The sequence below is a fragment of the Enterobacter cloacae complex sp. P12RS genome, assembly GCF_014895875.1.
Taxonomy (GTDB): domain Bacteria; phylum Pseudomonadota; class Gammaproteobacteria; order Enterobacterales; family Enterobacteriaceae; genus Enterobacter; species Enterobacter bugandensis.
Window position 1 is genome coordinate 57,511 of record NZ_JADBQO010000003.1, and the last position, 57,671, is coordinate 115,181.

The following is a 57,671-nucleotide window of genomic DNA, read 5'->3' on the forward strand; positions in this document are numbered from 1 at the left end:
CTGGTATGCCTGGTGGGCGGCGCGATGGGCATTGCGCTCTCGATGATGATTGCCTTTGCGCTCCAGCTCTTTTTACCCGGCTGGGAGATTGGCTTCTCGCCGATGGCGATACTCACCGCGTTTTTGTGTTCCACCTTTACCGGGATTTTGTTTGGCTGGCTGCCTGCGCGCAACGCGGCGCGGCTGGATCCGGTGGACGCGCTGGCTCGGGAATAACCCGAAAATAAAAATGCCAGCCGATCGGGCTGGCATTTTGACTGCGTGATGTACACAATAAAACAGAGAGCTATGCAACCGTTTCTGCTTCAACGGGTACGATTAGGCTTGCATGATTGCCTTTTGGTCCCTGGTGTACATCGAACCGGACGGACTGCCCGGCTTTGAGCGTCCTGTAACCATCCATCTGAATGGTGGAATAGTGAGCGAAGATATCTTCGCCGCCGCCTTCGGGGCAGATGAAGCCAAACCCCTTGGCGTTGTTGAACCACTTAACAGTACCCATTTCCATGCTTCGACATCCTTCGTAAATCTTATAAATTAAGATGGAATGAACCGGTGGTGGAGTGGGGGCTGTTCAAAACCTCGCCATCTCACGCTTGTACAATTTAGATAAACGAAAGACGTCGTCAAGCGTTTGGCGCTGGAGTTGGGACAATAATCAACCAAAGTTTGAAGCAGTTAACGCTATTGCAACAGTTTGTGACAGACATCGCGGATGACAGTAATAGATGATTGTTATCTAACATCTGAGGTAGATTCAAAGTGGTTATGCAAAATGGGTAAGACCAACGACTGGCTGGATTTTGACCAGCTGGCGGAAGATAAAGTGCGCGACGCGCTAAAACCGCCATCTATGTATAAAGTTATGTTAATGAACGATGATTACACGCCGATGGAATTTGTTATTGACGTGCTACAAAAGTTCTTTTCTTATGATGTAGAACGTGCAACGCAACTGATGCTTACCGTTCATTATCGTGGCAAAGCTATCTGCGGCATTTTTACCGCCGAGGTGGCGGAAACCAAAGTGGCGATGGTGAACGACTATGCGAGGGAGAACGAGCATCCGTTGCTGTGTACGCTGGAAAAGGCCTGATAAGGCATAAAATTGGGGGAGGTGCCTATGCTCAATCAAGAACTGGAACTCAGTTTAAACATGGCTTTCGCCAGAGCGCGTGAGCACCGACATGAGTTTATGACCGTCGAGCATTTACTGCTCGCACTGCTTAGCAACCCATCTGCCCGCGAAGCGCTGGAAGCCTGCTCCGTGGATCTGGTGGCGCTACGTCAGGAACTCGAAGCCTTCATCGAACAAACCACACCGGTGCTGCCAGCCAGTGAAGAAGAGCGCGACACGCAGCCGACGCTCAGCTTCCAGCGCGTGTTGCAGCGCGCGGTTTTCCACGTCCAGTCTTCCGGACGTAGTGAAGTGACTGGCGCAAACGTCTTAGTCGCCATCTTCAGCGAGCAGGAGTCACAGGCTGCCTACCTGCTGCGCAAACACGAAGTCAGCCGCCTTGACGTGGTTAACTTTATTTCTCACGGAACGCGCAAAGACGAGCCTAACCAGGCATCGGATTCCAGCAATCAGGTCAATAACAATGAAGAGCAAGCAGGCGGGGAGGATCGTATGGAAAACTTCACCACCAACCTTAATCAGCTTGCTCGCGTTGGCGGCATCGACCCGCTGATTGGCCGCGATAAAGAGCTGGAGCGCGCGATTCAGGTGCTGTGCCGTCGCCGCAAGAACAATCCGCTGCTGGTGGGCGAGTCAGGCGTGGGTAAAACGGCGATTGCCGAAGGTCTTGCCTGGCGCATTGTGCAGGGCGACGTGCCGGAAGTGATTGCCGACTGCACCATCTACTCGCTGGATATTGGCTCGCTGCTGGCGGGCACTAAATACCGCGGTGATTTTGAAAAACGCTTCAAAGCGCTGTTGAAACAGCTGGAGCAGGACACCAACAGCATCCTGTTTATCGATGAGATCCACACCATCATCGGCGCAGGTGCGGCTTCCGGTGGCCAGGTGGATGCGGCAAACCTGATCAAACCGCTGCTTTCAAGCGGCAAGATCCGCGTGATGGGCTCCACGACGTACCAGGAGTTCAGCAACATTTTTGAGAAAGATCGCGCGCTGGCGCGTCGTTTCCAGAAAATCGACGTCACCGAGCCGTCGGTTGACGAAACGGTGCAGATCATCAACGGCCTGAAAACCAAGTACGAAGCGCACCACGACGTGCGTTACACCGCGAAAGCGGTGCGTGCGGCGGTGGAGCTGGCGGTGAAATACATCAACGACCGTCACCTGCCGGATAAGGCGATTGACGTGATTGATGAGGCCGGGGCGCGTGCGCGCCTGATGCCGGCCAGCAAGCGTAAGAAAACCGTGAACGTGGCGGATATCGAGTCCGTGGTCGCCCGCATCGCGCGTATTCCTGAGAAGAGCGTTTCTCAGAGCGATCGCGATACGCTGCGCACCCTCGGCAATCGCCTGAAAATGCTGGTCTTTGGTCAGGATAAAGCCATTGAGGCCTTAACCGAAGCGATCAAGATGGCCCGTGCCGGCCTGGGGCATGACCACAAGCCCGTTGGTTCCTTCCTGTTTGCCGGTCCGACCGGCGTGGGGAAAACCGAGGTGACGGTTCAGCTCTCCAAAGCGCTGGGCATTGAGCTGCTGCGCTTTGATATGTCCGAGTATATGGAGCGTCACACCGTCAGCCGTTTGATTGGTGCACCTCCGGGCTACGTGGGCTTTGACCAGGGCGGCCTGCTCACTGACGCGGTGATCAAGCATCCGCACGCGGTCCTGCTGCTCGATGAAATCGAGAAAGCGCACCCGGACGTGTTCAACATCCTGTTGCAGGTGATGGACAACGGGACGCTGACCGATAACAACGGGCGCAAGGCGGACTTCCGCAACGTGGTGCTGGTGATGACCACTAACGCCGGGGTACGTGAAACCGAGCGCAAATCCATCGGCCTGATCCACCAGGATAACAGCACCGATGCGATTGAGGAGATCAAGAAGATCTTCACGCCGGAGTTCCGTAACCGTCTGGACAACATTATCTGGTTCGATCACCTGTCTACCGAGGTGATCCATCAGGTGGTGGACAAGTTCATCGTCGAGCTGCAGGTTCAGCTGGATCAGAAAGGCGTCTCGCTGGAAGTGAGCCAGGAGGCCCGCAACTGGCTGGCCGAGAAAGGCTACGACCGCGCGATGGGGGCCCGTCCGATGGCGCGCGTGATTCAGGACAACCTGAAGAAACCGCTGGCGAACGAGCTTCTGTTTGGCTCGCTGGTGGACGGCGGTCAGGTGACCGTGGCGCTGGATCAGGCGAAGAACGAGCTGACGTACGATTTCCAGAGTGCGGCGAAGCACAAGCCGGAAGCGGCTCACTGAGTTGAAAGGTAAAAGCAAAACGGCAACTTCGGTTGCCGTTTTTTTTGTTTTCTCCCTCTCCCTGTGGGAGAGGGCTGGGGTGAGGGCTTCAGGCCACAGAGGAATTTTGCGAGGCGCTTTCCAGTTTCTTTCGAAGTTAGTTGCTGGATAAATCCACAGTAATAAAATGGCGGCGCACCTGCAAAATCAGGTGCCGGGATTGGCGTCCTGATTACACACATATGGAAAGATGTTGCTCAACGCAACGTCACTGGTTTCGTTCATTCTTTTTTTAGCTGCGGTATAATCCGTATCTTCAAATATGGTGGGCTGAACCGGGGCTTCTTTTGAAGCGCCGATTTTCCATATGGTCGGTACGCCAAACCGGTTCAGTCTGCCACCTGAAGTTGGCGTTTCTGGTGGTAGTTTTCAGCTCTTAATATGGAAATTATGAATATGGAAAACCAGTCTATCTCCCAACTCTACACCGAACTCTCTCTCAACCCCGATCTCCCAACCCTTGCAGAGCGCTGCAAACTGCTCACCGAGATCTTGCTGGATTGCAAATCACTTCCGCAAACGCAGCCCGTTTGCCGTTGTCTCGGAGCCTACCTGGAAGAGGTGAAATCCGGCCTCACAGAATCAATGCGTGATTTTCAGGTGGTGGAATTTGAGGAAGAAGCGGAACAACCGCGACAAAAAGAGTGGTTGCTTGAAGATACAGAAACGAAATGTGACTACTGCCGGGCGTTGAATCATGTGCTGCTGGTGTCGCATTTGGACCGTGATATGCTGCCGCACCTGACGGGATTACTTCATGACATGGCTCATTCTATGGCGGGGGATTTAATCGCTCCTGTACAACCATGGATGACAATACATCTTCCGAAGCAGCAACACTAACGCCATAAATAAAAAAGGCCGGGATTAACCCGACCTTTTATATATTCATCTGCCATTACAGGCGAAAAAATTAGCGACTACGGAAGACAATGCGGCCTTTGCTCAGGTCGTACGGGGTCAGTTCAACAGTCACTTTGTCGCCCGTCAAAATGCGGATGTAGTTTTTGCGCATTTTACCGGAGATGTGCGCAGTTACCACGTGACCGTTTTCCAGCTCTACGCGAAACATGGTATTAGGCAACGTATCAAGTACGGTACCCTGCATTTCAATATTGTCTTCTTTGGCCATCTAATCCTCTGGGGTATCACTACCAAGTTTTGAACCGGCAAGATAATGCCGAAATTCATCAATTAAGTAAAGAATTGCGCGATTAAAACGCAGCAAAACAGTTTCGGCGCATTGCCCAAGCGTCACGGTACAACCGAACAGGAAGCGCATTCGTAAAGGGGAGACGACAGGATAAACGTCAGGACGTTATCTGAAGCGAGGGTCCCAAACGGCGGCGGGGCAACAGGCAGAAGCTACTCTGCGGCATAATTATAACACCCTCACAAAAAATATGCGGAAAACATTTAAGCATTGGGCATAAAGAGCGTTCTGGGGATCCAGAAGTCGCGCGGGAGCTTCTCCTGACGGCAGGCGTCCAGATGCTCGATATACTGTCGTCGCGGGATGTCAACTGCACCGAGAGAGGCCGTGTGCTCGTTGAGCACCTGACAATCGATCAGGCGTCCGCCGCGCTGGGCAAAGGCCTCGCAGAAGACCAGCAGCGCGGTTTTCGAGGCGTTAACCGCACGGGAGAACATCGATTCGCCGCAAAACAGCGTCCCTTGCGCCACGCCGTACATGCCGCCAACCAGTTCCCCCTTTTCCCAAACCTCAATGGAGTGGGCGTAGCCAAGCTCATGGAGCTGGTGGTAGGCGTTGACGATATCGCGGGTGATCCAAGTCCCTTCATGGCGATCTTCGGCACAGCCTTCGATCACCTGCCCAAAGGCGTGATTCAGCGTGACGCGATATGGGGATTTAGCATGGAAACGCTTCATGCTGCGGCTCAGATGGAACTGCGCTGGCCACAGCACGGCGCGCGGGTCGGGAGACCACCATAAAATCGGGTCGCCGGGAGAAAACCACGGGAAGATGCCGCGCTGGTAGGCCATTAATAGCCGCGCAGGGCTAAGGTCACCGCCAAGGGCCAGCAGCCCGTTGGGCTCACGCAGCGCTCCCTCCGGCGAAGGAAACGCGATGTTATGACGAGAAAGCTGGACCAGGCGCATGACAGCAAAACTCCAGTACGCGAGTGAGGACGCTACAAATATAGTCTACAGACGCTGTTTGAACTGGTAGTAGCGACCCTGTTTCGCCAACAGCTCTGCGTGACTACCTTGCTCAATAATGTGTCCATTGTCCATCACAATTATCCGATCAAAACTTGCCAGCCCGCGCAGGCGGTGTGTCACCATCAGGACGGTTTTTCCTGCCATAACGTTTGCCAGTAAATCAAGGATTTGACTCTCGGTTGTCGCATCAAGCCCTTCTGTAGGTTCGTCGAGCAGCATCAGAGGTGCATCATGCAGCAGCGCGCGTGCAATGGCCAGACGGCGCAGCTCTCCGCCGGAAAGCTGACGACCGCCTTCTCCCAGCCAGCTGTTCAGTCCTTCGTCCTCAAGCAGCTTTTGCAGTCCGACCTGCTCCAGTACGGCGCGAAGATCATCGTCCGAAGCCTCTGGCGCGGCCAGCAGCAGGTTATCGCGCAGGGTGGCGCTAAACAGATGCACGCGCTGTGGAACAACGCTCACGGTCTTGCGCAGGGCCTGCTCGCTGAAATCAGTCAGCAACGTGTTATTAAAACGAATCTGACCGTGCTGTGGATCCCAGGCGCGCGTCAGCAGCTGCAGCAGCGTCGACTTACCGCAGCCGGTACGGCCGAGGATCGCAATCCGCTGCCCTGCATTAACGGAAAGGTTGATACCCTCCAGCGCGTTCTGCGCCTGTTTGTCATAGGCGAAGGTCACGTTATCAAGCGTCAGCGCCACCTGCTCAGGCACGGTGGTTTGCCCGGCACTGAACGTGACTTCAGGCTTTTGTTCGGCAATCTGGGTGATGCGCAGGGCAGAGGCGATCACCTGTCCAAGATGCTGGAAAGCGCCCGTCACCGGGGCCAGTGCCTCAAATGCGGCGAGCGCGCAGAAAACAAAGAGGGCAATAAGAGGGCCTGGCTGGGTATTACCGCCAATCCCGCCGGATGCCAGCCACAGCATGGCGATCACCGCCACGCCGCCGATTAACACCATCAGCGCCTGCGAGAAGGCCGTCAGTTCCGACTGGCGGCGCTGGGCTTCATGCCAGTTTAGCTCCGTACTTTCCATTCGGGCACGGTAGCGCTTGCTGGCACCAAAAATGGTTAGCTCTGCCTGGCCCTGAAGCCAGGAGGTCAGCTGCTGGCGGTAATCCCCGCGCAGCCGCGTCAGGTTTTCCCCGGTGGATTTCCCGGCGCGATAAAACAGCGGCGGCAGAATAATGAGCGTCAGCAGCATAATTCCACCCAGCGTCAGCGCAACGGGAACATCCAGAACGGACAGCCCCAGCGTAACTACCGCAATCACCACAAACGCGCCCACTATCGGGGAGATCACCCGCAGGTATAGGTGGTCCAGCGTGTCGACATCCGCAACGACACGGTTCAGTAATTCGCCCTGGCGAAAACGCGCCAGCCCGCCAGGGGAGAGGGGAAGCAGTTTACTGAAGGTGTAAATGCGCAGGTGCTGCAGGACGCGGAACGTCGCGTCGTGGCTGACCAGCCGCTCGAAATAGCGTCCGGCAGTACGGGTAATGGCGGTACCCCGCACGCCTGCCGCCGGCAGCATATAGTTGAAGCTGTATAATCCGGCGAACCCGGCTACGGCGGAGGCCGACAGGAACCAGCCGGAAAGCGTGAGCAGGCCGATGCTGGCGAGCAGCGTGACAATCGCCAGCACGATCCCCAGCGTCAGCATCCACTTGTGGCGTTTATAGAGCGCAAGATAAGGCAGCAGAGCACGCATCAGATGTCCTCCTGACGGTTCGCCAGCAGGGCGGCGAACGGCCCCTGCGCGGCAACAAGAGCGGCGTAATTGCCTTGCTCAATAATATGTCCGTTTTCCATCACCCAGATCTCATCCCAGTCAGCAATGCCTTCCAGCTGATGGGTAACCATCAGGGTGGTTTGCTGCAGGGAAGCGGCGCTCAGGGCCGCCATGACGCGCTGTTCACTGTGTGAATCCAGGCTGGCAGCAGGCTCATCCAGCAGCATCAGCTGGCACGGGTTCAGCAGCGCACGGGCGACGGCCACGCGCTGTGCCTGGCCGACAGACAGCCCGGCAGACTGATCGCCTACCACGGTATCGACACCCTGCGGGAGCAGCGGCAGAAATTCACTGACCCACGCGCGGTCGAGAACGGACTGCAGTTCATCTTCACGAGCATCCGGGCGTGCCAGGAGCACGTTTTCGCGCAGCGTGGAAGCAGGAAGCTGCGGGTTTTGTCCGACCCAACTGAGCTGCTTACGCCAGGCGTCGGGATCGAGATTACGCAGTTCAGTTTTGTTTATCCGCAGCGAACCGGTGTAGGCCATAAAACCGGATAACGCATTCAGCAGAGAACTCTTCCCTGAACCGCTGGTGCCGACCAGCACCACGCGTTTTCCGGCGGGCAGGCTAAAGTTCAGCGGGCCAGCCAGCACTTTTCCTTCCGGCGAGAGAATGCAGAAATCGCTCGCGTCGACGGTTACCGGCTCTTTAGCGTTCAGCGCCACGTCACCGCGCTCCGGGTGCGCCAGCGGCGTCTCCAGGAAGGTTTTCAGGCTGTCGGCCGCGCCAACGGCCTGCGCTTTGGCATGATAGAAGGTCCCCAGGTCGCGAAGCGGCTGGAAAAACTCCGGAGCCAGGATGAGCGCGAGGAAACCGGCAGAGAGGGTCACCGCCGTGCCGTAGTGGCCGAAATCCAGCGCGCCGAGATAGGAGAAACCGAAATAAACCGCCACGAGGGCAATCGACAGCGAGGTAAAGAATTCCAGCACGCCGGACGAGAGGAACGCCAGGCGTAACACTTCCATCGTGCGCTGGCGGAAGTCCTGTGATGCCAGGCGAATATTCTCGGTTTCCGCTTCACCGCGACCAAAAATACGCAGGGTTTCCATCCCGCGCAGACGATCGAGGAAATGTCCGCTCAGCCGGCCCAGCGCCAGGAAGTTGCGGCGGTTGGCATCAGCCGCCCCCATGCCGACCATCGCCATAAACAGCGGGATCAGCGGGGCGGTCCCCAGCAGGATCAGCGCCGCCACCCAGTTAACCGGGAAGATGGCAATAACAATCAACAGCGGCACAAAAACCGCCAGCGCCATCTGCGGAAGATAGCGCGCGTAGTAATCGTGCATATCGTCGATCTGCTCAAGGATCAGCGTCGCCCAGCTTCCGGCCGGTTTACCCTGGATCCATGCGGGCCCGGCTTCCTGCAGGCGGTCGAGCACCTGACGACGGATCTCGTAGCGGATATGCTGTCCGGCGTGGAAGCCGACACGTTCACGCAGCCACACCACCCAGGCGCGCAGGACAAAAACCAGGATCAGAACAATAAAGGGCAGCAGGAGCGCTTCACGGGGAATGTTCTCCATGATCATGTGATTAAGAATGCGGGCCAGCAGCCATGCCTGGGCAACAATCAACAGACCGCTAACGAACCCCAGAAGACGGGAGATCGTAAGCCAGCGGCGGGAAATAACGCTTTGCTGTTTCAGCCAGCGTGTTAACTCTTGTTGACGGTTTTTTTCCATTGCGTATTTTGCAGGTGACGTTATAAGAAATTAGACATCTGCATGTTACACGCGAGCAAAAATAAAGGCGACCTGTGGCCGCCTTTATTTACGTTTGTTACTGACTTGTAAAGATTATTTACCTTGTTCAGCCAGTCCGTCGAGGTAGCGTTCAGCGTCCAACGCGGCCATACAGCCGGTGCCCGCAGAGGTGATCGCCTGACGATAAATATGGTCCATCACGTCACCGGCAGCGAACACGCCCGGGATGCTGGTCTGGGTCGCGTTACCGTGAATGCCGGACTGCACTTTGATATAGCCGTTTTCCAGCTCCAGCTGGCCTTCGAAGATCGCGGTGTTCGGGCTGTGGCCGATTGCCACAAACAGGCCCGCCACTTCCAGCGTTTCGACGTTATCGGTGTTCTGGGTATCACGAATGCGCAGACCCGCAACGCCCATCTGATCGCCGGTGACTTCTTCCAGGGTACGGTTGGTGTGCAGCACGATGTTGCCGCTCGCCACTTTATCCATCAGGCGCTTAATGAGAATCTTCTCGGCGCGGAAGGTGTCACGACGGTGGATCAGATGCACCTCAGAGGCAATGTTCGCCAGGTACAGCGCTTCTTCCACCGCGGTGTTACCGCCGCCGATAACCGCGACTTTCTGGTTACGGTAGAAGAAACCGTCGCAGGTCGCACAGGCAGAGACGCCGCGGCCTTTGAACGCTTCTTCAGACGGCAGGCCGAGATAGCGGGCAGAGGCGCCGGTGGCAATGATCAGCGCATCGCAGGTGTATTCACCGCTGTCACCCGTCAGGCGGAACGGACGGTTCTGCAAATCCACTTTATTAATGTGGTCGAACAGGATTTCGGTTTCGAATTTGGTGGCATGCTCGTGCATGCGTTCCATCAGCAGCGGCCCGGTCAGATCGTTCGGGTCGCCCGGCCAGTTTTCCACTTCCGTGGTGGTGGTCAACTGACCGCCTTTTTCCATGCCGGTGATCAGAACCGGCTGCAGGTTTGCGCGTGCAGCATAGACCGCCGCGGTATATCCCGCAGGTCCAGAACCAAGGATTAACAACTTACTGTGTTTGGTCGTGCCCATGAGATCCCCATTGTTGTTGGCAGGCAATGGGCTGGATTGTAGGGAATTTGTTGCCGTAAAAAAAGAGCACTGGGATTTTGCTTTCGATATATGTAATAGCTGCGCCCGATGAATCCAGTGCCGTTACATCACGTTTTCTACTGAAAACCGCTCGTTTATAAAGCAGTAAAATGAGGATTAATACCCCCCCGTAATGAATATCCGGCATCTTGTACTAAAAAACGATGTTTTGCTTTGACAATCCCCTGCGCATTTGCGAAAACATTCAAGGAAGAAAAAAAACCGCGTTAACCGTATGCCGCATAGGCATGCACGTAAATGCCATTTTTACCGTGTCAGTGAAATCTACGCATGGCGTGGACAGACGCCATACGTGATGTCGGTGACAGCCTTCGGGCAGCGGTCTTCTTACCAACAGAACCCGAATCCGCATCGCGTCTAATACATAACCAGGCGATGTGATGACTAACGGGTACAGGCTCTGAACAGTGATGTGCACAGGGTCCAGGCAGGAGTAGGGAAGGAATACAGAGAGACAATAATAATGGTAGATAGCAAGAAGCGCCCTGGCAAAGATCTCGACCGTATCGATCGTAACATTCTTAATGAATTGCAAAAGGATGGGCGTATTTCCAACGTCGAGCTTTCAAAACGTGTGGGACTTTCCCCGACGCCGTGCCTTGAGCGTGTGCGCCGACTGGAAAGACAGGGTTTTATTCAGGGCTATACGGCTCTGCTGAACCCGCATTATCTGGATGCCTCACTTCTGGTATTTGTTGAGATTACTCTGAATCGTGGTGCGCCGGATGTGTTTGAGCAATTTAACGCCGCTGTACAAAAACTTGAAGAAATTCAAGAGTGTCATCTGGTGTCCGGTGATTTCGACTACCTGTTGAAAACCCGTGTGCCTGATATGTCCGCCTACCGTAAGCTGCTGGGGGAAACCCTGCTGCGTCTGCCAGGCGTGAACGACACCCGTACCTATGTGGTGATGGAAGAGGTCAAACAGAGCAATCGTCTGGTTATTAAGACGCGCTAACACGGAACAGGTGCAAAATCAGCGTAGTTTGATTACACTCCTGTTAATCCATACAGCAACAGTGCCGGGGAGCCCCGGCGCTGTTGTCCGTTTTAGCAAACAGGCAGGATATGCCTGATACCTGGAGAGCCTTTCTTGAGCCAGGAATACACTGAAGACAAAGAAGTCACACTATCGAAGCTAAGCAGCGGACGTCGTCTCCTCGAGGCTTTGCTGATCGTTATTGCCCTTTTTGCCGTCTGGCTGATGGCAGCCTTACTCAGTTTCAACCCCTCCGATCCCAGCTGGTCGCAAACCGCGTGGCATGAGCCTATCCATAATTTAGGCGGCGTACCCGGAGCCTGGCTTGCGGACACGCTCTTTTTCATTTTCGGTGTGATGGCCTACACCATTCCCGTCATAATCATTGGCGGATGCTGGTTTGCATGGCGTCATCGTCAGAACGATGATTACATCGACTATTTTGCGGTTTCCCTGCGCCTGATTGGCGCCCTGGCGCTGATCCTCACCTCCTGCGGGCTGGCGGCGATTAATGCCGATGATATCTGGTACTTCGCCTCCGGTGGGGTGATTGGCAGCCTGCTGAGCTCTGCGCTACAGCCGATGCTTCACAGCAGCGGCGGCACGCTGGCGCTGCTCTGCATCTGGGCGGCCGGGCTGACGCTGTTTACCGGCTGGTCATGGGTGAGCATTGCCGAAAAGATCGGCAGCTTTATTCTTACGATCCTGACCTTCGCGAGCAACCGTACCCGCCGCGACGACACGTGGGTCGATGAAGAAGAATATGAAGATGAGTACGAAGAGGAAGACGATGCGCCGGTGCAACGTCGTGAATCTCGTCGTGCCCGTATTCTGCGCGGTGCCCTGGCGCGTCGCCAGCGCGTTGCTGAAAAATTTGCCAACCCGCTTGGACGTAAAACCGATGCGGCGCTCTTCTCCGGTAAGCGTATGGATGAAGACGAGCAGGTGGAGTACCGCGCAGCGGGTAGTACAGTCGATCCTGATGATGTGCTTTTCTCCGGCAACCGGGCGATGCCGGGTGATTTCGATGAATACGATCCGCTGCTTAACGGCCATACCGTTACCGCGCCGGTTGACGCGGCCGCAGCCGCAACGACAGCATCACAGGCGTATGCCGCGCCTGTCGAAGCCGTGATGCCATCCGCGCCGGTTCCGCCTCCGGAATCCGCTATTCAGCAGCCTCAGGTTGCCTGGCAGACCGCGCCGGGTGTCCACACGCCGGAGCCTGTTATCGCGCCGGAACCAGAGAGCTACATCCCCGTGCAGCAGGAGCAGTGGCAGCAGCCTTATCAGCCGCCGCAACCTGAGTATGAACAGCAGCACTATGAGCAGCCTGTGGCCCAGCCTTATCAGGAGTACGTGGCTGAACCGGTTGAACCTGTGCAGCCTTATGTCGAGCCTCAGCCTGAACCTGAGGTGGTGGAAGAGGTGAAACCGTCTCGTCCGCCAATGTACTATTTTGAAGAAGTTGAAGAACGCCGTGCTCGTGAGCGCGAACAGTTGGCGGCATGGTATCAGCCTGTGCCTGAACCGGTGCAGGAACCTGCTCCAAAAGCTCCGTCGGTTTCGGTTCCACCGGTCGACCCGACGCCTGCTGTTGCCCCCGTAGCGGAAAGCGTGAAGCAGGCTACCGCAGCCGCAGCGGCGGCGGCACCTGTCTTTAGCCTGGCAACGGGCGGTGCGCCGCGTCCACAGGTGAAAGAGGGAATTGGTCCGCAACTGCCTCGCCCTAACCGCGTCCGCGTTCCAACTCGTCGTGAGCTTGCCTCCTATGGGATCAAGCTGCCTTCCCAGCGGATGGCCGAAGAGAAAGCGCGTGGGACGGACTACGAAGATGATGCTGATGAAATGCAGCAGGACGAGCTGGCGCGCCAGTTCGCCGCGCAGCAGAATCAGCGCTACGGTGAAGACTATCAGCATGATGAACCGATGCTGGAAGACGAAGATGACGCGGCTGAAGCCGAATTAGCACGTCAGTTTGCGGCAACCCAGCAGCAGCGTTACTCAGGTGAACAGCCAGCTGGTGCGAACCCGTTCTCATTATCGGATTTCGAGTTTTCGCCGATGAAAGATCTGGTGGATGATGGCCCGAGCGAGCCGCTGTTCACCCCAAGCGTGATGCCTGAAGCAGAGCCTGTGCGTCAGCCGCCAGCGCCGCAGGCACAGACTTACGCGCAGCCGCAGCAACCTGTTCAGCAGCCGTATGCGCAACCGCAGCAGCCACAACAGCAGCCGCCGCAGTACCAGCAGCCAGCACCGCAGCCGCAGGAGAGCCTGATTCACCCGCTGCTGATGCGTAACGGTGATAGCCGTCCGCTGCAGCGTCCGAGCACGCCGCTGCCGTCGCTGGATTTGTTGACGCCGCCACCGGCTGAAGTCGAGCCGGTTGATACGTTTGCCCTGGAGCAGATGGCCCGTCTGGTGGAAGCCCGTCTGGCAGACTTCCGCATCAAGGCGGACGTGGTGAACTACTCGCCGGGTCCGGTGATCACCCGTTTCGAGCTGAACCTGGCGCCGGGCGTCAAAGCCGCGCGTATTTCTAACCTCTCCCGCGACCTGGCGCGTTCTCTGTCGACCGTGGCGGTACGTGTGGTGGAAGTGATTCCGGGTAAACCGTACGTTGGCCTTGAGCTGCCGAACAAGAAACGTCAGACCGTTTACCTGCGTGAAGTGCTGGATAACACCAAGTTCCGCGATAACCCATCTCCGCTGACCGTGGTGTTGGGTAAAGATATCGCCGGCGACCCGGTAGTGGCAGACCTCGCTAAAATGCCTCACCTGCTCGTAGCGGGTACCACCGGTTCCGGTAAATCGGTCGGCGTGAACGCCATGATCCTTAGCATGCTCTACAAAGCGCAGCCTGAAGACGTGCGTTTCATCATGATCGACCCGAAAATGCTCGAACTGTCGGTCTACGAAGGCATTCCGCACCTGCTGACGGAAGTGGTCACCGACATGAAGGACGCCGCCAACGCCCTGCGCTGGAGCGTCAATGAAATGGAGCGTCGCTACAAGCTGATGTCGGCGCTGGGCGTGCGTAACCTGGCCGGTTATAACGAGAAGATCGCCGAGGCGGCGCGCATGGGTCGTCCAATTCCGGACCCATACTGGAAGCCGGGTGACAGCATGGATGCCCAGCATCCTGTGCTGGAGAAACTGCCTTATATCGTCGTGCTGGTGGATGAATTCGCCGACCTGATGATGACCGTCGGGAAGAAAGTGGAAGAGCTGATCGCGCGTCTGGCACAGAAAGCGCGTGCGGCAGGTATTCACCTGGTGCTGGCGACCCAGCGTCCGTCCGTGGACGTTATCACCGGTCTGATTAAGGCGAATATTCCGACCCGTATTGCGTTTACCGTTTCGAGCAAAATCGACTCCCGTACCATTCTTGACCAGGGCGGCGCTGAGTCGCTGCTGGGAATGGGTGACATGCTGTACTCCGGCCCGAACTCCACCTCTCCGGTGCGCGTACACGGCGCGTTTGTTCGCGACCAGGAAGTACACGCCGTGGTGCAGGACTGGAAGGCGCGCGGACGTCCGCAGTACGTTGACGGCATTACCTCCGACAGCGAAAGCGAAGGCGGCGGTGGTGGCTTTGACGGCGGCGAAGAGCTGGATCCGTTATTCGACCAGGCGGTTAATTTCGTTACTGAAAAACGCAAAGCGTCCATCTCTGGCGTGCAGCGTCAGTTCCGCATCGGCTATAACCGAGCGGCGCGCATCATCGAGCAGATGGAAGCGCAGGGCATTGTGAGCGAGCAGGGGCACAACGGTAACCGTGAGGTGCTGGCTCCGCCGCCGTTTGATTAACCTTCAGCGATTGCAAAGAAGGGTAAATCAGCAAAAATTAAGCATATTCTTCTGTCGCCTGCCTTCGGGCAGGTCCAGAATAGAAACGGAAACCCCATTTCGGGAAGACGTATTTTAAGGAATAACAATGAAAAAAATCGCCATCGCCTGTGCATTACTCACCAGTTTTGTAGCCAGCAGCGTCTGGGCTGATGCAGCCAGCGACCTTAAAAGCCGACTGGATAAAGTAAGCAGCTTCCACGCCAGCTTCACGCAAAAAGTGACGGACGGCAGCGGCAACGCGGTGCAGGAAGGACAGGGTGATTTGTGGGTGAAACGCCCCAATCTGTTTAACTGGCACATGACCCAGCCGGATGAGAGCATCCTGATTTCTGACGGTAAAACCCTGTGGTTCTTCAACCCGTTTGTTGAGCAGGCCACTGCGACCTGGCTGAAAGACGCGACCAGCAATACGCCGTTTATGCTGATCGCCCGCAACCAGACCAGCGACTGGCAGCAGTACAACATTAAACAGAACGGTGATGAGTTTGTCCTGACGCCGAAAGGCAGCAACGGCAATCTGAAGCAGTTCACCATCAACGTAAGCACCAACGGTACCATTAATCAGTTCGGCGCGGTTGAGCAGGACGATCAGCGCAGCAGCTACCAGCTTAAGTCTCAGCAAAACGGCGCCGTTGACGCATCGAAATTCACCTTTACCCCGCCGCAGGGCGTAACGGTGGACGACCAACGCAATAAGTAAGAGGCGTGAGTGAGCAACCTGTCGCTCGATTTTTCAGATAATGCGTTTCAACCTCTGGCCGCCCGTATGCGGCCAGAAAATTTAGCGCAGTACATCGGTCAGCAGCATCTGCTGGCTGCGGGGAAACCCTTGCCGCGCGCTATTGAGGCGGGGCATCTGCACTCCATGATCCTCTGGGGGCCGCCCGGCACCGGAAAAACCACGCTCGCTGAAGTGATCGCCCGCTATGCCAACGCGGACGTTGAGCGTATCTCGGCGGTAACGTCTGGCGTGAAGGAGATCCGCGAGGCGATCGAGCGCGCGCGTCAAAACCGCAATGCCGGACGCCGCACCATTCTCTTTGTCGATGAAGTCCACCGCTTCAACAAGAGCCAGCAGGATGCTTTCCTGCCGCACATTGAGGACGGGACGATCTTTTTCATCGGCGCGACCACCGAAAACCCGTCGTTTGAACTCAACTCGGCGCTGCTGTCCCGCGCCCGCGTCTACCTGCTTAAATCCCTGACCACGGAAGATATCGAAAAGGTTCTGACCCAGGCAATGGACGACAAAGCGCGGGGTTACGGCGGGCAGGATATCGTTCTGCCTGACGACACGCGACGTGCGATTGCGGAGCTGGTCAACGGCGATGCGCGCCGCGCGCTGAACACGCTCGAAATGATGGCCGATATGGCCGAAGTGGACGATGCGGGCAAGCGCGTATTGAAGCCTGAACTGCTCACGGAAATTGCCGGAGAGCGCAGCGCGCGTTTCGATAATAAAGGCGACCGTTTCTACGACCTGATCTCGGCGCTGCATAAGTCCGTACGCGGCAGCGCGCCGGATGCGGCGCTCTACTGGTACGCACGTATCATTACCGCAGGTGGCGATCCGCTATACGTTGCGCGCCGCTGTCTGGCGATTGCGTCAGAAGATGTTGGCAATGCCGACCCGCGCGCCATGCAGGTTGCGCTTTCAGCCTGGGACTGCTTCACCCGCGTAGGCCCGGCGGAAGGCGAACGCGCCATTGCGCAGGCGATTGTCTATCTGGCCTGCGCGCCGAAAAGCAATGCGGTCTATACCGCGTTCAAAGCGGCGATGTCGGATGCGCGCGAGCGCCCGGACTACGATGTGCCGGTTCATCTGCGCAATGCGCCAACCAAACTGATGAAAGAGATGGGTTACGGGCAGGAGTATCGCTACGCCCATGATGAGCCTAACGCCTACGCCGCCGGGGAGGAATATTTCCCGCAGGAGATGGCACAAACGCGCTATTATCATCCCACAAACAGAGGTCTTGAAGGCAAGATTGGTGAAAAGCTCACCTGGCTCGCCGGACAGGATCAAAATAGCCCTATAAAACGCTACCGTTAGTTCAATCGTTGCGGTAATGTTGGCAATTGTATCCTTGTGACCGCAGGCTGTGGTCACATTTCCTATTTTAATTCGATAAGCACAGGATAAGCATGCTCGATCCCAATCTGCTGCGTAATGAGCCAGACGCAGTCGCTGAAAAACTGGCACGCCGGGGCTTTAAGCTGGATGTAGATAAGCTGCGCGCTCTTGAAGAGCGTCGTAAAGTACTGCAGGTACAAACTGAAAATCTGCAGGCAGAGCGTAACTCTCGATCGAAATCCATTGGCCAGGCGAAAGCGCGCGGGGAAGATATTGAGCCATTACGCCTGGAAGTGAACAAGCTGGGTGAAGAGCTGGATCAGGCGAAAGCGGAGCTGGACGTTCTTCAGGCCGAAATTCGTGACATCGCTCTGGCTATCCCGAACATTCCTGACGACAGCGTGCCTGTCGGCAAAGACGAGAACGACAACGTTGAAGTGAAGCGCTGGGGTACGCCTCGCGAGTTTGACTTCGAAGTGCGCGATCACGTGACGCTGGGCGAAATGCACGCGGGCCTGGACTTTGCCGCTGCGGTTAAGCTGACCGGCTCTCGCTTCGTAGTAATGAAAGGTCAAATTGCCCATCTGCACCGTGCCCTGGCGCAGTTCATGCTGGATCTGCACACCGAGCAGCACGGCTACAGCGAAACCTATGTTCCGTATCTGGTTAACCACGATACGCTGTACGGTACGGGCCAGCTGCCGAAATTTGCCGGCGATCTGTTCCATACCCGTCCGCTGGATGAAGAAGCAGACAGCAGCAACTATGCGCTGATCCCAACCGCGGAAGTGCCGCTGACCAACCTCGTGCGTGATGAGATCATTGACGAAGACGATCTGCCAATCAAGCTGACGGCACACTCTCCGTGCTTCCGTTCAGAAGCCGGTTCTTACGGTCGCGACACCCGTGGTCTGATCCGTATGCACCAGTTCGACAAAGTCGAGATGGTGCAGATCGTCCGTCCGGAAGAATCCATGGACGCGCTGGAAGAGATGACTGGCCATGCGGAAAAAGTGCTGGAGCTGCTGGGCCTGCCGTATCGCCGCATGGCGCTGTGCACCGGTGACATGGGCTTTGGTGCCTGCAAAACCTTCGACCTGGAAGTCTGGGTGCCTGCACAGAACACCTACCGTGAAATCTCCTCCTGCTCTAACGTCTGGGATTTCCAGGCGCGCCGCATGCAGGCACGCTGCCGCAGCAAATCTGACAAGAAAACCCGTCTGGTGCATACCCTGAACGGTTCTGGTCTGGCTGTTGGCCGTACGCTGGTTGCCGTGCTGGAAAACTACCAGCAGGCAGATGGCCGCATCGAGATCCCTGAAGTGCTGCGTCCATACATGAAAGGCCAGCAGTACATCGGCTAATTCTTTGCCTCACAACAAAAAAGCGCCTTCGGGCGCTTTTTTTATGCCTCTGAATTGACACGACGCAATACCCCCTCCCTCTAAAGTAGTAATACTCCTCCGAATGAAAGTCAGCATAAGACGCTGATAACGAAGAAATTCGTTATTTACAAAACTATATAGCGGTTCGTGCCGCCTCTTTTTTCTTTGTGAGCAACCAAAGTGAGTCTCTATGAAAATCAAAGCGCCTGAAGCGTTAATGGCTGCCGAGGTCACTCGCCGTGGGTTGATGAAAACCACGGCAATAGGCGGCCTGGCTGTAGCCAGCAGCGCCTTCACGCTCCCTTTTACCCGGCTGGCGTCGGCGGCGGACGCACTATCCGCAGCCGCAGCTCCGGAAAAAGTGGTGTGGAGTGCGTGTACCGTAAACTGCGGTAGCCGTTGTCCGCTGCGTATGCATGTGGTGGATGGCGAAATTAAGTATGTCGAAACCGACAACACCGGGGACGATAACTACGAAGGGTTACACCAGGTTCGCGCCTGCCTGCGCGGTCGCTCCATGCGTCGCCGCGTCTACAACCCGGATCGTCTGAAATACCCAATGAAGCGTGTCGGTAAGCGTGGGGAAGGGAAGTTTGAGCGCATTAGCTGGGACGAAGCCTACGACATTATCGCCACCAACATGCAGCGCCTGATCAAAGAGTACGGCAACGAGTCCATCTACCTGAACTATGGCACCGGGACGCTGGGCGGCACGCTGACCCGCTCCTGGCCACCGGGTAAAACGCTGGTCGCGCGTCTGATGAACTGCTGCGGCGGTTATCTCAACCACTACGGCGACTACTCTTCCGCACAGATTGCCGCAGGTCTGAACTATACCTATGGCGGCTGGGCCGACGGCAACAGCCCGTCCGATATCGAAAACAGTAAGCTGGTCGTCCTGTTCGGTAACAACCCGGGCGAAACCCGCATGAGCGGCGGCGGGGTGACGTACTACCTCGAACAGGCTCGCGCCAAATCCAATGCCCGCATGATCATTATCGATCCGCGCTATACCGACACCGGTGCCGGGCGCGAAGATGAGTGGATCCCCATTCGTCCCGGTACCGATGCAGCACTGGTTTCCGCGCTGGCGTGGGTGATGATTACTGAAAACCTCGTCGATCAGCCGTTCCTTGATAAATACTGCGTCGGTTATGACGAGAAAACGCTGCCAGCCAGTGCCCCTGCCAATGGTCACTACAAGGCATATATTCTCGGCCAGGGCAGCGACGGCGTAGCGAAAACGCCGGAGTGGGCCTCCACCATCACCGGTATTCCGGTCGAGCGCATTGTTCAGCTGGCGCGTGAGATAGGTTCAGCTAAACCGGCCTACATCAGCCAGGGCTGGGGACCGCAGCGTCATGCGAATGGTGAAATCGCCACCCGCGCTATCTCCATGCTTTCAATTCTGACCGGCAACGTCGGCGTTCATGGCGGTAACACCGGCGCGCGCGAAGGTTCTTATGAAGTGCCGTTTGAGCGGATGCCGACGCTGGATAACCCGGTTCAGACCAGCATCTCCATGTTTATGTGGACTGACGCGATCGAGCGCGGCCCGGAAATGACCGCGCTGCGCGACGGCGTTCGGGGCAAAGACAAGCTGGATGTGCCGATCAAGATGATCTGGAACTACGCCGGCAACTGCCTTATCAACCAGCACTCGGAAATCAACCGCACCCATGAAATTCTGCAGGACGACAAGAAGTGCGAGATGATTGTGGTGATCGACTGCCACATGACCTCCTCGGCAAAATATGCCGATATTCTGCTGCCGGACTGCACCGCGTCTGAGCAGATGGATTTCGCGCTGGACGCTTCCTGCGGCAACATGTCCTACGTGATCTTTACCGACCAGGCCATCAAACCGCGCTTCGAGTGCAAAACCATCTATGAGATGACCTCCGAACTGGCGAAGCGATTGGGCGTCGAACAGCAGTTTACCGAAGGGCGTACTCAGGAAGGGTGGATGCGCCATCTGCACGAGCTCTCTCGTAAAGCAATTCCCGATTTGCCGGACTTCGACACCTTCCGCAAGCAGGGCATGTACAAGCAGCGTGACCCGGAAGGGCATCACGTGGCGTATAAAGCGTTCCGTGAAGATCCGCAGGCGAATCCGCTGACCACGCCGTCGGGCAAAATCGAAATCTACTCCGAAGCGCTGGCAAAAATCGCGTCTACCTGGGAGCTGCCGGAAGGAGATGTTATCGATCCGCTGCCGATCTACACGCCGGGGTTCGAAAACTATAACGATCCGCTGACGGCGAAATTCCCGCTGCAGCTGACCGGTTTCCACTACAAGGCGCGCGTGCACTCCACCTACGGTAACGTTGACGTACTGAAGGCCGCCTGCCGCCAGGAGATGTGGATCAACCCGATGGATGCCAAAGCACGTGGTATCCGTAACGGGGATCGCGTGCGTATCTTTAACGGTCGCGGCGAGGTACACATTGAAGCCAAAGTGACACCGCGCATGATGCCTGGCGTAGTGGCACTGGGGGAAGGGGCCTGGTACAGCCCGGATGCCAACCGCATCGACCAGGCAGGCAGTATTAACGTCCTGACCACGCAGCGTCCGTCGCCGCTGGCGAAAGGCAACCCGTCTCACACAAACCTTGTCCAGGTTGAAAAGGTTTAAGGAGTAACCGATGACAACCCAGTATGGATTTTTCATTGATTCCAGCCGTTGCACCGGGTGCAAAACCTGCGAGCTGGCCTGTAAAGATTATAAAGATCTCACCCCGGACGTGAGCTTCCGCCGTATTTACGAATACGCCGGGGGCGACTGGCAGGAAGATAACGGCGTCTGGCATCAGAACGTCTTTGCCTATTACCTGTCGATTGCCTGTAACCACTGTGAAGATCCGGCCTGCACTAAGGTGTGCCCAAGCGGGGCGATGCACAAGCGGGAGGACGGTTTTGTGGTGGTGGATGAAGATGTCTGCATCGGCTGTCGCTACTGCCATATGGCGTGCCCGTACGGCGCGCCGCAGTACAACGCCGCCAAAGGACATATGACCAAGTGCGACGGCTGCCACAGCCGCGTAGCGGAAGGCAAAAAGCCAATCTGCGTCGAGTCCTGCCCGCTGCGCGCGCTGGATTTTGGTCCGATAGAAGAGCTGCGTCAGAAACACGGTCAGCTTGCCGCTGTGGCACCGCTGCCGTCCGCGCACTTCACCAAGCCGAGTATTGTCATTAAACCTAACGCCAACAGCCGTCCGACGGGTGACACCACCGGCTACCTGGCAAATCCGAAGGAGGTGTGAGATGGGAAGTGGATGGCATGAATGGCCGCTGATGATCTTCACGGTCTTTGGGCAGTGCGTAGTGGGCGGCTTCATTGTTCTGGCGCTGGCGCTGTTAAAAGGGAACCTCAATGCCGAACAGCAGCAGCGTTTAGTGTTGAGCATGTTTGGCCTGTGGGTGCTGATGGGGATTGGATTTATCGCCTCTACGCTGCACCTGGGCTCACCGATGCGCGCGTTCAACTCCCTGAACCGCGTGGGGGCGTCGTCGCTCAGTAACGAAATTGCCAGCGGGGCAATCTTCTTTACCGTCGGCGGGCTGGGGTGGCTGCTGGCTGCGTTGAAAAAATTGCCTGCGGGCCTGCGCAGCCTGTGGCTGATCGTCACCATGGTACTGGGCGTGGTGTTCGTGTGGATGATGGTGCGCGTCTATAACACCATCGATACCGTTCCAACCTGGTACAGCTTCTGGACGCCGATGAGCTTCTTCCTGACGATGTTTATCGGTGGGCCGCTGCTGGGCTACCTGCTGCTGCGCGTGGCGGGGGTAAACGGTTGGGCAATGCGTCTGCTGCCAGCCGTTTCGCTGCTGGCGCTGGTGGTGAGCGCGATGGTCGCCCTGATGCAGGGGGCCGAGCTGGCAACCATTCACAGCTCTATCCAGCAGGCTTCTGCGCTGGTGCCGGACTACGGTTCGCTGATGGCCTGGCGCGTGGTGTTGCTGGCAGCTGCGCTGGTGTGCTGGATCGGCCCTCAGCTTAAAGGTTATCAGCCTGCACTGCCGCTCCTGTCACTGGCTTTTGTGCTGGTGCTGGCAGGGGAGTTAATTGGTCGCGGTGTGTTTTACGGCCTGCATATGACGGTCGGTATGGCTATCGCCAGCTAATTTCATTTTTCGTTATAAAAAGCCGGGACATAGCGCCCGGCTTTTCTTTTTTTCATTCATGAAATTTTTCGACTGTCGTTTTGTTTTAATTTCGGTCATTAATAAATAAAAACAGATACATAATTAATATCTATAGCAGGCGCTGCATTAGCAGGATAAGTTTTTTAAATCGACAGGGAACATATTGTGCGAGCCGGCTAAATCTGTGGATTGACTTTGTTTTTGCCAGTGGCATGATGCGCACGAAATCTGAACTTCCTCACGGTTTTTAATCCATGACCACCTATACCCGGCCAGTGCTCCTGTTGCTCTGTGGCCTGCTTCTGTTGACCCTGGCGATCGCCGTGTTAAACACGCTCGTCCCGCTGTGGCTCGCCCATGAAAACTTACCGACCTGGCAGGTGGGTATGGTCAGCTCGTCCTTTTTCACCGGGAACCTGTTGGGCACATTATTAACCGGTAGCCTGATTAAGCGTTTTGGCTTTAATCGCAGCTATTATCTGGCCTCGCTGATTTTCGCTGCCGGGTGCGCCGGGCTGGGTCTGATGGTGGGCTTCTGGAGCTGGATGGCATGGCGCTTTATCGCCGGCGTCGGCTGCGCGATGATTTGGGTGGTGGTTGAAAGCGCGCTGATGTGTAGCGGTACCTCCCGCAACCGCGGACGTCTTCTGGCGGCCTATATGATGGTTTACTACGTCGGTACCGTTCTGGGTCAACTGATGGTCAGCAAACTGCCAACCGACCTGATGAGCGTGCTGCCGTGGGTAACCGGCATGGTGCTGGCCGCGATCCTGCCGCTGCTCTTTACGCGCATTGTGAACCAGAACAGCGAACATCAGGAAGCGACCCACGTCTGGCCGATGTTGAGACTCCGTCAGGCGCGTCTGGGCGTAAACGGATGCATTATTTCGGGAATTGTACTGGGCTCGCTCTATGGCCTGATGCCGCTCTACCTGAATCATCAGGGCGTCAGCGATTCCGGAATTGGTTTCTGGATGGCGGTGATGGTCAGTGCGGGTATTGTGGGGCAATGGCCGATTGGCCGCCTGGCAGACCGTTTTGGTCGTCTGCTGGTGCTGCGCGTTCAGGTCTTCGTGGTGATCATGGGATGCCTTGCGATGCTCAGCAACGCCGCGATGGCGCCTGCACTGTTTATTCTCGGGGCCGCAGGATTCACGCTTTACCCGGTCGCGATGGCGTGGGCCTGTGAGAAAGTAGAACATCACCAGCTCGTGGCAATGAACCAGGCGCTATTATTAAGCTATACCATCGGTAGCCTGCTGGGACCGACATTTACCGCGATGCTGATGCAGAATTATTCCGACAATTTGCTGTTTATCATGATTGCCAGCGTGTCGTTTATTTATCTCCTGATGCTGCTGCGCAAAGCGGGCGAGCATCCAACCCCTGTGGCGCACGCCTGATTAAATAAAAGCCTGTCGATGACAGGCTTTTTTGTCCCCGTCACATATAAGACTTTTACGCATTGTTTGTTTTCCCCGCCTGGCGATAATTCAAATGAGTTCTACCACAAAAGGCAACAATCATGTCTATACGTCGTTTTTCCACTACCGCACTTGCCGTAGTGTTGTCTTTAACGTTTGCAACGGCTCCGGTCATGGCTAATCCTGGAAACGGGAATGGCGGTGGTCATGGAAACAGTGGCGGACAAGGTAATGGCGGCAATCATGGTAACGGGAATTCTGGTAATTCCGGTAACCATGGTAATAAGCAAAATAGCGGAAAGGAAAACCCTGGAAAATCGGATAAGAGCTTCAAAAACAGCAAAGATGTGGGTAATGACGTCGACGCTCGCGTGAGCTTCGATCATGCCCGCCACCTGGCACTGAATTATGGCTTAACGGGCTATGAGTCTCTGCCTCCGGGGATTGCGAAAAACCTCGCACGCGGTAAACCGCTTCCTCCGGGCATTGCGAAGAAGACCGTACCAGCCTCTATGCTCGGCCAGCTTCCTTCCTACCCGGGCTATGAATGGCGCGTGGTCGGGGACGACCTGGTCTTAATTGCGCTGAGTACGGCGATTGTGACCTCCGTAATTAACGGCGTCTTTAAATAGAATATAAAAAGGCCCGGTTCTTACCGGGCCTTCTCTTTAATACATGACCTTGTGGCCGTACTGCTCAAGAATACCTTTCACGCGTTCCATCGTCTCTTTTTTCGGCGGCTTCACGCCATCAAGCTTGTACTCTTCGCCCATAGCCACCCATTTATGTTTACCCAGCTCGTGATAGGGCAGAAGCTCAATTTTCTCGACGTTGCCCATGTCGCGGGTAAATTCACCCAGGCGATGCGCGGAGTCATCGTCATCTGACCAGCCGGGAACAACAACGTAGCGGATCCAGGTTTTGATGCCTTTATCGGCGATGTATTTGGCAAACTCCAGCGTACGGTGGTTAGAAACGCCAACCAGATTCTGGTGGATCTCATCGTTCATCTGTTTGAGATCGAGCATCACCAGATCGGTCACGTCGAGCAGTTCATCAATGACCGGATCGTAGCGGCGCACAAAGCCGTTGGTGTCGAGACAGGTATGAATGCCTTCTTTATGGCAGGCGCGGAACCAGTCGCGGACAAACTCAGCCTGAAGAATAGCTTCACCGCCGGACGCGGTCACGCCACCGCCGGATGCGTTCATAAAGTGGCGGTAGGTCACCACCTCTTTCATCAGATCTTCCACGGTGACTTCTTTACCGCCGTGCGTGTCCCAGGTGTCGCGGTTATGGCAGTACAGGCAGCGCATCAGGCAGCCCTGGAAAAAGGTAATAAAGCGGATCCCCGGGCCATCGACGGTGCCACAGGATTCAAAGGAGTGAATGCGACCAATAGTTGACATTGCGGTGATATCTCCGAATTTGGCCCATCCGGGGGCCTGTGTAGTTGCACAGCTCAAAGGCTATGTCGAGTCTGTTTTGGCTGTTATCCATAAAGTATAGATAGCGGACAAAAGAGACTGGTGAAGCGAGGGTGTTAAAAAGGCCCCACTTGCGTGGAGCCTTTATTGTACGCTTTTTAACGCGTGATTTCAGTCAATTCCACTTACATGGACTGAGTGAAAGTACGGGTGATAACGTCCTGCTGCTGTTCTTTCGTCAGGGAGTTAAAACGTACTGCGTAGCCAGATACGCGGATGGTCAGTTGAGGATATTTCTCAGGATGTTCCATCGCGTCGAGCAGCATTTCACGGTTCATTACGTTCACGTTCAGGTGCTGACCACCTTCGATGGACGCTTCGTGGTGGAAGTAACCATCCATCAGACCCGCGAGGTTAGTTTTACGCACTTCGTCGTCTTTACCCAGCGCGTTTGGCACGATAGAGAAGGTGTAAGAGATACCATCTTTCGCGTAAGCAAACGGCAGTTTAGCAACGGAGGTCAGAGAAGCTACAGCACCTTTCTGGTCACGACCGTGCATTGGGTTAGCACCTGGGCCAAATGGCGCGCCAGCACGACGACCGTCTGGGGTGTTACCGGTTTTCTTACCATACACAACGTTAGAGGTGATGGTCAGAACAGACTGAGTCGGGATAGCGTTACGGTAGGTAGTGAGTTTCTGAATTTTCTTCATGAAACGTTCTACCAGGTCAACCGCCATGTCATCAACGCGAGCGTCGTTGTTACCAAACTGCGGGTATTCGCCTTCGATTTCGAAGTCTACGGCCAGACCGTCTTCGTCACGAATTGGTTTAACTTTCGCGTATTTGATTGCAGACAGGGAGTCAGCCGCAACGGACAGACCTGCGATACCACACGCCATGGTGCGGATAACGTCACGGTCGTGCAGCGCCATCAGAGAGGCTTCGTAGCTGTACTTGTCGTGCATGTAGTGGATAACGTTCAGCGCGGTCACGTACTGCTTAGCCAGCCAGTCCATGAAGTGGTCCATGCGCTCCATGACTTCGTCATAGTTCAGCACGTCGCCTTTGATTGGCTCAGACTTAGGACCAACCTGCATTTTCAGTTTTTCATCAACGCCGCCGTTGATAGCGTACAGCATGGTTTTCGCCAGGTTTGCACGCGCACCGAAGAACTGCATTTGTTTACCAACAACCATTGGGCTCACGCAGCAAGCGATAGCGTAGTCGTCGTTGTTGAAGTCCGGACGCATCAGGTCATCGTTCTCGTACTGCAGAGAAGAGGTGTCGATGGACACTTTAGCGGCGAATTTCTTGAAGTTCAGAGGCAGTTTTTCAGACCACAGAACGGTGATGTTCGGCTCCGGAGAAGGACCCATGGTGTACAGGGTGTTCAGGAAGCGGAAGCTGTTTTTGGTAACCAGCGTACGGCCGTCAACGCCCATACCACCGATTGATTCGGTTGCCCAGATTGGGTCACCAGAGAACAGCTCATCATATTCTGGGGTACGCAGGAAGCGAACCATACGCAGTTTCATGACCAGATGGTCAATCATTTCCTGAGCGTCTTGCTCGGTGATTTTACCTGCTTTCAGGTCACGTTCGATGTACGCATCCAGGAAGGTGGATACGCGGCCGAAGGACATTGCTGCACCGTTCTGAGACTTAACAGCGGCCAGGTAGCCGAAGTAGGTCCACTGAATAGCTTCCTGAGCGTTGGTCGCAGGACCAGAGATATCGCAGCCGTATTTAGCCGCCATCTCTTTGATCTGACCCAGCGCGCGGTGCTGTTCAGCAATTTCTTCACGCAGACGGATAGTCGCTTCCAGGTTTACGCCGTTTTCCAGGTCAGACTGCAGGGAAACGAACTGCGCGTATTTGTCTTTCATCAGGAAGTCGATACCGTACAGCGCAACGCGACGGTAGTCACCGATGATACGGCCACGGCCATAGGCATCTGGCAGACCGGTCAGAACGCCAGATTTACGGCAGTTCAGAATGTCTTTGGTATAAACATCGAATACGCCCTGGTTATGGGTTTTGCGGTATTCGGTGAAGATTTTTTTCAGCATTGGGTCCAGCTCGCGGTTATACGCTTTGCAGGAACCTTCAACCATTTTGATACCACCGAACGGGATGATTGCGCGTTTCAGTGGTGCTTCAGTCTGCAGACCAACAATTTTCTCAAGGGCTTTGTTGATGTAGCCAGCATCGTGAGAAGTGATGGTGGATGCAACGGAGGTGTCAAAATCAACTGGCGCGTGAGTGCGGTTTTCCAGTTTAACGCCTTCCATTACGCTGTCCCACAGCTTGGTGGTCGCGTCAGTTGCGCCAGCCAGGAAGGATTCGTCACCTTCATACGGGGTATAGTTTTTCTGAATGAAGTCACGGACGTTGACTTCATTCTGCCAGTCACCTTTCGCAAAACCTTCCCAGGCTGTGGCTAACTTTTCATTAAGCTCGGACATGTAACACCTACCTTCTTAAGTGGATTTTTTATTTACTGCCTGAGACAACCATTAATGATGGTCGCCGCCACGCAGGTAAATGACCCAGTATGTCAACCCAACTAACAGACCCCCACCGATAATGTTCCCGATAGTGACGGGGATCAGGTTATCAGTAATGAAATTCATAATAGTCAGGTGAGAGAAACTTTCCGGGGATGAACCAACTGCGGTCCAGAACTCCGGGCTTGCAAAGTTGCGGATAACAATCCCCATCGGGATCATGAACATATTCGCAATACTGTGCTCGAAGCCGCTGGCAACAAACATCGCAACCGGCAGAACCATAATCATGGCTTTATCCATCAGGCTACGGCCAGAATAGCTCATCCAGACCGCCAGGCAGACCATCAGGTTTGCGAGGATGCCGAGAGCAACGGCTTCGATAAATGTGTGATGCATTTTGTGGTCAGCGGTTTGCAGGACATTAAGCCCCCAGCCACCGTTGGCGGTCATATACTCGCCAGAGAGCCACATCAACAGAACAAAGAGCAGACAGCCAATCAGGTTACCAACGTAGACGTTAAGCCAGTTGCGCGCCAGTTGACCCCAGGTAATTCTTCCGCTGGCTTTCGCCACAACAATCAGCACCGTTGAGGTGAAGAGGTCGGCGCCGCAAATGACGCAGAGAATCAGACCCAGTGAGAAGCAAATGCCGCCAATCAGTTTGGCCATGCCGAAAGGCATTCCGGCAGTACCGGTGGTGGCGGTGATGTAGAAGACGAAAGCGATAGAGATGAACACACCAGCGGTGATCGCCAGATAGAACGTCTTCATCGGGTGTTTCGTTGCTTTATAGACACCCGCTTCTTCGGCAACTTTTGCCATCGCGGCGGGGAGTAAAAGATCAAAAGGGTTGTCAGCTTTCACACTAACTCTCTCTTTATTAAGTCGGCGACGAGATACTAACAAAGCATTATAGAAGAGAAATTGATATAGATCATATCTCGCCTGGCTTATAGGCCCGCAGTATGTATGGTTTTACAACAAATGCGGAGTAAGTATTTGATTATCCGTATAAAAATAAATTTTAAAAGTTATGAAAAGAGTTGAATTTTTTCGTTCGGCCCCCTTCGAAACAGTTAATTAATATGGAGTATTTACCATAAAAAGTAACAATAAAGCCCAGGCAAATATTATTATATTTACCCGTGTTTAACTTTATTATTACAATCAACAATCATTGCCGAAGAGAATAAAAAACGGGGCAATGAAATTGCCCCGTAATATAGCCCAGACGATTGAATACGCCTACTGCCGTTAATGTTATATGCGCTTATTTTGACCAGTAAGCGGCTTTTGCTTTCTGCAGCTTTTCATAGGCCTTCAGCAGAGACTGATGCGCCGGGAAGGCTTTCAGATCGCTGTCAACCGCCTGCAGACCGTAGAACGGCTCTTCACCGCTCAGCGCCGCGCTGGCGGCTTCAACCGCTTCAGCACCGTACATACGTACGAAAGCGTTCAGGTACTGCAGTGGCTCGCGATCGTCTTCCTGCGCAAGCAGCAGCAGCGTTTGCAGGCAGCGGTAATAGTTGGTGCGCTCGGCGGAGAAGACCGACTGGTTAAACTCCATGGTCCATTCTGTCCAGGCCAGAGCCTGATCCAGATCGCCGCCCGCGAGGGCCAGCATCGCTTTCAGTTCACCGATGCGCAGCGTATACCAGCCGTTGTCTTTCCCGGTCGCCAGACCCAGCAACTCGCGCACGCGGGTAAAGTCATCGTGGCCTTCATCGTCCAGCTGGGCTATCAGGTTGAGATAATCTTCTTTTTCCCACTCGCTGCCCGGCAGGGAGAGTAGGGTTTCACGCAGGTGCGCGCCCATGCTGTTGTTTGCGAGCCACAGATCTTCCGCCGGGTAGATATCGGACATGCCTGGTACGATGATGCGGCACGCGTAAACGCCCAGGTGTTCGTAGTCGGCAATATAGACTTCCTGATCTTCGGCGTCGAAGATTGCCATCAATGTAGCGAACTCTTCTTCGGTGGTACCGGCAAAGCTCCAGTCCACGAACGGATAGTTCGCGTCCTGCTTGAACATATCCCAGGAGATCAAACCGCTGGAGTCGATGAAGTGGGTTTCGAGGTTGGTGTGCTCGGCCACTTCTTCATCGTCAAACGTTGGCGGGGTGAATACGTCGAGATCTTTCAGGCTACGGCCCTGCAGCAGCTCGGTCACGGTACGCTCCAGCGCCACGCCGAAGTCAGGATGCGCGCCGAAGGAGGCGAAGCAGGTTCCGTTAGTCGGGTTAAACAGCACGACGCAGATAACCGGATATTTACCGCCCAGCGAGCCGTCATACGCAAAGATTGGGAAACCTTCGGCTTCCAGTTTGGCGATGGATTCCACCACGCCCGGGTAGCGCGCCAGCACGTCCGCCGGAATTTCAGGCAGGCTGATGGATTCGGCAATAATGCGGTTTTTGATATGACGCTCGAACACTTCAGAGAGACCCTGCACGCGCGCTTCATTGCGGGTATTACCGGCGGACATACCGTTGGACACATACAGGTTGCCGACGATGTTCATCGGGATATAGACGGTCTGCTCGTCAGACTGACGGGTGAACGGCAGGGCGCAGATCCCACGCTCTTCATTCCCAGACTGCAGATCGATCAGCATGCTGGCGGTCAGTTCGTTTTCCGGATCGTAGAAGGCACGCAGACGGCCATCCAGAATGCCTTCCGGCAGTTCATCGTCTTCGGTCAGCGGGAACCATTTTTCGTTCGGATAGTGAACGAACGGGCCGTTGGCGATGGTTTCACCCAGCCAGAAGTCAGCGAAGAAATAGTTGGTGGACAGACGCTCAAAATACTCACCCAGCGCAGAGGCCAGTGCCGCTTTTTTCGTCGCACCTTTACCGTTGGTAAAGCAGAGCGCGCAGTCTTTGTCGCGAATGTGCACGGACCAGACGTGAGGCACCGGGTTCAGCCAGGAGGCTTCTTCGATGTTAAAGCCCAGGTCGGTCAGTTTCTGCTGGAAGCGAGCGATGGAATCTTCCAGAGCGGCGTCTTTGCCGGGGATAAACGTTTGAGTCATGGCGTTCACTTTTATCGTACGTAAAGCGCGCAATGATACGGGTTTTGCGTGACGGGTGCTATCTCCGGCGAAAATAAATGGCTGGGCTATGCTTAGTAGCAGTAACTGACTGTTAAGGCATAGAAAAATGAAAGCATTTGATCTCCAGCGGATGGCGTTTGATAAAGTTCCACCTGAATTTCTGGGCGAAGTGGCGCTGCGCAGCCTGTATACCTTCGTACTCGTCTTCCTGTTTCTCAAAATTACTGGCCGTCGTGGCGTTCGTCAGATGTCTCTGTTTGAAGTGCTGATCATCCTGACGCTGGGCTCGGCGGCGGGGGACGTCGCGTTTTATGACGACGTGCCGATGGTGCCGGTGTTTATCGTTTTTGTTTCCCTCGCCTTGCTTTACCGGCTGGTGATGTGGCTGATGTCAAAAAGTGAAAAGCTGGAAGATCTGCTTGAAGGGAAACCGGTCGTTATTGTTGAGGACGGTCAACTGGCCTGGGAAAATGTGCAAAGCGCCAATATGACCGAGTTTGAGTTCTTTATGGAGCTGCGCCTGAATAGCGTTGAACAGCTCGGACAGGTGCGGCTGGCGATCATGGAAACCAATGGGCAAATCAGCGTCTATTACTATGCTGACGACGACGTTAAGCCCGGCCTGTGTATCCTGCCGGATATGTTAGTAGAACGGTTCAGGGTGATACCTGAAACCGGGGAGTATGCATGTATAAAATGTAGTCATGTTGTGGGGATGCATGCGGGCGATCATCAATTATGCCCTCGTTGTGCAAATCCGGAATGGACAAAGGTTAGCCGGGCTAAACGCCTCGTCTGACAGCGATTTTGTCGGTTTTGTGACGACGAGGCGGCAGATTGTTTTGTGTGACGAAGGGCACATTTCCCCGGTCATAAGTTTTAGACATTGCGGCGCGTGTCACTGAATGATAAAACCGATATCCACAGTTATAACTTATGGCTTTTAGCGTGGTGAGGGGAAATGGCTCAAGTCTTTAATTTCAGTTCAGGTCCGGCAATGTTACCGGCAGACGTGCTCAAACAGGCTCAACAGGAGCTGTGTGACTGGAACGGTCTGGGTACGTCGGTGATGGAAATCAGCCACCGTGGTAAAGCGTTTATTCAGGTGGCGGAAGAGGCAGAAAAGGATTTTCGCGATCTGCTGAACATTCCCTCGAACTACAAAGTATTGTTCTGCCATGGCGGTGGACGCGGTCAGTTTGCGGGCATCCCGCTCAATCTGCTGGGCGACAAAACCACCGCTGATTATGTCGATGCCGGCTACTGGGCAGCCAGTGCGTTAAAAGAAGCGCACAAATACTGCACGCCGAACGTTATCGACGCCAAAGTGACCGTTGACGGTCTGCGCGCCGTGAAGCCGATGAGCGAGTGGCAGCTGTCTGACAACGCCGCGTATCTCCACTACTGCCCGAACGAAACCATCGACGGCATCGCCATTCACGAAGAGCCAGACTTTGGCGACAATGTCATTGTGACGGCGGACTTCTCTTCAACCATTCTGTCCACTCCGCTGGACGTCAGCCGCTACGGCGTCATTTACGCAGGTGCTCAGAAAAACATCGGTCCTGCTGGGCTGACTATTGTCATCGTCCGTGAAGACCTGCTGGGGAAAGCCCATAAGTCCTGCCCGTCAATCCTGGATTACACCGTCCTGAATGACAACGACTCCATGTTCAACACCCCACCTACGTTTGCCTGGTATCTCTCCGGCCTGGTCTTCAAATGGCTGAAGCAAAACGGCGGCGTGGCGCAGATGGACAAGATCAATCAGCAGAAAGCCGAACTGCTGTACGGCACGATCGACAAGAGCGATTTCTACCGTAACGATGTGGCGAAAGCGAACCGTTCCCGCATGAACGTACCGTTCCAGCTGGCAGACAGCAGCCTGGACAGCGTGTTCCTGGAAGAGTCGTTCGCGGCGGGTCTGCACGCGCTGAAAGGCCATCGTGTGGTGGGCGGGATGCGTGCTTCCATTTATAACGCCATGCCGCTGGAAGGCGTTAAAGCCCTGACCGATTTCATGATCGACTTCGAACGTCGTCACGGTTAATTTGCTGTTTTTCACCCCCGCAGCGTCCCTGCGGGGTTTTTATTATGTTGAGTTGAGAGTTTAGTTTTCATGGAATCCCTGACGTTACAACCTATCGCGCGGGTAGATGGCACCATCAATCTGCCTGGTTCAAAAAGTGTCTCGAACCGCGCTCTGCTGCTGGCAGCTCTGGCAAACGGCACCACCGTCCTCACCAACCTGCTGGACAGCGATGACGTGCGCCATATGCTCAATGCGCTGAAAGCGTTGGGCGTTCATTACACACTCTCTGACGATCGCACCCGCTGCGAAGTGACCGGCAACGGCGGCGCGCTGCAGGCGAGTGACGAGCTTGAGCTGTTTCTGGGTAACGCGGGTACCGCGATGCGTCCGCTGGCGGCGGCCCTGTGCCTCGGGAGCAATAACATCGTGCTGACCGGCGAGCCGCGCATGAAGGAGCGTCCGATCGGCCATCTGGTAGATGCCCTGCGTCAGGGCGGCGCGCAGATTGAGTATCTGGAGCAGGAAAATTACCCGCCACTGCGTCTGCGAGGGGGCTTTACCGGCGGTACCGTCGAGGTTGACGGCAGCGTCTCCAGCCAGTTCCTGACGGCACTGCTGATGACCGCGCCGCTGGCCCCGCAGGATACGGTTATCACGATTAAAGGTGAGCTGGTCTCCAAACCGTATATTGATATTACGCTGCATCTGATGAAAACCTTCGGCGTTGAGGTTGAAAACCAGTCTTATCAGCGCTTTGTCGTGCGTGGGGCGCAGCAGTACCAGTCGCCGGGCAACTACCTGGTTGAAGGCGATGCTTCATCCGCATCCTATTTCCTTGCCGCTGGCGCGATTAAAGGCGGTACGGTAAAAGTGACCGGCATTGGCCGCAACAGCGTGCAGGGCGATATTCGTTTTGCTGACGTGCTGGAAAAAATGGGCGCGGTTGTCACCTGGGGGGATGATTTCATCTCCTGTACCCACGGTGAGCTGAACGCCATCGACATGGACATGAACCATATCCCGGATGCGGCGATGACCATTGCCACGGCGGCGCTGTTTGCCAAAGGCACCACCACGCTGCGCAACATTTATAACTGGCGCGTAAAAGAGACGGACCGCCTGTTCGCGATGGCAACCGAGCTGCGTAAAGTCGGCGCTGAGGTAGAAGAGGGCGAAGATTACATTCGCGTTACCCCTCCGGCAAAACTGAACTTTGCTGAAATCGGGACCTATAACGATCACCGTATGGCGATGTGTTTCTCGCTGGTGGCGCTGTCCGATACCCCTGTGACCATTCTCGATCCGAAATGTACGGCGAAAACCTTCCCGGACTATTTCGAACAGCTGGCGCGCATTAGCACCCTGGCATGATGAAGTCTTGCCGCATCACCTGATGCGGCATTTCCTTACGCTTCCTGACGATCTTTCCCGCTCATTTCTTCTACACTCTGCTTCTATCATTCCGTAATTTGCACGCAAAGGTAACAGTTGCGCACGTTGGCGCGTATAATGCGCGGCGTTCATGTTAACGGTATGCCTTATTTAAGGAGAAAAAGATGACGGCAGTTGCCCCGGTAATCACCATTGATGGGCCGAGTGGCGCAGGGAAAGGTACTCTGTGCAAAGCGATGGCGGAAGCATTGCAATGGCATCTTTTAGATTCGGGAGCAATCTATCGCGTGCTGGCGCTGGCTGCGCTGCATCATCACGTGGATGTCGCCTCTGAAGAAGCGCTGGTACCGCTGGCTGCGCATCTGGATGTGCGTTTTGTTTCTACCGATGGCAACCTGGAAGTGATCCTGGAAGGGGAAGACGTGAGCGGCGAGATCCGTACGCAGGAAGTCGCTAATGCGGCCTCCCAGGTGGCGGCTTTCCCACGCGTTCGTGAGGCGCTGCTGCGTCGCCAGCGAGCGTTTCGTGAAGCCCCGGGTCTGATCGCTGATGGACGCGACATGGGAACCGTGGTCTTCCCTGATGCGCCAGTAAAAATCTTCCTTGACGCCTCTTCGGAAGAACGTGCTCAACGCCGTATGCTTCAGTTGCAGGAAAAGGGGTTTAGTGTTAACTTTGATCGCCTTTTATCCGAGATAAAAGAGCGCGATGACCGCGATCGTAACCGCGCCGTCGCACCGCTTGTTCCTGCAGAAGATGCATTAGTTCTGGATTCAACCAGTTTAACTATTGAGCAAGTGATTGAAAAAGCGCTACAATATGCGCGCCAAAAACTGGCACTCGCGTAATCGCGACCGATTTAGCAGTACCCCCGCTGCAATGGATTGACGGCGGGTATGTGAAACAACCCCATCCGGCACGGAGCCAGGTGGACGTTAATATTAACCTGAAGATTAAACATGACTGAATCTTTTGCTCAACTGTTTGAAGAATCCTTAAAAGAAATCGAAACCCGTCCGGGTTCCATCGTTCGCGGTGTTGTTGTTGCTATCGACAAAGACGTAGTACTGGTTGACGCCGGTCTGAAATCTGAGTCCGCCATTCCGGCTGAGCAGTTCAAAAACGCCCAGGGCGAGCTGGAAATCCAGGTTGGTGACGAAGTTGACGTTGCTCTGGACGCAGTAGAAGACGGCTTCGGCGAAACCCTGCTGTCTCGTGAGAAAGCTAAACGTCACGAAGCATGGATCACGCTGGAGAAAGCTTACGAAGAAGCTGAAACTGTGGTCGGTGTTATCAACGGCAAAGTTAAAGGTGGCTTCACTGTTGAGCTGAATGGTATTCGTGCGTTCCTGCCAGGTTCACTGGTAGACGTTCGTCCAGTCCGTGACACCCTGCACCTCGAAGGCAAAGAGCTTGAGTTCAAAGTAATCAAGCTGGACCAGAAGCGTAACAACGTTGTTGTTTCCCGTCGTGCCGTTATCGAATCCGAAAACAGCGCAGAACGCGATCAGCTGCTGGAAAACCTGCAGGAAGGCATGGAAGTCAAAGGTATCGTTAAGAACCTCACTGACTACGGCGCATTCGTTGACCTGGGCGGCGTTGATGGCCTGCTGCACATCACCGACATGGCGTGGAAACGCGTTAAGCACCCAAGCGAAATCGTGAACGTGGGCGACGAAATCACTGTTAAAGTGCTGAAGTTCGACCGCGAGCGTACTCGTGTATCCCTCGGCCTGAAACAGCTGGGCGAAGATCCATGGGTAGCTATCGCTAAGCGTTACCCAGAAGGTACTAAACTGACTGGTCGCGTAACCAACCTGACCGACTACGGCTGCTTCGTTGAAATCGAAGAAGGCGTTGAAGGCCTGGTGCACGTTTCCGAAATGGACTGGACCAACAAAAACATCCACCCATCCAAAGTTGTTAACGTTGGTGATGTAGTGGAAGTGATGGTTCTGGATATCGACGAAGAACGTCGTCGTATCTCCCTGGGCCTGAAGCAGTGCAAAAACAACCCATGGCAGCAGTTCGCGGAAACCCACAACAAGGGCGACCGTGTTGAAGGTAAAATCAAGTCTATCACTGACTTCGGTATCTTCATCGGCCTGGACGGCGGCATCGATGGCCTGGTTCACCTGTCTGACATCTCCTGGAACGTTGCAGGCGAAGAAGCAGTTCGTGAATACAAAAAAGGCGACGAAATCGCTGCAGTTGTTCTGCAGGTTGACGCAGAGCGTGAGCGTATCTCCCTGGGCGTTAAACAGCTCGCAGAAGATCCGTTCAACAACTGGGTTGCACTGAACAAGAAAGGCGCAATCGTAAACGGTAAAGTGACTGCAGTTGACGCTAAAGGCGCAACCGTAGAACTGGCTGACGGCGTTGAAGGTTACCTGCGCGCTTCTGAAGCTTCACGTGACCGCGTTGAAGATGCCACTCTGGTTCTGAACGTAGGCGACGACGTTGAAGCTAAGTTCACCGGTGTTGACCGTAAGAACCGTGCAATCAGCCTGTCTGTTCGTGCTAAAGACGAAGCTGATGAGAAAGATGCAATCGCAACTGTTAACAAACAGGAAGATGCAAACTTCTCTAACAACGCAATGGCTGAAGCTTTCAAAGCAGCTAAAGGCGAGTAATATCAGGTTCTCAGCATCATTTGAGCTGTAACGCATTTACAGCGCGAAGGGTGATGAGCAGACTTGACAGATTGCAGGATTCGTCCTGTAATCAATAACAAAGGGCGGCTACGGCCGCCCTTGTTTAATGAGCTGTTCAGCTAATTGGTTTGAAAGGAACCGGAGGAATCATGACCAAGTCAGAATTGATTGAAAGACTTGCCAGTCAGCAACCGCATATCCCTGCCAAGGCAGTGGAAGATGCCGTAAAAGAGATGCTGGAGCATATGGCCTCCACTCTTGCCCAGGGCGAGCGCATTGAAATCCGCGGTTTCGGTAGTTTTTCTCTGCACTATCGTGCTCCACGTACCGGGCGTAACCCGAAAACTGGTGATAAAGTCGAGCTGGAAGGGAAGTACGTTCCACACTTTAAGCCGGGTAAAGAACTGCGCGATCGCGCCAATATTTACGGCAACTGAGTTTAGCCAGCCGGTTAAACTGGGTTCGAAAGAAAGCACCTGCGGGTGCTTTTTTTGTCTCCGTCACTTTCATTCTGAAGGTGTCTCGCATTTTAAGTTGCGTTTTCTGCAACGCGCTAAAAACCTTGCAGCGCTTGCTGTAGATTGCATTTTTCACGCCTGACACCCCGCTCTATCTGCCCGCATACTGCCGCCCAGAAACAGGGAGGTAGCAATGGGAATTCCCGCTTTAGGTATCTGCGCCATTCTGGCGATAGCCCCGTTACTCTGGTTACCTGAACTGCCATCGCGTTACACCATCTGGATAATGATGGCTGGCGCAGTTGCACTGGCCGCACGCCAAAACGTACGGCTGAAGTATGTGGGGATGACGCTGTTATTTTGCGTGTGGGGCATTCTGGCCGCGCAAGAGAGCGTCTGGCCGATGCAGCATTTAACCGCAGGTGCCGTACAGGCCGAGGTGGAGATCGCCGCGACTGATGGTGCCACTGTGCATCAGGGAAAAATACTCACCGTTGATGGCCAGCGCTGGTGGGCGTCAACAGGCGTAACGCTTTATGGTCATTATCTGCCGCAGAAAGCGTGTGCCGGTCAGCGCTGGGCGATGACGCTCCGGCTCAGGCCTGTACACGGCGAACTGAACGACGGAGGGTATGACCCCCAGCGCAGCGCTATTGCCCGCCATCAAACGCTAAGTGGGCGTTTTACCCATGCAGAACTCATCGATGGACGCTGCAGCCTGCGAGCGCAATACCTGACATCGCTGCAAAACCGACTTTCAGTTTATCGCTGGGGCGCGGTTATCCTCGGGCTGGGCATGGGAGAACGTCTGGATGTCCCCAGGGAAGTAAAAGACCTGATGCGTGAAACCGGCACGCTGCATCTGATGGCGATTTCGGGTCTGCATATCGCGCTGGCGGCCTCCATCGTCTGGTTTCTTGTACGCGGGCTTCAGTTTTTATTACCTTGCCATCGGGTCAACTGGCAAATGCCTCTGCTGGCGGGGTTATTCTTTGCTGCTTTCTACGCCTGGCTGACCGGTCTGCAACCGCCCGCGCTACGCACGGTCATCGCACTTGCTGTACTGGCGGCGCTGCGGATCGGTTCCCGGCAATGGTCTCCATGGCAGGTGTGGATCTGCTGTGTCGCGACGATCCTGATAAGCGATCCCTTAGCCATACTTTCGCAGAGTCTGCTTTTGTCTGCATTTGCCGTCGCCGCGCTGATTTTCTGGTTTCAGTGGTTGCCGCTTCCTCACTGGCAGTGGGCTCGCCGGATACGTCCGCTGCTGAACCTGGTCTATCTGCAGGTCGGCATGCTGTTACTTCTCATGCCGCTACAGGTTCTGATTTTCCATGGCTTTAGCATTTCATCGTTGATCGCCAATTTCTTTGCCGTGCCGTTGGTGACGTTTGTCTGCGTACCGCTGATTTTACTCGGCATGCTGCTCCATCTGCTGCCGCTGGAGGGGCTGGAAAGCGGCATCTGGTATGCAGCCGATAAGACGCTTGCCGGGTTGTTCTGGTTGCTGATGCGCCTGCCAGACGGCTGGCAGAGTGTGGACCAGCGCTGGCAGTACATGACGTTACTGCCGTGGCTTATCCTCATCGGCTGGCGTTTCCGTGCCTGGAAAACCGTTCCTGCCGTTTGTCTGGCGGGAAGTGTCTTGCTGGCTTCTCCCCTCTGGCGGACGGCGAAAAGCGACGCCTGGACGCTCCATATGCTGGACGTGGGGCAGGGACTGGCAATGGTTATTGAACGACAGGGAAAAGCCATTCTTTACGATACCGGGCTTGCCTGGCCGGGCGGGGATAGTGCACAGCGGTTAATTATTCCATGGCTGCGCTGGCATCATCTGCAGCCGGAAGGCGTTATTCTGAGCCATGAGCATCTCGACCATGCGGGAGGCCTTGTATCGCTGCAAAAAACATGGCCCGAAATGTGGGTAAGAAGTCCGTTGCACCAGACTGGGCATCGTCCCTGCTTTCGCGGGCAAAGATGGCAATGGCAGGGGTTAACGTTCACCGTCCACTGGCCCACTGAAAATTATCCGGCTCAGGGTAACAATCACTCCTGCGTGGTAAAAATTGACGACGGCGAGCAGAGCGTTCTGCTGACGGGAGACATTGAAGCACAGGCAGAACAGGCTATGCTTAGCCATTACTGGCAGCATCTGACGTCCACCCTCATACAGGTACCTCATCACGGCAGCAATACCTCGTCGTCATTGCCGCTGGTACAGCGGGTTAAGGGACAGATAGCTCTGGATTCAGCGGCCCGCTATAACGCATGGCGATTCCCGTCGGCTAAAGTAGTCCGGCGCTATCGAAAAGAGGGATATATCTGGCACGATACCCCCCATTCCGGGCAAATATCGGTGACATTTTCGCACCATCGCTGGCAAATCCGGCGCGTGCGGGATCAATTTTTACCCCCCTGGTATCATCAGTGGTTTGGCGCGCCCGTAGATAACGGGTAGAATATGCGGCTATTTCAACAAATGCTGGTTTTTTGAATGCATAACGACAAAGATCTCTCCACGTGGCAAACCTTCCGCCGACTCTGGCCGATGATTGCACCCTTTAAAGCAGGCCTGATCGTGGCGGGTGTAGCGTTAATCCTCAACGCAGCCAGCGATACTTTTATGTTATCGCTCCTCAAACCGTTACTGGACGACGGTTTTGGTAAAACGGATCGCTCAGTGTTGCTATGGATGCCTCTGGTGGTTATCGGGCTGATGATCTTACGTGGTATCACCAGCTATATCTCCAGCTACTGCATTTCCTGGGTTTCCGGGAAAGTGGTTATGACCATGCGCCGTCGTCTGTTCAGCCACATGATGGGCATGCCGGTCTCATTCTTTGACAAGCAATCCACCGGGACGCTGCTGTCTCGTATTACCTACGATTCAGAGCAGGTTGCCTCCTCCTCTTCTAGCGCGCTGATTACCGTCGTGCGCGAAGGAGCGTCGATCATCGGTCTGTTTGCAATGATGTTCTATTACAGCTGGCAGCTGTCGCTGATCCTTATCGTGCTGGCACCGGTCGTGTCCATTGCTATCCGCGTCGTCTCAAAGCGCTTCCGCAATATCAGTAAGAATATGCAGAATACCATGGGGCAGGTGACGACCAGCGCAGAACAGATGCTGAAAGGGCACAAAGAAGTGTTGATCTTCGGCGGTCAGGAAGTTGAAACCAAACGCTTTGACAAAGTCAGCAACAAAATGCGTCTGCAGGGGATGAAGATGGTCTCGGCCTCTTCCATCTCTGACCCGATCATTCAGCTGATTGCCTCACTGGCGCTGGCGTTCGTTCTTTATGCGGCAAGCTTCCCGAGCGTAATGGAGACGCTGACGGCGGGTACTATCACCGTAGTCTTCTCCTCGATGATTGCCCTGATGCGCCCGCTGAAATCCCTGACCAACGTGAACGCCCAGTTCCAGCGCGGGATGGCCGCCTGCCAGACGCTGTTCAGCATTCTGGATTCTGAACAGGAAAAAGACGAAGGTACACGCGAGGTAGAGCGCGCCCGTGGCGACGTGGAGTTCCGCAACGTGACCTTCACCTATCCAGGCCGCGAAACGCCGGCTCTGCGCAATATCAACCTGACGATTCCGGCAGGTAAAACCGTTGCGCTGGTAGGCCGCTCCGGCTCCGGTAAATCCACCATTGCGAGCCTCATCACTCGTTTCTACGATATTAACGAAGGTGAGATCCTGCTGGATGGTCACGACCTGCGGGAGTACACCCTGCAGTCGCTGCGTAACCAGGTTGCGCTGGTTTCTCAGAACGTGCATCTCTTCAACGATACGGTTGCCAACAACATTGCTTATGCACGCACTGACGAGTACAGCCGCGAGCAGATTGAGAACGCCGCGCGTATGGCGTATGCAATGGACTTTATCAACAAGATGGATAACGGTCTGGACACGATAATCGGTGAAAACGGGGTACTGCTCTCCGGCGGTCAGCGCCAGCGTATCGCCATTGCGCGCGCGCTGCTGCGCGATAGCCCGATACTGATCCTGGACGAAGCAACCTCTGCACTGGATACGGAATCTGAACGCGCGATTCAGTCGGCGCTGGATGAACTGCAAAAGAACCGTACTTCGCTGGTGATTGCGCACCGTCTGTCCACTATTGAGCAGGCAGATGAGATCGTCGTGGTTGAGGACGGCATCATTGTTGAACGCGGAAGCCATGCCGATCTGCTGGAACATCGTGGCGTTTACGCCCAGCTTCATAAGATGCAGTTCGGCGAATGATTGCACGCATCTGGTCCGGTGAATCCCCGCTGTGGCTGCTGCTTTTGCCGCTCTCCTGGCTGTACGGTTTGGTGAGCGGCATTATTCGCCTGTTTTACCGTCTGGGGATCAAGCGTGCCTGGCGCGCGCCGGTTCCGGTAGTCGTGGTGGGTAACCTCACGGCGGGCGGCAACGGCAAAACGCCAGTGGTGATCTGGCTGGTGGAGCAGTTGCAAAAACGCGGCATCCGCCCCGGCGTGGTGTCGCGTGGGTATGGTGGTAAAGCGGCGCACTACCCATTGCTGCTGTCGGCGGAAACCACGACCGCAGAAGCGGGTGATGAGCCAGTATTGATTTTCCAGCGTACCGGTGCGCCGGTTGCGGTCTCCCCGGTGCGCAGCGACGCCGTGCAGGCCCTGCTTGCTGAACACGCGGCACAAATCATCATCACTGACGACGGCCTGCAGCATTACGCTCTGGCGCGTGATAAAGAGATTGTAGTTATCGACGGCGTGCGTCGTTTCGGCAACGGCTGGTGGCTGCCCGCTGGCCCCATGCGTGAACGGGCTTCGCGTCTGAAGTCCGTTGATGCGGTGATTGTTAACGGCGGTGAAGCCGAGGCGGGTGAAATTCCTATGCGTCTGTTACCGGGAATGGCGGTCAACCTGGTGACGGGTGAACGCCGGGCGGTTGCAGAACTGCCTTCGCTGGTGGCAATGGCGGGTATTGGTCATCCGCCGCGCTTCTTCGCGACGCTGGAACAGTGTGGCGCCCGGCTGGAAAAACGCGTTCCGCTGGCTGACCATCAGGCGCTGGTGGCAGAGCAGGTTGAGGCGCTTACCGCGCCTGGCCAGACGCTCATTATGACCGAAAAAGATGCGGTGAAATGCCGTGCCTTTGCGAAAGAAAACTGGTGGTATCTGCCGGTTGACGCTGAACTCAGCGGCGAACAGCCGGAACAATTGCTTAAGGAACTGATTGCGTTGGTGCAGTAGAGGCTTACGCGGTTCTGGTGGCGCTTTGACTGACAGGAAAACGCATGTCTTTACCGCAACTCTCGCTTTCAGCCGCACGTCATTTACACCTTGCCGCGCAGGGGCTGCTCAAAAAGCCCCGTCGCCGCGCGCAGCCTGCCGATATCCTCTCTACCGTCCAGCGCATGTCGCTGCTCCAAATCGACACCATTAACATTATCGCCCGTAGCCCTTACCTGGTGCTATTTAGCCGCCTGGGGAGTTATCCTCCGCAGTGGCTGGATGAGGCGCTCTCCAAAGGGGAGCTGATGGAGTACTGGGCTCACGAAGCCTGCTTCCTGCCCCGTAGCGATTTCGCCCTGGTGCGTCACCGTATGCTTGCTCCGGAAAAGATGGGATGGAAATACCGGCAGGCGTGGATGGAGGAGCATGAGGCTGAAATAGAGCAGCTTATCAGCCATATTCAGGAAAACGGCCCCGTTCGATCCGCCGATTTTGAACATCCGCGCAAAGGTGCAGGCGGATGGTGGGAGTGGAAGCCGCACAAGCGTCATCTTGAAGGGTTGTTCACGTCAGGCAAAGTCATGGTCATTGAACGGCGTAATTTTCAGCGCGTTTATGATCTGACGCATCGCGTGATGCCTCACTGGGACGACGAGCGGGATCTGCTTACCCAGGAGGTGGCCGAGGCCATCATGCTGGAGAACAGCGCCCGCAGCCTGGGCATTTTCCGTCCGCAATGGCTGGCAGACTATTACCGCCTCCGTCAGCCTGCGCTGAAGCCTCTGCTGGAGATGTGGCAGCGTGAACAGCGAGTTATTCCCGTTATGGTGGAAACGCTGGGAGAAATGTGGCTGCATGCGGATCTTGTCCCTCTGCTGCCCGAGGCTCTGGAGGGGAAACTCCGGGCGACCCACAGCGCGGTGTTGTCACCTTTCGATCCGGTGGTTTGGGACAGAAAACGCGCCGAGCAGCTGTTTGACTTCAGCTACCGGCTGGAATGCTATACCCCGGCGCCAAAGCGGCAATACGGCTACTTTGTTTTACCGCTGCTGCACAAGGGACAACTGGTCGGGCGCATGGATGCCAAAATGCACCGCAAGACCGGCACGCTTGAAGTCATTGCCCTTTATCTGCAAGAAGGCATCAGGGGCACGGCGAGCCTGGAAAAAGGGTTATCGTCCGCCATTAGCGAGTTCGCGCGCTGGCAGGAGGCTCGCGACGTAACGCTTGGCCGGGTACCTGACGGGTTATTCACATCCTGTCGAAGTGGCTGGGAAACAGGCACGCCCTGAAAAGGGAATGTGTTAAGCTTTAGCGATTACCCATACGGAGGAACTATGGATCACCGTTTACTTGAAATTATTGCCTGCCCGGTATGCAACGGCAAACTTTACTACAGCCAGGACAAACAGGAGCTGATCTGCAAGCTGGACAGTCTGGCCTTCCCGCTGCGTGACGGCATTCCGGTACTGCTGGAAAATGAAGCCCGTTCCCTGGTGGCAGAAGAGAGCAAACCATGAGTTTTGTTGTCATTATTCCTGCACGTTATGCCTCAACGCGTCTGCCGGGTAAACCGCTGGTAGATATCAACGGCAAGCCGATGATTGTGCATGTCCTTGAGCGGGCGCGTGAGTCCGGTGCCGACCGCATTATCGTTGCAACCGATCATCCTGATGTCGCCCGTGCGGTTGAGGCCGCAGGCGGTGAGGTGTGCATGACCCGCGCCGATCACCAGTCCGGCACCGAGCGTCTGGCTGAAGTGGTTGAGAAATGTGGTTTCAGTGACGATACGGTCATCGTAAACGTGCAGGGCGACGAGCCGATGATCCCGGCCGTTATTATCCGTCAGGTGGCGGAAAACCTGGCGCAGCGTCAGGTCGGTATGGCGACGCTCGCGGTGCCTATTCACCACGCTGAAGAGGTATTCAATCCGAATGCGGTGAAGGTGGTGATGGATGCCGAAGGCTATGCGCTCTATTTCTCCCGCGCTACGATTCCGTGGGATCGCGATCGCTTTGCGCTCTCTAAAGAGACCATCGGTGATTCTTTCCTGCGTCATATTGGGATCTACGGCTATCGCGCCGGCTTTATTCGCCGCTATGTAGCCTGGGCGCCGAGCCCGCTGGAGCATATCGAAATGCTGGAGCAGCTTCGCGTGCTCTGGTATGGCGAAAAAATCCACGTTGCCGTTGCCCGCGAAGTACCGGGAACGGGCGTTGATACGCCGGAAGATCTTGAGCGCGTCCGCGCCGAGTTGCGCTAATCCCGCCTGCATCCCTCCTTTCGGAGGGATGTCCTCTCCCCGCAAATTCCTCTTTCTTTACCCTAATTGATCTCTTCCGGGTGACATCTTTACGCTGTGCGCTCATTATAAAAGCAGTAGTCTTAATGGGGGTAATATCATATGGAACAGCTGCGTGCCGAACTTAGCCATCTGCTGGGTGAGAAGTTAAGCCGGGTCGAATGCGTGAGTGAAAAGGTCGATACCGCGCTCTGGTCGTTGTATGACGGCCAGGGCAACCCGATGCCGCTGATGGCACGAAGCTTCTCGTCACCGGGCGTGGCCAGGCAGCTTGCCTGGAAAATGTCGATGCTGGCACGGGAGGGAACCGTCCGTATGCCGACCGTGTACGGCGTGATGACCCACGAGGAACATCCCGGCCCGGACGTACTGCTGATTGAGCGTTTACGCGGTGTGCCGGTTGAAGCGCCCGCGCGTACGCCGGAACGCTGGGAACAGCTGAAAGACCAGATTGTTGAGGCGCTGCTGGCCTGGCACCGACAGGATAGCCGCGGGCTTGTTGGTCCGGTTGACAGCACCCAGGAAAACCTGTGGCCGCTGTGGTATCGCCAGCGGGTGGAAGTGCTGTGGGGGACGCTTAACCAGTTCAACAATACCGGCTTGACCATGCAGGACAAACGTATTCTGTTTCGCACCCGCGAGTGCTTACCGGCGCTGTTCGACGGCTTTAACGACAACTGCGTGCTGATCCACGGCAATTTTACTCTGCGCAGTATGCTCAAAGACTCCCGCAGCGATCAGCTCCTGGCGATGCTAGGGCCGGGGATCATGCTCTGGGCACCGCGGGAATATGAGCTGTTCAGGCTCAGCGACAGCGGGGCGGCGGAAGGTTTACTGTGGCACTACCTTCAACGCGCGCCCGTTGCAGAGGCGTTTCTCTGGCGTCGCTGGCTTTATTTGCTCTGGGACGAAGTGGCGCAGCTGGTCAACACCGGACGTTTCAATCGCGCCAACTTCGATCTGGCGGCTAAATCACTCTTGCCCTGGCTCGCCTGACGAGCCTTTCAGCCACTGCCAGAGGCGTCCGAGCGTCTCGTAGCCGACGCGATCGCTATGCATCAACCACATCGGAGAGGGGATCACCCGTTCCCATGGGTTGAGCGGCGCGCTGATGGCCATCTGGTTTGCCGGTGCGGGAAGCGGGTGCAAACCTTGCTTCTCGAAGAAAATCATCGCTCTTGGCAGGTGCGAGGCGGAGGTCACCAGTAAGAACGGAACATCGCCAATCGCCTGCTTCACCGCGGCAGCCTCTTCCTCGGTATCCTTTGGGCTGTCCAGCGTGATGATAGAGGAACGCGGTACGCCGAGCGATTCCGCGATTCTGGCCCCCGCTTCAGCCGTACTCACCGGGTTGGTTTTGGCCGCTGCGCCGGTGAAGATCATTTTTGATCCCGGATTCGCCAGCCACAGGCGAATACCTTCGTTTAGCCGTGGCAGGCTGTTGTTGATCAGGTTCGAACTGGGGGCCCAGTCAGGGTCCCAGGTATACCCGCCGCCCAGCACAACGATGTAATCAACTTTCTGGTTTCCCTGCCACGTAGGGTACTTGTTTTCGATGGGGCGCAGCAGTCCATCCGCCACCGGCTGCAGGCTCAGCAGCAGCAGGACCAGCCAGCCGAACGTAATAAGCGTTTTGCCACTCTTCTGAAAGCGACTAAACCACACCAGCGCCAGCCCCAGCGCGATGATGATAAGCAGCAGCGGAAGGGGAAGCATCATCCCTCCAACATATTTCTTAAGGGTAAAAAGCATCCTTTTTGGTTCCTTTTTTGACCATACAGCAGATGATTACCGGTGATATTACACCAGAGAGGTTCATTCTCCGCGCGGGTGTGACAAAATAGCGGTTTTGCAGTTAGCGAGTGGAATTCTCCCAATGCGGGATCGCAATTTTGATGACATCGCGGAAAAGTTTTCGCGCAACATTTATGGCACCACGAAAGGGCAGCTCCGTCAGACGATCCTCTGGCAGGATCTGGATACCATTCTGGCGGGCTTTGGCGGCCAAACGTTGCGCGTGCTGGACGCCGGAGGTGGTGAAGGGCAGACGGCGATAAAAATGGCTGAACGCGGTCATCACGTCACGCTTTGCGATCTTTCTGCTGAAATGGTCGCCCGCGCGACGCGTGCGGCAGAAGAGAAAGGTGTGAGCGACAACATGCATTTTATACAATGCGCCGCTCAGGACATCGCGCAGCATTTGGAAACCCAGGTTGATCTGATATTGTTTCATGCGGTGCTGGAGTGGGTTGCCGATCCGCAAAGCGTGTTACAAACCCTGTGGTCAATGTTACGTCCGGGCGGTACGCTGTCGCTGATGTTCTACAATGCTAACGGCTTCCTGATGCACAACATGGTGGCAGGGAACTTCGACTATGTTCAGGTCGGGATGCCGAAAAAGAAAAAACGCACGCTTTCCCCGGACTATCCGCGCGATCCGCAGCAGGTTTACGGCTGGCTGGAAGAGATTGGCTGGCAGATCGTCGGGAAGACGGGCGTCAGGGTGTTTCATGATTATCTGCGTGAAAAACACAAACAGCGTGACTGTTTTGACACCTTAACAGAATTAGAAACGCGGTATTGCCGCCAGGAGCCGTTCGTCAGCCTTGGCCGCTATATTCACGTCACCGCGCACAAGCCGCAGATGCAAGGATAACCTATGAGTGAATTTTCCCAGACAGTCCCCGAACTGGTTGCCTGGGCCAGGAAAAACGATTTCTCCATCTCGCTGCCGGTAGACAGACTCTCTTTCCTGCTGGCGGTTGCCACGCTGAACGGCGAACGGCTGGATGGTGAAATGAGCGAGGGTGAACTGGTGGATGCGTTCCGCCACGTCAGTGATGCGTTTGAGCAAACCAGCGAAACCATTAGCGTGCGTGCCAATAACGCAATCAACGATATGGTGCGTCAACGTCTGCTGAACCGCTTTACCAGCGAGCAGGCGGAAGGAAACGCCATCTATCGCCTGACGCCGCTGGGCATCGGCATCACCGACTACTACATTCGCCAGCGCGAATTTTCCACGCTGCGTCTCTCCATGCAGCTCTCGATCGTGGCGGGTGAGCTTAAACGTGCCGCCGACGCAGCCGATGAAAACGGTGACGAATTCCACTGGCACCGCAACGTTTACGCGCCGCTGAAATACTCGGTGGCCGAGATTTTCGACAGTATCGATCTCACTCAGCGTCTGATGGACGAGCAGCAGCAGCAGGTGAAAGACGATATCGCGCAGCTGCTGAACAAGGACTGGCGTGCGGCCATTTCCAGCTGTGAACTTTTGTTGTCAGAAACCTCCGGTACGCTGCGTGAGCTGCAGGATACGCTGGAGGCCGCAGGGGACAAGCTGCAGGCCAACCTGCTGCGCATCCAGGACGCGACCCTGGCGCACGACGATCTGCATTTTATCGACCGTCTGGTGTTTGATCTGCAGAGCAAACTTGACCGCATTATCAGCTGGGGCCAGCAGTCGATCGATCTGTGGATCGGCTATGACCGCCACGTGCATAAATTTATCCGTACCGCGATTGATATGGATAAAAACCGCGTCTTTGCTCAGCGTCTTCGTCAGTCGGTACAGACCTACTTTGATGCACCGTGGGCGCTGACCTATGCCAATGCCGATCGTCTGTTGGATATGCGCGACGAAGAGATGGCGCTGCGCGATGAAGAGGTCACCGGTGAACTGCCGCCGGATCTGGAGTACGAAGAATTCAACGAAATTCGTGAGCAACTTGCGGCGATGATCGAAGAACAGCTCGCCGTCTACAAAACCAGACAAGCGCCGCTGGATCTTGGGCTCGTGGTGCGCGACTATCTGGCGCAATATCCGCGCGCGCGCCACTTCGACGTTGCCCGCATTGTGGTAGACCAGGCGGTGCGCCTGGGTATCGCGCAAGCAGACTTCACCGGACTGCCGCCGAAGTGGCAGCCAATTAACGATTACGGAGCCAAGGTACAGGCGCATGTCATTGACAAATATTGAACAAGTGATGCCAGTTAAGCTGGCACAGGCGCTGGCGAATCCGTTATTTCCGGCGCTGGACAGCCAGCTGCGTGCCGGTCGTCACATTGGCCTGGACGAGCTGGATAATCACGCCTTTTTGATGGACTTCCAGGAGTACCTGGAAGAGTTTTACGCCCGCTATAACGTGGAGCTTATCCGCGCGCCGGAAGGCTTTTTCTATCTGCGCCCGCGTTCCACGACCCTGATCCCGCGCTCCGTGCTCTCCGAGCTGGACATGATGGTTGGCAAAATTCTTTGCTATCTCTACCTCAGCCCGGAACGCCTGGCAAATGAAGGCATCTTCACCCAGCAGGAGCTGTACGATGAACTGCTGACGCTGGCGGATGAGAGCAAGCTGCTTAAGCTGGTGAATAACCGTTCGACGGGGTCGGATCTTGACCGTCAGAAATTACAGGAAAAGGTTCGCTCTTCCCTGAACCGTCTGCGCCGTCTGGGGATGGTCTGGTTTATGGGCCACGACAGCAGCAAATTCCGCATCACGGAATCGGTCTTCCGCTTCGGCGCCGACGTGCGTGCGGGCGATGATGCGCGTGAAGCGCAGCTTCGCATGATCCGCGACGGTGAAGCGATGCCGGTGGAAAACCATTTGCAGCTCAATGATGAGCATGAAGAGAATCTGCCGGATAGCGGGGAGGAAGAGTAATGATTGAACGCGGTAAATTTCGCTCACTGACGCTGATTAACTGGAACGGCTTCTTTGCCCGAACCTTCGATCTGGATGAGCTGGTCACGACGCTCTCCGGTGGTAACGGGGCGGGTAAATCCACCACCATGGCGGCTTTTGTAACGGCGCTGATCCCCGACCTGACGCTGCTTCACTTCCGTAACACCACCGAAGCGGGCGCGACAAGCGGCTCCCGCGATAAAGGCCTGCACGGTAAGCTGAAAGCGGGCGTCTGTTATTCCGTGCTGGACGTCATCAACTCCCGTCACCAGCGCGTGGTGGTGGGCGTACGTCTGCAACAGGTTGCCGGCCGCGACCGTAAAGTGGATATCAAACCGTTCGCCATTCAGGGGCTGCCAACCTCCGTACAGCCGACCGCGCTGCTGACGGAAACGCTGAATGAACGCCAGGCGCGCGTCCTGACGCTGCAGGAGCTGAAGGACAAGCTTGAAGCCATCGAAGGGGTGCAGTTTAAGCAGTTCAACTCCATTACCGACTACCACTCCCTGATGTTCGATCTGGGCGTGGTGGCGCGCCGTCTGCGCACCGCTTCAGACCGTAGTAAATATTACCGTCTGATTGAAGCCTCCCTGTACGGCGGTATCTCCAGCGCCATTACCCGTTCCCTGCGTGACTACCTGCTGCCGGAAAACAGCGGCGTGCGTAAGGCCTTCCAGGACATGGAGGCGGCACTGCGTGAAAACCGCATGACGCTGGAAGCGATTCGCGTTACCCAGTCTGACCGCGACCTGTTTAAACACCTGATCAGCGAAGCGACCAACTACGTGGCGGCGGACTATATGCGCCACGCCAACGAGCGCCGCGTCCATCTCGATCAGGCATTAGAATATCGCCGCGAGCTGTTTACCTCCCGTAAACAACTGGTGGCCGAGCAGTACAAGCACGTCGAAATGGCGCGCGAGCTGGGTGAGCACAACGGTGCCGAAGGCGACCTGGAAGCCGACTACCAGGCCGCCAGCGATCACCTGAACCTGGTGCAGACCGCGCTGCGTCAGCAGGAAAAGATCGAACGCTACGAAGCGGACCTCGATGAGCTGCAAATTCGTCTCGAAGAGCAGAATGAAGTGGTGGCCGAAGCCGCCGAGATGCAGGAAGAGAACGAAGCCCGCGCCGAGGCCGCCGAGCTGGAAGTGGACGAGCTGAAAAGCCAGCTTGCGGATTACCAGCAGGCGCTGGACGTGCAGCAGACGCGTGCGATTCAGTACAACCAGGCGCTACAGGCGCTACAGCGTGCGAAAGAGCTGTGCCATCTGCCAGACCTGACGCCGGAAAGTGCCGACGAGTGGCTGGACACCTTCCAGGCCAAAGAGCAGGAAGCCACCGAGAAACTGCTCTCGCTTGAACAGAAAATGAGCGTCGCGCAAACGGCGCACAGCCAGTTTGAACAGGCTTATCAGCTGGTAGTTGCGATTAACGGCCCGCTGGCGCGTAGCGAAGCCTGGGACGTTGCCCGTGAACTGCTGCGCGACGGCGTCAACCAGCGCCATCTGGCCGAGCAGGTGCAGCCGCTGCGTATGCGCCTGAACGAGCTGGAACAGCGCCTGCGCGAGCAGCAGGAAGCCGAACGTCTGCTGGCCGAGTTCTGCAAGCGTCAGGGTAAACATTACGATTTCGACGAGCTTGAGGCCCTGCATCAGGAGTTGGAAGCGCGTATTGCGGCCCTGTCCGATACCGTATCAAATGCCAGCGAACAGCGTATGACGCTGCGTCAGGAGCTGGAGCAGCTTCAGTCCCGTTCGAAGGCGCTTTTGCAGCGTGCGCCGGTCTGGCTGGCAGCGCAAAGCAGCCTGAACCAGCTCAGCGAACAGTGCGGCGAGCAGTTCGAATCCAGCCAGCAGGTGACCGAATACCTGCAACAGCTGCTGGAGCGCGAGCGCGAAGCCATTGTTGAACGTGACGAAGTGGGTGCCCGCAAGCGTGACGTCGATGAAGAAATCGAGCGCTTAAGCCAGCCGGGCGGGTCAGAAGATCCGCGTCTGAACACCTTAGCCGAGCGTTTTGGCGGCGTACTGCTGTCTGAGATTTACGATGACGTTGGCCTGGACGATGCGCCGTACTTCTCCGCGCTGTACGGTCCATCCCGCAACGCAATTGTGGTGCCGGATCTGTCGCTGATTTCTGAGCAGCTCGCAGGGCTGGAAGATTGCCCGGAAGATCTCTATCTGATCGAAGGGGATCCGCAGTCGTTCGATGACAGCGTCTTCAGCGTTGACGAGCTGGAAAAAGCGGTGGTGGTGAAAATCGCCGATCGCCAGTGGCGTTACTCCCGCTTCCCGGAGCTGCCGCTGTTTGGCCGCGCCGCGCGCGAAAGCCGCATCGAGAGCCTCCACGCCGAGCGTGAAACGCTGTCTGAACGCTTTGCTACTTTGTCGTTTGACGTACAGAAAACCCAGCGTCTGCACCAGGCGTTCAGCCGCTTTATCGGCAGCCATCTGGGCGTGGCGTTTGAAGCCGACCCGGAAGCGGAAATCCGCAAGCTCAACACCCGCCGTGGCGAGCTGGAGCGCGCGATTGCCAGTCATGAAAGTGACAACCAGCAGAGCCGCGTCCAGTTCGAACAGGCGAAAGAGGGCGTCGCTGCCCTTAACCGCATTCTGCCGCGCCTGAGCCTGCTGGCAGATGACACGCTGGCCGACCGCGTGGATGAGATCCAGGAACGTCTGGATGAAGCCCAGGAAGCCGCGCGCTTCGTGCAGCAGCACGGCAACCAGCTGGCGAAGCTGGAGCCCGTCGTGTCTGTACTGCAGAGCGACCCGGAACAGTTCGAGCAGTTAAAAGAAGATTACGCCTGGTCGCAGCAGGTGCAGCGCGAAGCGCGTCAGCAGGCGTTTGCCCTGACGGAAGTGGTGCAGCGTCGTGCGCACTTCGGCTACTCCGATTCGGCTGAAATGCTGAGCGGTAACAGCGACCTGAATGAAAAACTGCGCCAGCGCCTTGAGCAGGCGGAAGCGGAACGTACCCGCGCTCGCGAAGCGATGCGCAGCCACTCCGCTCAGTTGAACCAGTACAACCAGGTGCTGGCCTCGCTGAAAAGCTCCTTCGACACCAAGAAAGAGCTGTTAAACGACCTGCAGAAAGAGCTGCAGGACATTGGCGTTCGTGCCGACAGCGGGGCGGAAGAGCGCGCGCGCATTCGTCGTGATGAGCTGCATAGCCAGCTCAGCAATAACCGCGCGCGTCGTAATCAGCTTGAAAAAGCGCTCACCTTCTGCGAAGCGGAAATGGATAACCTGACCCGCCGCCTGCGCAAGCTGGAGCGCGACTATCATGAAATGCGCGAGCAGGTCGTGACGGCGAAAGCGGGCTGGTGCGCCGTGATGCGGATGGTGAAAGACAACAACGTTGAACGTCGCCTGCACCGTCGCGAGCTGGCATACCTTTCTGCCGATGAGCTGCGTTCGATGTCGGATAAGGCGCTGGGTGCGCTGCGTCTGGCGGTGGCGGATAACGAACACCTGCGCGATGTGCTGCGCATGTCAGAGGATCCGAAACGTCCTGAACGTAAAATTCAGTTCTTCGTTGCGGTTTATCAGCACCTGCGCGAGCGTATTCGTCAGGACATTATCCGTACCGACGATCCGGTCGAAGCCATCGAACAGATGGAAATTGAGCTGGGTCGCCTGACGGAAGAGCTGACCTCCCGCGAGCAGAAGCTGGCGATCAGCTCCCGCAGCGTTGCGAATATCATTCGCAAAACCATTCAGCGCGAGCAGAACCGTATCCGCCAGCTGAACCAGGGGCTGCAGAGCGTCTCGTTTGGTCAGGTCAACAGCGTGCGTCTTAACGTCAACGTGCGTGAAGCCCACGCGACGCTGCTGGAAGTGCTCTCTGAGCAGCACGAGCAGCATCAGGATCTGTTCAACAGCAACCGTCTGACCTTCTCCGAAGCGCTGGCGAAGCTGTATCAGCGCCTGAATCCGCAGATTGATATGGGCCAGCGTACGCCGCAAACCATCGGTGAAGAGCTGCTGGACTATCGTAACTACCTGGAAATGGAAGTTGAGGTAAACCGTGGTTCAGACGGCTGGCTGCGTGCGGAATCCGGAGCGCTGTCGACCGGTGAAGCGATTGGTACCGGGATGTCGATTCTGGTGATGGTGGTGCAGAGCTGGGAAGATGAAGCGCGCCGCCTGCGCGGGAAAGACATCTCCCCATGCCGACTGCTGTTCCTCGATGAAGCGGCGCGTCTTGATGCCCGCTCGATTGCCACGCTGTTTGAGCTTTGCGAACGTCTCGATATGCAGCTCATCATTGCGGCACCGGAAAACATCAGCCCTGAAAAAGGCACCACCTATAAGCTGGTGCGTAAAGTGTTCCAGAACAGCGAACACGTGCACGTTGTAGGGCTGCGTGGCTTTGCGCCGCAGCCGCCGGAATCATTGCCGGAAACCACGGCGGACGCTTCCTGAGGCGTTTTGTTACAAAGAGCGGCGCAGAAGCGCCGCTTTTTTTATTCTCTTAACTTGTGTTCAGGGCTGCGTTATCTTTAAACTTCTTTACATAAGGTAAGGCAACAGAGTTGTCGTCTACCTATAATAAAATAAAGCCCCACCGTGATGGGCATGTCGTGAAAACAGGGGGCAAGGGATGTTGCTAAAGAAAGAATGTGGTCGTCAGCTGTCAGCGCTGAGTTTATGTCTGGCAGTGATGTTTGCTCCACTGTTAACCGCCCAGGCCGACGAGCCTGAAATTGTGCCGACTGACAGCACCGCAACGACAGGCGCGCAGCCGACGTCATTGTCTCAGCCGCTGGAACAGTCTACGGCAACGGCCATCATGGCCGGGATTAAGCCGCTGCCGGAAGGCATCGACGTTGAATCGCTCAGCCAGCAGCTCCAGACAGGCCTGCCTTCAGGCTACACGCCTGCCTATATCAATCAGCTCACGCTGCTTTATGCTGCCCGCGATATGAAACCCATGTGGGAAAATCGTGAAGCCGTGCGCGCCTTCCAGCAACAGCTGGCGGAAGTGGCGATTGCGGGATTCCAGCCGCAGTTTACGAAGTGGGTTGAGCTGTTAACCGATCCTGCCGTCACCGGTCAGGCGCGGGACGTGGTCCTTTCCGATGCCATGATGGGCTACCTGCAGTTTGTGGCGGGTATTCCGGTCAATGGCAACCGCTGGCTGTACAGCGATAGGCCCTATAAGCTGGCGACGCCAGCCCTGTCGGTGATTAACCAGTGGCAATTAGCGCTGGATAACGGCGACCTGCCGCGCTTCATTGCCAGCCTCGCGCCGGCGCATCCACAGTATGCCACGATGCACCAGTCGCTCCTCGCGCTGGTGGGGGACTCGCGTCCATGGCCGCAAATGCGGGGGACCGCAACGCTGCGTCCGGGTCAGTGGAGCAGCGATGTGCCAGCCCTGCGCGAGATCCTTAAACGCTCCGGTATTCTTGATGGCGGGCCGAAGATTGCCCTGCCGGGCGACGATCCGCAAAGCGCGGTGGTCAGCCCGTCAGCGCCCGTAAAAGAGAACAAGGCCACTACCCTGCGCAATAAGCCCGAGGCTTACGATCGTGAGCTGGTCGCCGCGGTTAAACAGTTCCAGGCCGCTCAGGGGCTGGGAGCCGATGGTGTCATTGGATCCTCAACGCGTGACTGGCTTAACGTATCGCCTGCGCAGCGGGCCGGGGTGCTGGCGCTTAATATTCAGCGTTTGCGTTTGCTGCCGGGCACGCTGTCTACCGGCATTATGGTCAATATCCCGGCCTATTCACTGGTTTATTATCAGGATGGTAGCGAGAAGCTGGCCTCGCGCGTGATTGTCGGGCGTCCGGATCGCAAAACGCCGATGATGAGCAGTGCGTTAAATAATGTGGTAGTTAACCCGCCGTGGAACGTGCCGCCGACGCTGGCGCGTAAGGACATTCTGCCTAAGGTCTGGAACGATCCGGGTTATCTGGAACGTCACGGCTATACGGTCATGCGTGGCTGGAACAGTAAAGAGGCGATCGATCCTTACATGGTTGACTGGTCGACGATCACGGCCTCCAACCTGCCGTTCCGCTTCCAGCAGGCTCCCGGAGCGCATAACTCGCTGGGGCGCTACAAATTCAACATGCCAAGTTCAGATGCTATCTATTTGCACGATACGCCGAACCACAATCTGTTCCAGAAAGATACCCGGGCACTGAGTTCAGGCTGCGTGCGCGTGAATAAAGCCTCGGAGTTGGCCAACATGCTGCTGCAGGATGCGGGCTGGAACGATACGCGTATTTCTGACGCCCTGAAGCAGGGTGATACGCGCTACGTGAATATTCGCCACAACATTCCGGTTAATCTTTATTATCTGACAGCGTTTGTGGGTGAAGACGGTCGCACTCAGTACCGTACAGATATTTACAATTATGATCTCACCGCGCGATCCGGCGCACAAATTTTGCCAAAAGCGGAACAATTAATCAGGTAAATGAAGTAGTTCGGGAAAAATGATTGTCGTAAGTTATGGTGAATCGGGGCCAATATCGCTGTAAGCCGCGTATTCACTGGGGTTGGGCGCCTTGACGTACCCTGTTTTGCCAGTTAAGGTGCCCTTCGTGCGCTAAGCATATTACGATTTCCTTGACCTGTAGACCTGATTATCATGGACAAATTTGACGCTAATCGCCGCAAGCTGCTGGCGTTAGGTGGTGTTGCGCTTGGCGCAGCGGCCATCTTACCGACGCCAGCATTTGCCACCCTCTCGACACCTCGTCCGCGCGTTTTAACGCTCAGCAATCTTCACACCGGTGAGTCGCTAAAAGCGGAGTTTTTCGATGGCAGAGGCTATATTCAGGATGAATTAGCAAGACTCAACCATTTTTTCCGTGATTTCCGCGCGAATAAAGTAAAAGCCATCGACCCAGGACTGTTTGATCAGCTTTTCCGCCTTCAGGGCCTGCTGGGCACCAGCAAGCCGGTGCAGCTTATTTCTGGTTATCGCTCGATTGATACCAACAATGAACTGCGCGCCCATAGCCGTGGGGTAGCGAAAAAAAGCTACCACACGAAGGGACAGGCAATGGATTTCCACATTGAAGGCGTTTCGTTAGCCAATATTCGCAAAGCCGCGTTATCTATGCGCGCGGGTGGTGTAGGATATTACCCACGTAGCAACTTTGTGCATATTGATACCGGGCCGGTTCGGCACTGGTAATAACGAAACACAGGAGCAGTATGAACTATCGTATTATTCCGGTTACCGCGTTCTCCCAGAACTGTTCATTAATCTGGTGCGAGCAAACCAAACTGGCCGCGCTTGTCGATCCCGGCGGTGACGCTGAGAAAATCAAGCAGGACGTTGCCGACAGCGGCGTGACGCTGATGCAGATTTTACTGACGCATGGTCACCTCGACCACGTAGGCGCAGCGGCTGAACTGGCTAAACACTACGGTGTGCCGATTATTGGCCCGGAAAAAGAAGATGAGTTCTGGCTGCAGGGGTTACCCGCCCAAAGCCGCATGTTTGGCCTTGATGAGTGTCTGCCATTGACGCCCGATCGCTGGCTGAACGAAGGAGAGCGCGTTAACGTAGGGAATGTGACTTTACAGGTGTTGCATTGTCCTGGGCATACGCCAGGCCATATCGTCTTCTTTGACGACCAGTCCCGTCTGCTGATTTCCGGCGATGTGATTTTCAAAGGTGGCGTAGGACGCAGCGATTTTCCGCGCGGCGATCACGGGCAGCTGATTCAGTCGATCAAACAGAAGTTATTGCCGCTGGGTGATGACGTAACGTTTATCCCTGGACACGGTCCGATGTCGACGCTGGGCTATGAACGGCTCAATAACCCGTTCCTTCAGGATGAAATGCCTGTCTGGTAACCAGC

The 57,671-nt window shown here is 55.7% G+C and carries 45 protein-coding genes (1 of these 45 running past the window's edge); 34 read left to right on the forward strand and 11 right to left on the reverse strand.

Annotated elements, in window-relative coordinates:
• Positions 1-216, forward strand: the 3' portion of a protein-coding gene (gene macB, locus IM284_RS01405) for a macrolide ABC transporter ATP-binding protein/permease MacB (RefSeq protein WP_047368199.1). 1,725 nt of this gene lie to the left of the window's left edge; 216 of the gene's 1,941 nt are visible here — the last part of the coding sequence; its start codon lies beyond the left edge, outside the window; its stop codon occupies positions 214-216.
• Between the two features lie 70 nt (positions 217-286).
• On the opposite strand, the gene cspD is transcribed toward macB, so the two are convergent.
• On the reverse strand, positions 287-508 hold the full coding sequence (gene cspD, locus IM284_RS01410; RefSeq protein WP_006809408.1) for a cold shock-like protein CspD: 222 nt from the start codon (positions 506-508) through the stop codon (positions 287-289).
• Positions 509-775: 267 nt separating this feature from the next.
• On the opposite strand from cspD, the gene clpS reads away from it, so the two are divergent.
• From clpS to IM284_RS01425, 3 genes are all read left to right on the forward strand, one after another.
• Positions 776-1,096 carry an ATP-dependent Clp protease adapter ClpS gene (clpS, locus tag IM284_RS01415; RefSeq protein WP_006174393.1) on the forward strand — a complete coding sequence of 107 codons (321 nt, stop codon included), beginning with the start codon at positions 776-778 and terminating at the stop codon, positions 1,094-1,096.
• A gap of 27 nt (positions 1,097-1,123) precedes the next feature.
• Positions 1,124-3,403, forward strand: a complete 2,280-nt coding sequence (gene clpA / locus IM284_RS01420; RefSeq protein WP_047368200.1) for an ATP-dependent Clp protease ATP-binding subunit ClpA — start codon at positions 1,124-1,126, stop codon at positions 3,401-3,403.
• A gap of 420 nt (positions 3,404-3,823) precedes the next feature.
• On the forward strand, positions 3,824-4,285 hold the full coding sequence (locus IM284_RS01425; protein ID WP_370552112.1) for a hypothetical protein: 462 nt from the start codon (positions 3,824-3,826) through the stop codon (positions 4,283-4,285).
• A gap of 70 nt (positions 4,286-4,355) precedes the next feature.
• Here IM284_RS01425 and infA read toward each other — a convergent pair whose 3' ends face one another.
• The 5 genes from infA to trxB all read right to left on the reverse strand — a co-directional run bounded on the left by infA (position 4,356) and on the right by trxB (position 10,179).
• Positions 4,356-4,574 (reverse strand): translation initiation factor IF-1, encoded by a 219-nt coding sequence (gene infA, locus IM284_RS01430; protein WP_002211347.1) that lies wholly within the window; start codon positions 4,572-4,574, stop codon positions 4,356-4,358.
• Between the two features lie 284 nt (positions 4,575-4,858).
• Positions 4,859-5,563, reverse strand: a complete 705-nt coding sequence (gene aat / locus IM284_RS01435) for a leucyl/phenylalanyl-tRNA--protein transferase (protein ID WP_041910636.1) — start codon at positions 5,561-5,563, stop codon at positions 4,859-4,861.
• 45 nt (positions 5,564-5,608) lie between these two features.
• Complete coding sequence (cydC, locus tag IM284_RS01440) at positions 5,609-7,330, reverse strand: cysteine/glutathione ABC transporter ATP-binding protein/permease CydC (protein WP_047368202.1); 1,722 nt, start codon at positions 7,328-7,330, stop codon at positions 5,609-5,611.
• A complete protein-coding gene (gene cydD / locus IM284_RS01445) occupies positions 7,330-9,096 on the reverse strand; it encodes a cysteine/glutathione ABC transporter permease/ATP-binding protein CydD (protein WP_193055700.1) in 1,767 nt (588 codons plus the stop codon). The genes cydC and cydD overlap by 1 nt, the downstream gene beginning before the upstream one ends.
• Positions 9,097-9,210: 114 nt before the next feature.
• The gene (gene trxB / locus IM284_RS01450; protein WP_047368204.1) at positions 9,211-10,179 is read right to left on the reverse strand and encodes a thioredoxin-disulfide reductase; all 969 of its coding nucleotides are present in this window, start codon (positions 10,177-10,179) and stop codon (positions 9,211-9,213) included.
• A 544-nt stretch (positions 10,180-10,723) separates the two neighbouring features.
• Between trxB and lrp the strand changes: the two genes are divergently transcribed.
• From lrp to IM284_RS01500, 10 genes are all read left to right on the forward strand, one after another.
• Positions 10,724-11,218 carry a leucine-responsive transcriptional regulator Lrp gene (gene lrp / locus IM284_RS01455; RefSeq protein WP_000228469.1) on the forward strand — a complete coding sequence of 165 codons (495 nt, stop codon included), beginning with the start codon at positions 10,724-10,726 and terminating at the stop codon, positions 11,216-11,218.
• A gap of 135 nt (positions 11,219-11,353) precedes the next feature.
• Positions 11,354-15,049: a DNA translocase FtsK 4TM domain-containing protein gene (locus tag IM284_RS01460; protein ID WP_047368205.1), complete on the forward strand. Its 3,696-nt coding sequence runs from the start codon at positions 11,354-11,356 to the stop codon at positions 15,047-15,049.
• 127 nt (positions 15,050-15,176) lie between these two features.
• A complete protein-coding gene (gene lolA / locus IM284_RS01465) occupies positions 15,177-15,791 on the forward strand; it encodes an outer membrane lipoprotein chaperone LolA (protein WP_047368206.1) in 615 nt (204 codons plus the stop codon).
• Positions 15,792-15,800: 9 nt separating this feature from the next.
• Positions 15,801-17,144 carry a replication-associated recombination protein RarA gene (gene rarA / locus IM284_RS01470; protein ID WP_028012558.1) on the forward strand — a complete coding sequence of 448 codons (1,344 nt, stop codon included), beginning with the start codon at positions 15,801-15,803 and terminating at the stop codon, positions 17,142-17,144.
• A 92-nt stretch (positions 17,145-17,236) separates the two neighbouring features.
• On the forward strand, positions 17,237-18,529 hold the full coding sequence (gene serS / locus IM284_RS01475) for a serine--tRNA ligase (protein ID WP_008499983.1): 1,293 nt from the start codon (positions 17,237-17,239) through the stop codon (positions 18,527-18,529).
• A gap of 211 nt (positions 18,530-18,740) precedes the next feature.
• Complete coding sequence (dmsA, locus tag IM284_RS01480; RefSeq protein WP_028012559.1) at positions 18,741-21,185, forward strand: dimethylsulfoxide reductase subunit A; 2,445 nt, start codon at positions 18,741-18,743, stop codon at positions 21,183-21,185.
• A 10-nt stretch (positions 21,186-21,195) separates the two neighbouring features.
• On the forward strand, positions 21,196-21,813 hold the full coding sequence (locus IM284_RS01485) for a DMSO/selenate family reductase complex B subunit (RefSeq protein ID WP_047368207.1): 618 nt from the start codon (positions 21,196-21,198) through the stop codon (positions 21,811-21,813).
• Position 21,814: 1 nt separating this feature from the next.
• On the forward strand, positions 21,815-22,678 hold the full coding sequence (locus IM284_RS01490) for a dimethyl sulfoxide reductase anchor subunit family protein (RefSeq protein WP_047368208.1): 864 nt from the start codon (positions 21,815-21,817) through the stop codon (positions 22,676-22,678).
• Between the two features lie 275 nt (positions 22,679-22,953).
• Positions 22,954-24,102, forward strand: a complete 1,149-nt coding sequence (locus tag IM284_RS01495) for an MFS transporter (protein ID WP_045261768.1) — start codon at positions 22,954-22,956, stop codon at positions 24,100-24,102.
• Positions 24,103-24,224: 122 nt separating this feature from the next.
• Entirely contained in the window at positions 24,225-24,755 is a 531-nt protein-coding gene (locus IM284_RS01500) for an anti-virulence regulator CigR family protein (protein ID WP_047368209.1), read from the forward strand.
• 36 nt (positions 24,756-24,791) lie between these two features.
• On the opposite strand, the gene pflA is transcribed toward IM284_RS01500, so the two are convergent.
• The 4 genes from pflA to ycaO all read right to left on the reverse strand — a co-directional run bounded on the left by pflA (position 24,792) and on the right by ycaO (position 31,094).
• Positions 24,792-25,532 carry a pyruvate formate lyase 1-activating protein gene (gene pflA / locus IM284_RS01505; protein WP_028012563.1) on the reverse strand — a complete coding sequence of 247 codons (741 nt, stop codon included), beginning with the start codon at positions 25,530-25,532 and terminating at the stop codon, positions 24,792-24,794.
• A 203-nt stretch (positions 25,533-25,735) separates the two neighbouring features.
• Positions 25,736-28,018: a formate C-acetyltransferase gene (pflB, locus tag IM284_RS01510; RefSeq protein WP_023338210.1), complete on the reverse strand. Its 2,283-nt coding sequence runs from the start codon at positions 28,016-28,018 to the stop codon at positions 25,736-25,738.
• A gap of 51 nt (positions 28,019-28,069) precedes the next feature.
• Positions 28,070-28,927 carry a formate transporter FocA gene (gene focA, locus IM284_RS01515; protein ID WP_028012564.1) on the reverse strand — a complete coding sequence of 286 codons (858 nt, stop codon included), beginning with the start codon at positions 28,925-28,927 and terminating at the stop codon, positions 28,070-28,072.
• 406 nt (positions 28,928-29,333) lie between these two features.
• A complete protein-coding gene (ycaO, locus tag IM284_RS01520; protein WP_193055701.1) occupies positions 29,334-31,094 on the reverse strand; it encodes a 30S ribosomal protein S12 methylthiotransferase accessory factor YcaO in 1,761 nt (586 codons plus the stop codon).
• 127 nt (positions 31,095-31,221) lie between these two features.
• Here ycaO and IM284_RS01525 point away from each other — a divergent pair, with 127 nt between their 5' ends.
• The 13 genes from IM284_RS01525 to IM284_RS01585 all read left to right on the forward strand — a co-directional run bounded on the left by IM284_RS01525 (position 31,222) and on the right by IM284_RS01585 (position 46,148).
• Positions 31,222-31,914 (forward strand): DUF421 domain-containing protein, encoded by a 693-nt coding sequence (locus IM284_RS01525; RefSeq protein ID WP_028012566.1) that lies wholly within the window; start codon positions 31,222-31,224, stop codon positions 31,912-31,914.
• Between the two features lie 162 nt (positions 31,915-32,076).
• A complete protein-coding gene (serC, locus tag IM284_RS01530) occupies positions 32,077-33,165 on the forward strand; it encodes a 3-phosphoserine/phosphohydroxythreonine transaminase (protein WP_047368210.1) in 1,089 nt (362 codons plus the stop codon).
• Between the two features lie 69 nt (positions 33,166-33,234).
• A complete protein-coding gene (aroA, locus tag IM284_RS01535; protein ID WP_045261765.1) occupies positions 33,235-34,518 on the forward strand; it encodes a 3-phosphoshikimate 1-carboxyvinyltransferase in 1,284 nt (427 codons plus the stop codon).
• A gap of 185 nt (positions 34,519-34,703) precedes the next feature.
• On the forward strand, positions 34,704-35,387 hold the full coding sequence (gene cmk / locus IM284_RS01540; protein WP_013097305.1) for a (d)CMP kinase: 684 nt from the start codon (positions 34,704-34,706) through the stop codon (positions 35,385-35,387).
• Positions 35,388-35,498: 111 nt separating this feature from the next.
• The gene (gene rpsA, locus IM284_RS01545) at positions 35,499-37,172 is read left to right on the forward strand and encodes a 30S ribosomal protein S1 (RefSeq protein ID WP_008499966.1); all 1,674 of its coding nucleotides are present in this window, start codon (positions 35,499-35,501) and stop codon (positions 37,170-37,172) included.
• 170 nt (positions 37,173-37,342) lie between these two features.
• Positions 37,343-37,630: an integration host factor subunit beta gene (gene ihfB / locus IM284_RS01550; RefSeq protein WP_008499965.1), complete on the forward strand. Its 288-nt coding sequence runs from the start codon at positions 37,343-37,345 to the stop codon at positions 37,628-37,630.
• A 214-nt stretch (positions 37,631-37,844) separates the two neighbouring features.
• Positions 37,845-40,109, forward strand: a complete 2,265-nt coding sequence (locus IM284_RS01555; RefSeq protein ID WP_047368211.1) for a ComEC family protein — start codon at positions 37,845-37,847, stop codon at positions 40,107-40,109.
• 36 nt (positions 40,110-40,145) lie between these two features.
• Positions 40,146-41,894 (forward strand): lipid A ABC transporter ATP-binding protein/permease MsbA, encoded by a 1,749-nt coding sequence (gene msbA, locus IM284_RS01560; protein WP_028012570.1) that lies wholly within the window; start codon positions 40,146-40,148, stop codon positions 41,892-41,894.
• A complete protein-coding gene (lpxK, locus tag IM284_RS01565; RefSeq protein WP_047368212.1) occupies positions 41,891-42,868 on the forward strand; it encodes a tetraacyldisaccharide 4'-kinase in 978 nt (325 codons plus the stop codon). Before msbA ends, lpxK begins: the two co-directional genes overlap by 4 nt.
• Before the next feature lie 44 nt (positions 42,869-42,912).
• Complete coding sequence (locus IM284_RS01570; protein ID WP_193055702.1) at positions 42,913-44,142, forward strand: winged helix-turn-helix domain-containing protein; 1,230 nt, start codon at positions 42,913-42,915, stop codon at positions 44,140-44,142.
• 45 nt (positions 44,143-44,187) lie between these two features.
• Positions 44,188-44,370 carry a protein YcaR gene (gene ycaR, locus IM284_RS01575; RefSeq protein ID WP_006174474.1) on the forward strand — a complete coding sequence of 61 codons (183 nt, stop codon included), beginning with the start codon at positions 44,188-44,190 and terminating at the stop codon, positions 44,368-44,370.
• Positions 44,367-45,113, forward strand: a complete 747-nt coding sequence (kdsB, locus tag IM284_RS01580) for a 3-deoxy-manno-octulosonate cytidylyltransferase (protein WP_047368214.1) — start codon at positions 44,367-44,369, stop codon at positions 45,111-45,113. The genes ycaR and kdsB overlap by 4 nt, the downstream gene beginning before the upstream one ends.
• 141 nt (positions 45,114-45,254) lie before the next feature.
• The gene (locus IM284_RS01585) at positions 45,255-46,148 is read left to right on the forward strand and encodes a YcbJ family phosphotransferase (protein ID WP_028012574.1); all 894 of its coding nucleotides are present in this window, start codon (positions 45,255-45,257) and stop codon (positions 46,146-46,148) included.
• Here IM284_RS01585 and elyC read toward each other — a convergent pair.
• Positions 46,125-46,904 (reverse strand): envelope biogenesis factor ElyC, encoded by a 780-nt coding sequence (gene elyC / locus IM284_RS01590; RefSeq protein ID WP_047368215.1) that lies wholly within the window; start codon positions 46,902-46,904, stop codon positions 46,125-46,127. The genes IM284_RS01585 and elyC overlap by 24 nt on opposite strands.
• A 124-nt stretch (positions 46,905-47,028) precedes the next feature.
• Here elyC and cmoM point away from each other — a divergent pair, with 124 nt between their 5' ends.
• The 7 genes from cmoM to IM284_RS01625 all read left to right on the forward strand — a co-directional run bounded on the left by cmoM (position 47,029) and on the right by IM284_RS01625 (position 57,666).
• A complete protein-coding gene (gene cmoM / locus IM284_RS01595; RefSeq protein WP_047368216.1) occupies positions 47,029-47,808 on the forward strand; it encodes a tRNA uridine 5-oxyacetic acid(34) methyltransferase CmoM in 780 nt (259 codons plus the stop codon).
• Between the two features lie 3 nt (positions 47,809-47,811).
• Positions 47,812-49,134 (forward strand): chromosome partition protein MukF, encoded by a 1,323-nt coding sequence (gene mukF, locus IM284_RS01600; RefSeq protein ID WP_041910621.1) that lies wholly within the window; start codon positions 47,812-47,814, stop codon positions 49,132-49,134.
• Positions 49,115-49,819: a chromosome partition protein MukE gene (gene mukE, locus IM284_RS01605; RefSeq protein ID WP_008499954.1), complete on the forward strand. Its 705-nt coding sequence runs from the start codon at positions 49,115-49,117 to the stop codon at positions 49,817-49,819. The genes mukF and mukE overlap by 20 nt, the downstream gene beginning before the upstream one ends.
• On the forward strand, positions 49,819-54,270 hold the full coding sequence (gene mukB, locus IM284_RS01610; protein ID WP_047368217.1) for a chromosome partition protein MukB: 4,452 nt from the start codon (positions 49,819-49,821) through the stop codon (positions 54,268-54,270). Before mukE ends, mukB begins: the two co-directional genes overlap by 1 nt.
• Before the next feature lie 178 nt (positions 54,271-54,448).
• Positions 54,449-56,272, forward strand: a complete 1,824-nt coding sequence (ldtD, locus tag IM284_RS01615; protein WP_047368218.1) for a L,D-transpeptidase — start codon at positions 54,449-54,451, stop codon at positions 56,270-56,272.
• Between the two features lie 174 nt (positions 56,273-56,446).
• A complete protein-coding gene (locus tag IM284_RS01620; RefSeq protein WP_028012580.1) occupies positions 56,447-56,998 on the forward strand; it encodes a YcbK family protein in 552 nt (183 codons plus the stop codon).
• Positions 56,999-57,018: 20 nt separating this feature from the next.
• Positions 57,019-57,666, forward strand: a complete 648-nt coding sequence (locus tag IM284_RS01625; RefSeq protein WP_047368219.1) for an MBL fold metallo-hydrolase — start codon at positions 57,019-57,021, stop codon at positions 57,664-57,666.
• Positions 57,667-57,671: the final 5 nt, after the last annotated feature.

What these genes read in the sequence shown, in the direction of transcription:
- cspD (WP_006809408.1), bottom strand. Translation starts at nt 508, where the DNA reads ATGGAAATGGGTACTGTTAAGTGGTTCAACAACGCCAAGGGGTTTGGC.
- clpS (WP_006174393.1), top strand. Translation starts at nt 776, where the DNA reads ATGGGTAAGACCAACGACTGGCTGGATTTTGACCAGCTGGCGGAAGAT.
- clpA (WP_047368200.1), top strand. Translation starts at nt 1,124, where the DNA reads ATGCTCAATCAAGAACTGGAACTCAGTTTAAACATGGCTTTCGCCAGA.
- IM284_RS01425 (WP_370552112.1), top strand. Translation starts at nt 3,824, where the DNA reads ATGGAAATTATGAATATGGAAAACCAGTCTATCTCCCAACTCTACACC.
- infA (WP_002211347.1), bottom strand. Translation starts at nt 4,574, where the DNA reads ATGGCCAAAGAAGACAATATTGAAATGCAGGGTACCGTACTTGATACG.
- aat (WP_041910636.1), bottom strand. Translation starts at nt 5,563, where the DNA reads ATGCGCCTGGTCCAGCTTTCTCGTCATAACATCGCGTTTCCTTCGCCG.
- cydC (WP_047368202.1), bottom strand. Translation starts at nt 7,330, where the DNA reads ATGCGTGCTCTGCTGCCTTATCTTGCGCTCTATAAACGCCACAAGTGG.
- cydD (WP_193055700.1), bottom strand. Translation starts at nt 9,096, where the DNA reads ATGGAAAAAAACCGTCAACAAGAGTTAACACGCTGGCTGAAACAGCAA.
- trxB (WP_047368204.1), bottom strand. Translation starts at nt 10,179, where the DNA reads ATGGGCACGACCAAACACAGTAAGTTGTTAATCCTTGGTTCTGGACCT.
- lrp (WP_000228469.1), top strand. Translation starts at nt 10,724, where the DNA reads ATGGTAGATAGCAAGAAGCGCCCTGGCAAAGATCTCGACCGTATCGAT.
- lolA (WP_047368206.1), top strand. Translation starts at nt 15,177, where the DNA reads ATGAAAAAAATCGCCATCGCCTGTGCATTACTCACCAGTTTTGTAGCC.
- serS (WP_008499983.1), top strand. Translation starts at nt 17,237, where the DNA reads ATGCTCGATCCCAATCTGCTGCGTAATGAGCCAGACGCAGTCGCTGAA.
- dmsA (WP_028012559.1), top strand. Translation starts at nt 18,741, where the DNA reads ATGAAAATCAAAGCGCCTGAAGCGTTAATGGCTGCCGAGGTCACTCGC.
- IM284_RS01485 (WP_047368207.1), top strand. Translation starts at nt 21,196, where the DNA reads ATGACAACCCAGTATGGATTTTTCATTGATTCCAGCCGTTGCACCGGG.
- IM284_RS01490 (WP_047368208.1), top strand. Translation starts at nt 21,815, where the DNA reads ATGGGAAGTGGATGGCATGAATGGCCGCTGATGATCTTCACGGTCTTT.
- IM284_RS01495 (WP_045261768.1), top strand. Translation starts at nt 22,954, where the DNA reads ATGACCACCTATACCCGGCCAGTGCTCCTGTTGCTCTGTGGCCTGCTT.
- IM284_RS01500 (WP_047368209.1), top strand. Translation starts at nt 24,225, where the DNA reads ATGTCTATACGTCGTTTTTCCACTACCGCACTTGCCGTAGTGTTGTCT.
- pflA (WP_028012563.1), bottom strand. Translation starts at nt 25,532, where the DNA reads ATGTCAACTATTGGTCGCATTCACTCCTTTGAATCCTGTGGCACCGTC.
- pflB (WP_023338210.1), bottom strand. Translation starts at nt 28,018, where the DNA reads ATGTCCGAGCTTAATGAAAAGTTAGCCACAGCCTGGGAAGGTTTTGCG.
- ycaO (WP_193055701.1), bottom strand. Translation starts at nt 31,094, where the DNA reads ATGACTCAAACGTTTATCCCCGGCAAAGACGCCGCTCTGGAAGATTCC.
- IM284_RS01525 (WP_028012566.1), top strand. Translation starts at nt 31,222, where the DNA reads ATGAAAGCATTTGATCTCCAGCGGATGGCGTTTGATAAAGTTCCACCT.
- serC (WP_047368210.1), top strand. Translation starts at nt 32,077, where the DNA reads ATGGCTCAAGTCTTTAATTTCAGTTCAGGTCCGGCAATGTTACCGGCA.
- aroA (WP_045261765.1), top strand. Translation starts at nt 33,235, where the DNA reads ATGGAATCCCTGACGTTACAACCTATCGCGCGGGTAGATGGCACCATC.
- cmk (WP_013097305.1), top strand. Translation starts at nt 34,704, where the DNA reads ATGACGGCAGTTGCCCCGGTAATCACCATTGATGGGCCGAGTGGCGCA.
- rpsA (WP_008499966.1), top strand. Translation starts at nt 35,499, where the DNA reads ATGACTGAATCTTTTGCTCAACTGTTTGAAGAATCCTTAAAAGAAATC.
- ihfB (WP_008499965.1), top strand. Translation starts at nt 37,343, where the DNA reads ATGACCAAGTCAGAATTGATTGAAAGACTTGCCAGTCAGCAACCGCAT.
- IM284_RS01555 (WP_047368211.1), top strand. Translation starts at nt 37,845, where the DNA reads ATGGGAATTCCCGCTTTAGGTATCTGCGCCATTCTGGCGATAGCCCCG.
- msbA (WP_028012570.1), top strand. Translation starts at nt 40,146, where the DNA reads ATGCATAACGACAAAGATCTCTCCACGTGGCAAACCTTCCGCCGACTC.
- lpxK (WP_047368212.1), top strand. Translation starts at nt 41,891, where the DNA reads ATGATTGCACGCATCTGGTCCGGTGAATCCCCGCTGTGGCTGCTGCTT.
- IM284_RS01570 (WP_193055702.1), top strand. Translation starts at nt 42,913, where the DNA reads ATGTCTTTACCGCAACTCTCGCTTTCAGCCGCACGTCATTTACACCTT.
- ycaR (WP_006174474.1), top strand. Translation starts at nt 44,188, where the DNA reads ATGGATCACCGTTTACTTGAAATTATTGCCTGCCCGGTATGCAACGGC.
- kdsB (WP_047368214.1), top strand. Translation starts at nt 44,367, where the DNA reads ATGAGTTTTGTTGTCATTATTCCTGCACGTTATGCCTCAACGCGTCTG.
- IM284_RS01585 (WP_028012574.1), top strand. Translation starts at nt 45,255, where the DNA reads ATGGAACAGCTGCGTGCCGAACTTAGCCATCTGCTGGGTGAGAAGTTA.
- elyC (WP_047368215.1), bottom strand. Translation starts at nt 46,904, where the DNA reads ATGCTTTTTACCCTTAAGAAATATGTTGGAGGGATGATGCTTCCCCTT.
- cmoM (WP_047368216.1), top strand. Translation starts at nt 47,029, where the DNA reads ATGCGGGATCGCAATTTTGATGACATCGCGGAAAAGTTTTCGCGCAAC.
- mukF (WP_041910621.1), top strand. Translation starts at nt 47,812, where the DNA reads ATGAGTGAATTTTCCCAGACAGTCCCCGAACTGGTTGCCTGGGCCAGG.
- mukE (WP_008499954.1), top strand. Translation starts at nt 49,115, where the DNA reads ATGTCATTGACAAATATTGAACAAGTGATGCCAGTTAAGCTGGCACAG.
- mukB (WP_047368217.1), top strand. Translation starts at nt 49,819, where the DNA reads ATGATTGAACGCGGTAAATTTCGCTCACTGACGCTGATTAACTGGAAC.
- ldtD (WP_047368218.1), top strand. Translation starts at nt 54,449, where the DNA reads ATGTTGCTAAAGAAAGAATGTGGTCGTCAGCTGTCAGCGCTGAGTTTA.
- IM284_RS01620 (WP_028012580.1), top strand. Translation starts at nt 56,447, where the DNA reads ATGGACAAATTTGACGCTAATCGCCGCAAGCTGCTGGCGTTAGGTGGT.
- IM284_RS01625 (WP_047368219.1), top strand. Translation starts at nt 57,019, where the DNA reads ATGAACTATCGTATTATTCCGGTTACCGCGTTCTCCCAGAACTGTTCA.